Source organism: Azospirillum aestuarii (assembly GCF_016632405.1).
GTDB lineage: Bacteria > Pseudomonadota > Alphaproteobacteria > Azospirillales > Azospirillaceae > Azospirillum > Azospirillum aestuarii.
Genome location: NZ_JAEPIV010000019.1, coordinates 1 through 54,649 on the forward strand (window position 1 = coordinate 1; position 54,649 = coordinate 54,649).

General features: G+C 69.2%; 58 protein-coding genes (1 of these 58 cut by a window edge). 27 read left to right on the forward strand and 31 right to left on the reverse strand.

Translation table 11 applies throughout. The features are described from left to right. The 4 genes from tnpC to JJL56_RS34080 form a co-directional block, all read left to right on the forward strand. Window positions 1-716: IS66 family transposase (gene tnpC, locus JJL56_RS23955; RefSeq protein WP_425599143.1), on the forward strand; the 716-nt coding region annotated here is incomplete at its 5' end. A gap of 6 nt (window positions 717-722) precedes the next feature. Beyond that, the gene (locus JJL56_RS23960) at window positions 723-935 is read left to right on the forward strand and encodes a hypothetical protein (RefSeq protein WP_119510267.1); all 213 of its coding nucleotides are present in this window, start codon (window positions 723-725) and stop codon (window positions 933-935) included. A 32-nt stretch (window positions 936-967) separates the two neighbouring features. Beyond that, window positions 968-2,023 (forward strand): calcium-binding protein, encoded by a 1,056-nt coding sequence (locus JJL56_RS23965; RefSeq protein WP_200486558.1) that lies wholly within the window; start codon window positions 968-970, stop codon window positions 2,021-2,023. Between the two features lie 511 nt (window positions 2,024-2,534). Further along, window positions 2,535-2,681 (forward strand): helix-turn-helix domain-containing protein, encoded by a 147-nt coding sequence (locus tag JJL56_RS34080; protein ID WP_200486559.1) that lies wholly within the window; start codon window positions 2,535-2,537, stop codon window positions 2,679-2,681. 182 nt (window positions 2,682-2,863) lie between these two features. On the opposite strand, the gene infC is transcribed toward JJL56_RS34080, so the two are convergent. The 5 genes from infC to JJL56_RS23995 all read right to left on the reverse strand — a co-directional run bounded on the left by infC (window position 2,864) and on the right by JJL56_RS23995 (window position 6,175). Beyond that, window positions 2,864-3,397 carry a translation initiation factor IF-3 gene (gene infC / locus JJL56_RS23975; protein ID WP_035673684.1) on the reverse strand — a complete coding sequence of 178 codons (534 nt, stop codon included), beginning with the start codon at window positions 3,395-3,397 and terminating at the stop codon, window positions 2,864-2,866. 92 nt (window positions 3,398-3,489) lie between these two features. Next, window positions 3,490-3,693 (reverse strand): 30S ribosomal protein S21, encoded by a 204-nt coding sequence (gene rpsU / locus JJL56_RS23980; protein ID WP_035673681.1) that lies wholly within the window; start codon window positions 3,691-3,693, stop codon window positions 3,490-3,492. 60 nt (window positions 3,694-3,753) lie between these two features. Continuing rightward, complete coding sequence (locus JJL56_RS23985; RefSeq protein ID WP_200486560.1) at window positions 3,754-3,906, reverse strand: hypothetical protein; 153 nt, start codon at window positions 3,904-3,906, stop codon at window positions 3,754-3,756. Between the two features lie 74 nt (window positions 3,907-3,980). After that, entirely contained in the window at window positions 3,981-4,190 is a 210-nt protein-coding gene (locus tag JJL56_RS23990; protein WP_109067852.1) for a cold-shock protein, read from the reverse strand. Window positions 4,191-4,441: 251 nt separating this feature from the next. Next, complete coding sequence (locus JJL56_RS23995; protein WP_200486561.1) at window positions 4,442-6,175, reverse strand: sensor histidine kinase; 1,734 nt, start codon at window positions 6,173-6,175, stop codon at window positions 4,442-4,444. Between the two features lie 251 nt (window positions 6,176-6,426). On the opposite strand from JJL56_RS23995, the gene JJL56_RS24000 reads away from it, so the two are divergent. Continuing rightward, complete coding sequence (locus tag JJL56_RS24000) at window positions 6,427-6,813, forward strand: response regulator (protein WP_200486562.1); 387 nt, start codon at window positions 6,427-6,429, stop codon at window positions 6,811-6,813. A gap of 30 nt (window positions 6,814-6,843) precedes the next feature. Continuing rightward, window positions 6,844-7,923 (forward strand): metal-dependent hydrolase, encoded by a 1,080-nt coding sequence (locus tag JJL56_RS24005; protein WP_200486563.1) that lies wholly within the window; start codon window positions 6,844-6,846, stop codon window positions 7,921-7,923. A 28-nt stretch (window positions 7,924-7,951) separates the two neighbouring features. On the opposite strand, the gene JJL56_RS24010 is transcribed toward JJL56_RS24005, so the two are convergent. The 7 genes from JJL56_RS24010 to JJL56_RS24040 form a co-directional block, all read right to left on the reverse strand. Then, a complete protein-coding gene (locus tag JJL56_RS24010; RefSeq protein WP_200486564.1) occupies window positions 7,952-8,662 on the reverse strand; it encodes an ABC transporter ATP-binding protein in 711 nt (236 codons plus the stop codon). Continuing rightward, complete coding sequence (locus tag JJL56_RS24015) at window positions 8,649-9,407, reverse strand: ABC transporter ATP-binding protein (protein WP_200486565.1); 759 nt, start codon at window positions 9,405-9,407, stop codon at window positions 8,649-8,651. The genes JJL56_RS24010 and JJL56_RS24015 overlap by 14 nt, the downstream gene beginning before the upstream one ends. Then, entirely contained in the window at window positions 9,404-10,417 is a 1,014-nt protein-coding gene (locus JJL56_RS24020; protein WP_200486566.1) for a branched-chain amino acid ABC transporter permease, read from the reverse strand. Before JJL56_RS24020 ends, JJL56_RS24015 begins: the two co-directional genes overlap by 4 nt. Continuing rightward, on the reverse strand, window positions 10,417-11,286 hold the full coding sequence (locus JJL56_RS24025) for a branched-chain amino acid ABC transporter permease (protein WP_200486567.1): 870 nt from the start codon (window positions 11,284-11,286) through the stop codon (window positions 10,417-10,419). Before JJL56_RS24025 ends, JJL56_RS24020 begins: the two co-directional genes overlap by 1 nt. Window positions 11,287-11,344: 58 nt before the next feature. Beyond that, a complete protein-coding gene (locus JJL56_RS24030; RefSeq protein ID WP_200486568.1) occupies window positions 11,345-12,529 on the reverse strand; it encodes an ABC transporter substrate-binding protein in 1,185 nt (394 codons plus the stop codon). 265 nt (window positions 12,530-12,794) lie between these two features. After that, the gene (locus tag JJL56_RS24035; RefSeq protein WP_200486569.1) at window positions 12,795-14,159 is read right to left on the reverse strand and encodes an MFS transporter; all 1,365 of its coding nucleotides are present in this window, start codon (window positions 14,157-14,159) and stop codon (window positions 12,795-12,797) included. 100 nt (window positions 14,160-14,259) lie between these two features. Beyond that, complete coding sequence (locus JJL56_RS24040; RefSeq protein ID WP_211111961.1) at window positions 14,260-15,207, reverse strand: Gfo/Idh/MocA family oxidoreductase; 948 nt, start codon at window positions 15,205-15,207, stop codon at window positions 14,260-14,262. A gap of 503 nt (window positions 15,208-15,710) precedes the next feature. On the opposite strand from JJL56_RS24040, the gene JJL56_RS24045 reads away from it, so the two are divergent. The 6 genes from JJL56_RS24045 to JJL56_RS24070 are packed head-to-tail and all read left to right on the forward strand — an operon-like array spanning window position 15,711 to window position 20,298. Next, window positions 15,711-16,445: a PIG-L deacetylase family protein gene (locus JJL56_RS24045; RefSeq protein WP_200486571.1), complete on the forward strand. Its 735-nt coding sequence runs from the start codon at window positions 15,711-15,713 to the stop codon at window positions 16,443-16,445. After that, window positions 16,445-17,116, forward strand: coding sequence for a 4-carboxy-4-hydroxy-2-oxoadipate aldolase/oxaloacetate decarboxylase (locus JJL56_RS24050; RefSeq protein WP_200486572.1), 672 nt, complete (start codon window positions 16,445-16,447; stop codon window positions 17,114-17,116). Before JJL56_RS24045 ends, JJL56_RS24050 begins: the two co-directional genes overlap by 1 nt. Continuing rightward, window positions 17,109-18,167, forward strand: a complete 1,059-nt coding sequence (locus JJL56_RS24055; RefSeq protein ID WP_200486573.1) for a 4-oxalomesaconate tautomerase — start codon at window positions 17,109-17,111, stop codon at window positions 18,165-18,167. Before JJL56_RS24050 ends, JJL56_RS24055 begins: the two co-directional genes overlap by 8 nt. 26 nt (window positions 18,168-18,193) lie before the next feature. After that, on the forward strand, window positions 18,194-19,069 hold the full coding sequence (locus JJL56_RS24060) for an amidohydrolase family protein (protein WP_200486574.1): 876 nt from the start codon (window positions 18,194-18,196) through the stop codon (window positions 19,067-19,069). Between the two features lie 28 nt (window positions 19,070-19,097). After that, the gene (locus tag JJL56_RS24065) at window positions 19,098-19,451 is read left to right on the forward strand and encodes a protocatechuate 4,5-dioxygenase subunit alpha (protein WP_109067865.1); all 354 of its coding nucleotides are present in this window, start codon (window positions 19,098-19,100) and stop codon (window positions 19,449-19,451) included. A 4-nt stretch (window positions 19,452-19,455) separates the two neighbouring features. Beyond that, window positions 19,456-20,298, forward strand: a complete 843-nt coding sequence (locus JJL56_RS24070; protein WP_035681315.1) for a class III extradiol dioxygenase family protein — start codon at window positions 19,456-19,458, stop codon at window positions 20,296-20,298. Between the two features lie 121 nt (window positions 20,299-20,419). On the opposite strand, the gene JJL56_RS24075 is transcribed toward JJL56_RS24070, so the two are convergent. The 3 genes from JJL56_RS24075 to JJL56_RS24085 form a co-directional block, all read right to left on the reverse strand. Continuing rightward, window positions 20,420-21,625: an NAD(P)/FAD-dependent oxidoreductase gene (locus tag JJL56_RS24075; RefSeq protein WP_200486575.1), complete on the reverse strand. Its 1,206-nt coding sequence runs from the start codon at window positions 21,623-21,625 to the stop codon at window positions 20,420-20,422. A 38-nt stretch (window positions 21,626-21,663) separates the two neighbouring features. Beyond that, window positions 21,664-21,987, reverse strand: a complete 324-nt coding sequence (locus tag JJL56_RS24080; RefSeq protein WP_200486576.1) for a 2Fe-2S iron-sulfur cluster-binding protein — start codon at window positions 21,985-21,987, stop codon at window positions 21,664-21,666. Between the two features lie 84 nt (window positions 21,988-22,071). Continuing rightward, window positions 22,072-23,235, reverse strand: a complete 1,164-nt coding sequence (locus JJL56_RS24085; RefSeq protein WP_014199251.1) for a cytochrome P450 — start codon at window positions 23,233-23,235, stop codon at window positions 22,072-22,074. Between the two features lie 182 nt (window positions 23,236-23,417). Here JJL56_RS24085 and JJL56_RS24090 point away from each other — a divergent pair, with 182 nt between their 5' ends. Next, complete coding sequence (locus JJL56_RS24090; RefSeq protein ID WP_200486577.1) at window positions 23,418-24,335, forward strand: helix-turn-helix domain-containing protein; 918 nt, start codon at window positions 23,418-23,420, stop codon at window positions 24,333-24,335. Between the two features lie 13 nt (window positions 24,336-24,348). Here the strand turns inward: JJL56_RS24090 and JJL56_RS24095 are convergent, their stop codons facing one another. The 3 genes from JJL56_RS24095 to JJL56_RS24105 form a co-directional block, all read right to left on the reverse strand. Beyond that, on the reverse strand, window positions 24,349-25,269 hold the full coding sequence (locus JJL56_RS24095) for an NAD(P)-dependent oxidoreductase (protein ID WP_200486578.1): 921 nt from the start codon (window positions 25,267-25,269) through the stop codon (window positions 24,349-24,351). A gap of 146 nt (window positions 25,270-25,415) precedes the next feature. After that, a complete protein-coding gene (locus tag JJL56_RS24100; RefSeq protein ID WP_200486579.1) occupies window positions 25,416-26,642 on the reverse strand; it encodes a LysR family transcriptional regulator in 1,227 nt (408 codons plus the stop codon). Between the two features lie 110 nt (window positions 26,643-26,752). Continuing rightward, window positions 26,753-27,691, reverse strand: a complete 939-nt coding sequence (locus tag JJL56_RS24105) for a ubiquitin family protein (RefSeq protein ID WP_345772629.1) — start codon at window positions 27,689-27,691, stop codon at window positions 26,753-26,755. Between the two features lie 462 nt (window positions 27,692-28,153). On the opposite strand from JJL56_RS24105, the gene JJL56_RS24110 reads away from it, so the two are divergent. Then, window positions 28,154-29,278 (forward strand): siderophore-interacting protein, encoded by a 1,125-nt coding sequence (locus tag JJL56_RS24110; protein ID WP_200486581.1) that lies wholly within the window; start codon window positions 28,154-28,156, stop codon window positions 29,276-29,278. 175 nt (window positions 29,279-29,453) lie between these two features. On the opposite strand, the gene JJL56_RS24115 is transcribed toward JJL56_RS24110, so the two are convergent. Then, window positions 29,454-30,050: a TetR family transcriptional regulator gene (locus tag JJL56_RS24115; protein WP_200486582.1), complete on the reverse strand. Its 597-nt coding sequence runs from the start codon at window positions 30,048-30,050 to the stop codon at window positions 29,454-29,456. Window positions 30,051-30,176: 126 nt separating this feature from the next. Here JJL56_RS24115 and JJL56_RS24120 point away from each other — a divergent pair, with 126 nt between their 5' ends. The 8 genes from JJL56_RS24120 to JJL56_RS24155 all read left to right on the forward strand — a co-directional run bounded on the left by JJL56_RS24120 (window position 30,177) and on the right by JJL56_RS24155 (window position 40,650). Beyond that, window positions 30,177-30,932 carry an SDR family oxidoreductase gene (locus JJL56_RS24120; protein ID WP_200486583.1) on the forward strand — a complete coding sequence of 252 codons (756 nt, stop codon included), beginning with the start codon at window positions 30,177-30,179 and terminating at the stop codon, window positions 30,930-30,932. A gap of 28 nt (window positions 30,933-30,960) precedes the next feature. Further along, the gene (locus tag JJL56_RS24125; protein WP_200486584.1) at window positions 30,961-32,151 is read left to right on the forward strand and encodes an acetyl-CoA C-acyltransferase; all 1,191 of its coding nucleotides are present in this window, start codon (window positions 30,961-30,963) and stop codon (window positions 32,149-32,151) included. Between the two features lie 28 nt (window positions 32,152-32,179). Next, window positions 32,180-33,469, forward strand: a complete 1,290-nt coding sequence (locus tag JJL56_RS24130) for an MFS transporter (protein WP_200486585.1) — start codon at window positions 32,180-32,182, stop codon at window positions 33,467-33,469. Between the two features lie 126 nt (window positions 33,470-33,595). Then, on the forward strand, window positions 33,596-34,594 hold the full coding sequence (locus JJL56_RS24135) for a LysR family transcriptional regulator (RefSeq protein WP_200486586.1): 999 nt from the start codon (window positions 33,596-33,598) through the stop codon (window positions 34,592-34,594). Window positions 34,595-34,723: 129 nt separating this feature from the next. Beyond that, window positions 34,724-35,575: an alpha/beta hydrolase gene (locus JJL56_RS24140; protein ID WP_200486587.1), complete on the forward strand. Its 852-nt coding sequence runs from the start codon at window positions 34,724-34,726 to the stop codon at window positions 35,573-35,575. A 20-nt stretch (window positions 35,576-35,595) separates the two neighbouring features. Continuing rightward, a complete protein-coding gene (locus JJL56_RS24145; RefSeq protein WP_200486588.1) occupies window positions 35,596-36,780 on the forward strand; it encodes an efflux RND transporter periplasmic adaptor subunit in 1,185 nt (394 codons plus the stop codon). A gap of 39 nt (window positions 36,781-36,819) precedes the next feature. Further along, window positions 36,820-40,005: an efflux RND transporter permease subunit gene (locus tag JJL56_RS24150; RefSeq protein WP_200486589.1), complete on the forward strand. Its 3,186-nt coding sequence runs from the start codon at window positions 36,820-36,822 to the stop codon at window positions 40,003-40,005. Between the two features lie 189 nt (window positions 40,006-40,194). Further along, a complete protein-coding gene (locus JJL56_RS24155; protein ID WP_200486590.1) occupies window positions 40,195-40,650 on the forward strand; it encodes a hemerythrin domain-containing protein in 456 nt (151 codons plus the stop codon). A gap of 63 nt (window positions 40,651-40,713) precedes the next feature. Here JJL56_RS24155 and JJL56_RS24160 read toward each other — a convergent pair whose 3' ends face one another. After that, entirely contained in the window at window positions 40,714-40,998 is a 285-nt protein-coding gene (locus JJL56_RS24160; RefSeq protein ID WP_247891221.1) for a DUF1858 domain-containing protein, read from the reverse strand. A gap of 23 nt (window positions 40,999-41,021) precedes the next feature. Then, window positions 41,022-41,765: a Crp/Fnr family transcriptional regulator gene (locus tag JJL56_RS24165; protein ID WP_200486591.1), complete on the reverse strand. Its 744-nt coding sequence runs from the start codon at window positions 41,763-41,765 to the stop codon at window positions 41,022-41,024. A gap of 218 nt (window positions 41,766-41,983) precedes the next feature. Here JJL56_RS24165 and JJL56_RS24170 point away from each other — a divergent pair, with 218 nt between their 5' ends. The 5 genes from JJL56_RS24170 (at window position 41,984) to JJL56_RS24190 (ending at window position 45,657) form a co-directional block, all read left to right on the forward strand. Beyond that, on the forward strand, window positions 41,984-42,496 hold the full coding sequence (locus JJL56_RS24170; RefSeq protein WP_200486592.1) for a DUF2249 domain-containing protein: 513 nt from the start codon (window positions 41,984-41,986) through the stop codon (window positions 42,494-42,496). Window positions 42,497-42,645: 149 nt separating this feature from the next. Next, window positions 42,646-43,275 (forward strand): ubiquinone anaerobic biosynthesis accessory factor UbiT, encoded by a 630-nt coding sequence (gene ubiT, locus JJL56_RS24175; protein WP_247891222.1) that lies wholly within the window; start codon window positions 42,646-42,648, stop codon window positions 43,273-43,275. A 4-nt stretch (window positions 43,276-43,279) separates the two neighbouring features. Then, the gene (gene ubiU, locus JJL56_RS24180) at window positions 43,280-44,278 is read left to right on the forward strand and encodes a ubiquinone anaerobic biosynthesis protein UbiU (RefSeq protein WP_200486594.1); all 999 of its coding nucleotides are present in this window, start codon (window positions 43,280-43,282) and stop codon (window positions 44,276-44,278) included. A 12-nt stretch (window positions 44,279-44,290) separates the two neighbouring features. Next, a complete protein-coding gene (gene ubiV, locus JJL56_RS24185) occupies window positions 44,291-45,205 on the forward strand; it encodes a ubiquinone anaerobic biosynthesis protein UbiV (RefSeq protein WP_200486595.1) in 915 nt (304 codons plus the stop codon). 83 nt (window positions 45,206-45,288) lie between these two features. Then, window positions 45,289-45,657 (forward strand): c-type cytochrome, encoded by a 369-nt coding sequence (locus JJL56_RS24190; RefSeq protein WP_200486596.1) that lies wholly within the window; start codon window positions 45,289-45,291, stop codon window positions 45,655-45,657. Window positions 45,658-45,829: 172 nt separating this feature from the next. On the opposite strand, the gene JJL56_RS24195 is transcribed toward JJL56_RS24190, so the two are convergent. The 10 genes from JJL56_RS24195 to JJL56_RS24240 form a co-directional block, all read right to left on the reverse strand. Continuing rightward, the gene (locus JJL56_RS24195) at window positions 45,830-46,876 is read right to left on the reverse strand and encodes an NnrS family protein (protein ID WP_200486597.1); all 1,047 of its coding nucleotides are present in this window, start codon (window positions 46,874-46,876) and stop codon (window positions 45,830-45,832) included. Between the two features lie 28 nt (window positions 46,877-46,904). Next, window positions 46,905-47,621 carry a cyclic nucleotide-binding domain-containing protein gene (locus JJL56_RS24200; protein ID WP_200486598.1) on the reverse strand — a complete coding sequence of 239 codons (717 nt, stop codon included), beginning with the start codon at window positions 47,619-47,621 and terminating at the stop codon, window positions 46,905-46,907. A 22-nt stretch (window positions 47,622-47,643) separates the two neighbouring features. Further along, window positions 47,644-47,841 (reverse strand): twin-arginine translocase TatA/TatE family subunit, encoded by a 198-nt coding sequence (gene tatA, locus JJL56_RS24205; RefSeq protein WP_200486599.1) that lies wholly within the window; start codon window positions 47,839-47,841, stop codon window positions 47,644-47,646. Between the two features lie 27 nt (window positions 47,842-47,868). Beyond that, window positions 47,869-48,855 (reverse strand): FAD:protein FMN transferase, encoded by a 987-nt coding sequence (locus JJL56_RS24210; protein WP_200486600.1) that lies wholly within the window; start codon window positions 48,853-48,855, stop codon window positions 47,869-47,871. Continuing rightward, entirely contained in the window at window positions 48,852-49,442 is a 591-nt protein-coding gene (locus JJL56_RS24215; protein ID WP_200486601.1) for a nitrous oxide reductase accessory protein NosL, read from the reverse strand. Before JJL56_RS24215 ends, JJL56_RS24210 begins: the two co-directional genes overlap by 4 nt. Then, a complete protein-coding gene (locus JJL56_RS24220) occupies window positions 49,442-50,272 on the reverse strand; it encodes an ABC transporter permease (RefSeq protein ID WP_040137444.1) in 831 nt (276 codons plus the stop codon). Before JJL56_RS24220 ends, JJL56_RS24215 begins: the two co-directional genes overlap by 1 nt. Next, window positions 50,269-51,138, reverse strand: coding sequence for an ABC transporter ATP-binding protein (locus tag JJL56_RS24225; protein ID WP_200486602.1), 870 nt, complete (start codon window positions 51,136-51,138; stop codon window positions 50,269-50,271). The genes JJL56_RS24220 and JJL56_RS24225 overlap by 4 nt, the downstream gene beginning before the upstream one ends. Continuing rightward, a complete protein-coding gene (locus JJL56_RS24230) occupies window positions 51,135-52,502 on the reverse strand; it encodes a nitrous oxide reductase family maturation protein NosD (protein ID WP_200486603.1) in 1,368 nt (455 codons plus the stop codon). Before JJL56_RS24230 ends, JJL56_RS24225 begins: the two co-directional genes overlap by 4 nt. Before the next feature lie 93 nt (window positions 52,503-52,595). Then, window positions 52,596-54,539: a TAT-dependent nitrous-oxide reductase gene (gene nosZ, locus JJL56_RS24235; protein WP_200486604.1), complete on the reverse strand. Its 1,944-nt coding sequence runs from the start codon at window positions 54,537-54,539 to the stop codon at window positions 52,596-52,598. Between the two features lie 52 nt (window positions 54,540-54,591). Further along, on the reverse strand, window positions 54,592-54,649 hold the final stretch of the coding sequence (locus tag JJL56_RS24240) for a 4Fe-4S binding protein (RefSeq protein WP_345772630.1). Its footprint extends 2,177 nt past the window's final position; 58 of the gene's 2,235 nt are visible here — the last part of the coding sequence; its start codon lies beyond the right edge, outside the window; it ends in the stop codon at window positions 54,592-54,594.

The following is a 54,649-nucleotide window of genomic DNA, read 5'->3' on the forward strand; positions in this document are numbered from 1 at the left end:
TGGTCACCCACCTCGATACGCCGCCCTCCTCAGACCGTCATCACCCAGATTCCAGCATAGCTCGGGGTCGCCTCTACGATGCGAGCCGACGGCCGGAACCCGTGGCCGAGGCCCTGTGTTGGGCGCACGCGCGTCGGAAATTCTTCGAATTGGCCGACATCGCCGCCAACAAGCGGCGCGGCAAAGGAGCGCCCCCGATTTCCCCGCTGGCGCTGGAGGCTGTGCGGCGCATCGACCCGCTGTTCGACATCGAGCGCGAGGCCCTCGGGCGCTCGGCGGCCGACCGTCTGGCGGTGCGCACCGAGTTGTCCAAACCCTGGGTCGAGGAACTGGAGAGTTGGATGCGGACCGTACGGGCCGGGATGTCGAAGCACGCGCCGGTGGCCAAGGAGATGGACTACATGCTGACCCGTTGGGAAGGCTTCACCCGCTTCCTGCACGACGGACGGGTCTGCCTGACGAACAATGCCGCCGAACGAGCGTTGCGCGGCATCGCTCTGGGCAGACGGGCATGGCTGTTCTGCGGCTCGGATCGAGGCGGGCAGCGCGCTGCCGCCATGTACAGCTTGATCGTGAGCGCCAAGATGAACGACATCGATCCCCAGGCATGGCTGGCCGACGTCCTGGCCCGCATCAACGATCTGCCGCAGACCAAGCTGCACGAGTTGCTGCCCTGGGAATGGAAGCGGCTGCACGAGACGACCACGGCGACCTGAGGAACCATGGCCAGAACCCGCAACCTCGTGACCATGGAGCGCGTCGCCGAGATCCTCGGCGAGGACGTCGAATGGCTGATCGACATCGCCATCGAGTTGGAGCCAGAGGACGGTTGCCTGACCGTGTTCGGCCCAGGCGAGCAATGGTTCTATGCCCTGACCGAGGATGGCGTCGAGAACCTCAAGGAACTGATCCAAATTCACCGAACGGGACGCTGAACGCTTCGATCCGCACCCGCGTCACTCGCCGGATGCATACCAATGATACGCTGACCGGTGGCGATGGGGCTGACACGCTGATCGGAGGCGATGGCGACGACCGCTTCTACTTCGATGATGCCGACGCGCCATTGCAGGGTGGTGCCGGCTTCGATACCGCCGTCGTTCAAGGCAGCGCCGGCGCCAGTCTCGATCTGGCAGCGTGCAGCATTGAGCAAGCCTATGGCGGAGGCGGAAACGACAGCCTGATCGGCACCGGCGCCCTCCTCGGACTTGCGATCAACGGGCGTGACAGCGACGACCTCATCCTTGGCGGTGCCTTCAACGATACATTGACCGGCGGCAATGGCAGCGACACCCTGATCACCGGAGACGGCGACGATGTGCTGTACATCGACGCGGACGATGCTCTGGTGACTGGCGGGGCCGGGTTCGACACCGTCTATGTCCAGGGGGACGGAAACCTCACCCTCGACCTTACCGCCGACGGCATCGAGCGGGTGTTCAGCGGCGCCGGCGATGACCTCCTGGTTGACAGCGCGTTTGACGACACGCTGCGTGGTGACGCCGGCAACGACACGGTCTATGCCCGATATTCCGGCGGCGTGACGCTGGATCTGTCGGCCTTCATCGAGTTCTTCAACGGCAGCGACACCGTGACGGCGGTCAACACCTCCTCCGCGGTGGAACTGATCGGTGGGGATGGCGACGACTCGCTCACGGGTGGTGCCTACGCCGACAGCCTGCGTGGTGACAACGGCAACGACTGGCTTTGCGGGGGTGGGGGAAATGATACCCTGTCCGGCGGTAGCGGAAACGACACGTTGGTTGGTGGTTTCGGCGATGACTCATTGGTTGGCGGAAGCGGTGCCGACCTGTTCGTCTTCTCCAATGGCGGCGGCAACGACATCCTGCGGGATTTCAATGCCGGGCAGGGCGATCTCATCGGTTTGGCGGAAGGTCAAACCTACACTTTAGCCGCCGATGTGGGCGGCAACGCACGGATCGTTTTCGGCGCCTCGGATACGGTCACTTTGGTCGGCGTGCAGATCACCGCGGTTTCAAGCTCCTTGTTTGTGACCGTGTAATCTTGTAACGGGGAAGGTGACGCACCTTCTCCGCTCCACTACTGGGAAACAATTCAACACGGGCGCAGAACAGACTTGTCGCATGGAATGAAGGTTGTACGATTGGAGTCCGAAATGCGGGTTCCTGTCCATGACGAAGAGGAACGCACGTCAGCAGTGCCGCGCCCCCAATTCCCGTCGCCACGCGCAACGTCAGAACGTTGTTGGCGAGTAATACCAGCGGCTTTGAAGGGTGACCCGTAACAGATGGATTCCCTTTTGGTCCGCAACGTGAGTCGCTATCGGCTCTCGGAAGGAGGAGGCATGGCGGCGGTGGCAATCATGCGGTTGGAGCATATTAAAAAACTGTGAGCATTTTCTCGGAGCCTCTGAAATGAGATTCCGGATCATTGAAGATTGCCGCGACGAATACCCGGTCCGGGTGCTCTGCGATGCGCTCGGCGTGTCGCCGTCCGGCTACTATGCTTGGCGCACGCGACCGGAGAGCCCGCGCTAGGCGGCGAACCGTCAGTTGCTCGATGACATCCGGCGGCTTCACGCCGATCACCGCGAGCGCTATGGAGCCCCGCGCATTCATGCCGCCCTGAACGCACGAGACGGCGAGGCCGTGGCGAAGGCGCAGCATCGAGAGTGCTCCCGTTCAACCGCGCCCTTCTAAACAGGAACGGGTCGATTGGGTTCAGCGACGCCGCTGAAAGGCACGATTGTTAAAGTGGAAACAGCCTTGGGGCAACCACCCGCAGCCTAAAACATGTGGCCGAAAACGCAGAAAACGCATGGGGACCGCCCCACGAAGGGCGGCCCCCATGCCGTCAAACGCGTAGGCTGGTCAGCGACCGGTCAGCGCGGGGCGATGACCATGACCATCATGCGCCCTTCCATCCGAGGCATCTGCTCGACCTTGGCGATATCCTCGAACTGGTCGCGCACACGGATCAGCACGTTCATGCCCAAATCCTGGTGCGCCATCTCGCGGCCACGGAACCGCATGGTCATCTTGACCTTGTCGCCCTCTTCGAGGAAGCGCCGCGCAGCCCGCATCTTCACGTCGTAATCGTGGTCATCGATGTTCGGCCGGAGCTTAAGCTCCTTGATCTCGATGATCTTCTGCTTCTTGCGCGCCTCGTTGGCCTTCTTCTGCTCCTCGAACCGGAACCGGCCGTAGTCGAGGATCTTGCAGACAGGCGGCTCCGCCTGGGGAGCGACCTCGACGAGATCGAGTTCAGCCTCCACCGCAGCGTCGAAGGCGTCGCGCAGCGAGACCACGCCGATCATCTCACCGTTGGCCCCGACGAGGCGCACCGTGCGTGCCGTGATTTCCCGATTGATGCGCGGGCCTTCGCGGACCGGGTCCGCATCGTAGAGTTTAGCTATGTCCTGTCTCCAACGGTCTGTCCGGCGAGGAACCGGAATGGGTGCTGACGGCCCTGACGCCGTCCCTCAATTTAAAGCATCGGCGGCCACGGTCAATAGCCCTCGCGCAGTAGGCGCTTGCGCAGCAGCTTGCGCCGCCGCCGGACCGATTCCGCTGCCTGCCGTGCCCGGCGCTCCGAGGGCTTCTCGTAACGCCGATGCAACTTCATCTCACGAAAAAGCCCTTCGCGCTGCATTTTTCTTTTCAGGACGCGCAGGGCGCCCCCCACATCGTTGTCGCGGACTTGAACGAGCATAGGGCGGCTGTCCTCGCGGTGGTTCCTGTGGAAAGGCTTTTTTCGTTACGGATGAAGCGGTTAGCCCAAAGTGTCGAGAACGATCTGGCGAATCTCGCGCGGGGTGAGGCGGGGCCACCCCGGCGCCCACGCCGGCTCGATCGCGGGGACGGGCTGTTGATGCTGGGGCTGGGCGGCCTGTGCCGCCCCGGTCGAAGGAAGTTTGATGGTCATGCGAATCCTCTTGCCGGTACGGGCGGAGCCCGCCGGCCATGTTCTTCTGTGCTGGAATCGGGGGTCTGCGGCGCTCAGAGCGCGCGCAGGTCCTCGGCCGAGACCTTGCCCCGCTGCGGGTCGCGGACGGCCTCGAACGACAGCTTCTGCCCTTCGTTGAGTTGGCCGATGCCGGAGCGGTCGACGGCGGAAATATGGACGAAGACGTCCGCCGAACCGTCATCCGGCTGGATGAAGCCGTAGCCCTTGGTGGAGTTGAACCATTTCACGGTGCCGTTAGCCATGGGTCTGTTCCCTTGCTGGTGTTGCCCTACCCGACATCGGGAAGGGATCAAATTCACTTCGGGAAAAGAGACCCAAACCGGTTGGCCATGGCTGAGGACAGCAGGCCCCGAAACAATCTTGATCGACTTCAGGTGGGAAGACCCCTCGGCTTTTACAAGCGAGTACTGAGCGGTGTCGTCCCTTTTCCGGAAAAGAATGGGGATCATGCAGGACGCTGGCGGGCGTCTGCAGCGGCAAGGCCGTGATCACATCACGCGTGGACGGCGACGGGACGGTTCGCGTCTGCGTTGAACGGCACGCTGATCGTGGTGGCGCAGCCCTGCCGGCCATCGAACGATATGGTGCCGCCGACCTGCCGGACAAGCGCGTCGACCAGCGTCATGCCGGTCCCTCCCATGGGCGGCATGTCCGGGCAGCCGATGCCGTCGTCGGCCACGGTCATCGTCAGACGGTCGCCCATCTTCCGCAGCCGGACCGTGACCGTTCCGTTTCCCTCCTCGGGAAAGGCGTGCTTCAGCGCGTTGACGACGAGTTCGTTGGCGATCAGGCCGAGCGGCGTCGCGAGCTCGATGGAACAGGCGACGTCGTCCGTGTCGGCTTGGATGGCGATCGCCTCGTTCGGATGAAGCTCCTGAAGCGCGTCGCAGAGCTGGCGCAGGTGCGTTCCGAAATCGACGTTCGTCAGGTCCCCGGAGGTGTAGAGCTGCTCGTGCAGGCGCCCCATGGAGGTCACCCGCCCGGCCAGCGCCTCGATGCGGCCCCGCGACAGGTCCCCCTTGGGCAGACGGCGCATTTCCACCATCATCAACCCATAGATCACCTGCAGGTTGTTCTTCACGCGGTGGTGGACCTCGCGAAGCAGCACCGTCTTCTCGGCGACGGTGCCGCGGAGCCGCCGGTCCGCCTCCTGCAGGTCGCTCACGTAGGTGTGCAGCGCGCCGGACAGCGTGGCGGCTTCCGTGTAGCGGCCGGTCTGGGGCAGGTCGGGCATCGCGCCGTCCGCGCCCGCCGCCTCCACGGCCCTGGACATGGCGCGCAGGGGAGCCGACAGCCACGTCGCCAGAACATGGCCGACGAGGACCGCCAGCAGGCTGGCGCCGATTCCCCACGCGATCACCCGGTTCCGCAGTTCGGCGACCGGCGCCATCGCCTGATCGACCGGTTGGCGGAGCACGACGCTCCACCCCAGCCCGGGATAATCCCGGTAGCCCTTCGTCGGCACCACGCTCGTCAGGAAGCGGCGCCCGTCCGGCCAGGATTCGACTCCGGCGTTCCGGTCCCGCGCCGACGCAAAGGCCAGCGGCTTACCCACCAGGGGCTTGGGACCCAGAATCACCGTGCCGTCGGCGGAGAGGATCATCGCCTCGACCTCGGCATCCTGTGAAATCTGGCCGAGCACGGAGCGTTCGACCTCCGACGCCCAATCCCAGCTGAGATGGGCGGCGACGACGCCGGTCAGCGTCCCCCGTTCGTCGCGCACGGGTGCGGCAAGGTCGACGAAGCGCGGGATCTCCAGCCGGTTGGCGTACAGAATCTTGCCCAGAACCACCGCGTCGTGCACATCGCCGACATAGGGGCGGTCGAACCCCTGCTTCCACCAATCGCGCGCGCTGACATCCATGCCTTCATAGACACGGCCCGTCGCCGCTTCGAGGAGACCGGTCGGCTGGATGAAGCCGATCCAGGCATAGTCCGGGTAGCTGTCCTGAAGCTTCTGTAGGACGGCGCGCCGTGAATCGCGGGACGCGTCGGTCGCACGGATCGTCTCGAGGCTCGTCACGACGAGGAGGTCGCGGTAGCGCTCGAACATGCCGCGGTCGAGCTTGTCGGCGACCTGACCTGCATACAGGTGCAACTGCTCGCCGATCATGCGCTGAAGCCGGTTTCCGGCTTCCACCTGCAGAACCGCGGCGGTGCCGGCCGTGAATGCCAGCCCGACACCCCCCAGACACGCGATCAGCATCGCCCTCAGACCGATCTTCAAGGTCGCGGGTTTTCCTTTGGTGAAGGCTTCGCCCGGCGCCGCCGTGCCGGTTCACAGCAGTAAGAATGCGCACATCCCCGCGGAACGAACAAGGGTTGCCCGCTCCCCGAAAGAGCACCCGAAGGTGCCGCTGAAACAACCATAAAACGTTCGGCTTTGTTTTTGCGGGCGTCGCCCGCTACAATCATACCTGGAGCTGAAGCGTATCGCCCCGCCCCTCGGGAGTGTTTTTTTCTGTACGGTGAGCCGCCATGACCGAACCCCGCCACATCCTGCTGGTCGATGATGAAGCCATCGCGATCATGGCGCTGGAGCATGGCCTGATGGACGAGGGGTTCCGGGTCACGACGGCCTTCAACGGCCAGGAGGCCTTGAAGATCTGGCAGGATGCCTCCTTCGATGCCCTGGTCACCGACCTCAGGATGCCGGTGATGGCCGGCGACGAACTCATTCGCAACCTGCGGAGCGAGCAGCCCGGCTTGCCCGTGGTGGTCGTCAGCGGCTACGCCACCGGCGAGATTTCCGAAAAGCTGAAGGTGAGCTTTCCGGACCCGATCGCGATCATGCCCAAGCCGGTGCGCGTCGAGGAGATCTCGGACGCGCTGAAGCGGATGCTGGCGACCGCCCCCGGCGCCTGACCCCAGCGCATCACGGCACGACCGAGGACCATGGACACCGTCACCCAAATGCTACTCGGGGCTACGGTCGCGCAGGCCGGCTTCCGCCGCCGGCTGGGCCGCCGCGCCCTCGCCGTCGGCGCGGGCATCGCGCTGATCCCCGACCTCGACGTCGCCGCCGGCTGGATCGGCGGCCCCTTCGCCAACTGGGTCCATCACCGAGGCCTGACCCATTCGATCCTGTTCGGCCCGTTCGCCGGCCTGCTGCTCGGCTGGCTGGTCTGGCGCTGGCAGCGCCGACGCCATGGTCCGGACGGCCCATGGGGCGGCGGCGACGCGCTGCGCGCCTGGATCTGGCTGGCCATCCTGGCGCTGATGACCCACCCTGTGATCGACGTCTTCACGTCCTACGGCACGCAGTGGCTCTACCCGCTCACCGACACGCGCTTCGCGATCAACGCGATGCCGATCATCGACCCGATCTACAGCCTGATCCTGTTGCTCTCGTTGGCGGCCGGCGTCGCGCTCCGCAGGCGGGCGGCCCTGGCGCAGGACATCGCGGGCGCGGCGCTGATCCTCGTGTCGGCCTACACGCTCGGCGGCTGGGCCATCAACGACCGCGTCGAGGCGATCGCCAGGGCGCAGATCGGCGGCACGGCCCCGGCAGCCGCCGAGGTGACGGCCTACCCGACCCTGTTCCAGCCGCTGCTGCGCCGGGTCGTGGCGGAAACCCCGGACGCGGTGCTGGTCGGTTTCCACTCCGTGCTGAGCGACGGGAAGATCCAGTGGGAGCGGTTCGAACGGAACAGCTCCCCGGCCATCGAGGCGGTCGCGGCGACGCCGGAGGCCAAGGTCTTCCGGTGGTTCTCGATGGACAACCTCCACTGGCGCGAGCAGCCGCTGGAGTCCGGGAACAGGCTGGTCCAGGCGCTCGACCATCGCTACGGCATGCCGGGCGTCTCGTCGCTCGGCTTCTGGGGCATCCGGGCCGTCGTCGACCCGGCGGGGAGGCTGGCGGGGCCGGTGGAGACCTTCCAGACCCCCCGCGACGCCTCGCGGGCGGCGTGGCAGGACCTGTGGGTCCGCATCGTCGGCACGGGTCCGGCGGACCGGACGGTCCGCGCCGATTGAAGCCGCGCCGGCTGAGCCCGCGAGTCCGTTACGCCGCCAGCGCGACGCCGAGATGCCGCTCCATCAGGGCGTGGTCGTCCCGCAGATCGGCGGCGGCCCCCTCATGCACCACCTGCCCGCGTTCGAGGATCACCACCCCCTGCGCGAAGTCCAGGGCGCGGTCCACCTGCTGCTCCACCAGGATCAGCGTGACGGTCAGCTGCGCCAGCGCCTGCATCAGCTGGTCGCAGATCACCGGAGCCAAGCCCTCCAGCGGCTCGTCCAGCAGCAGCACCGTCGGCCGGCCGAGCAGCGCGCGGGCGACGGACAGCATCTGCTGCTCGCCGCCGGAGAGCGCGCCCCCGCCGTTGCCCCGCCGCTCCTTCAGACGGGGAAACAGCGCGTAGGCCTCCTCCAGGGCGGAGCGCGGCCGACCCTTCAGCCCGGTGACCAGATTCTCCTCCACCGTCAGCGAGCGGAAGATGTCGCGCGTCTGCGGCACATAGCCCAGCCCGGCCGCCGCCCTCGCGGAGGAGTTGAGGCCGCTCAGTTCGACGCCGTCCAGCCGGATGCTGCCGGCGTGCAGCGTCGTCTGCCCGACCAGGGTGGCCAGCGTCGTGGTCTTGCCCATGCCGTTGCGGCCCAGCAGGGCCAGCCGCCCGCCGGCCGGCACGGTGAAGGACAGGTCTTCGACGATGCGGGTCTCGCCATAGCCGGCGGTCAGGCCGGTGATCTCCAGCGTTCCTTCAGTGCGGCGCATTGGCCCGGCTCCCCAGATAGACCTCGCGGACGCGCGGATCGGTGGCGATCTCCTGTGCCGTGCCGCTGCACAGCAGGCGGCCCTGCGCCAGAACGACGATGCGCTTGGCGAAGCGGAACACCAGATCCATGTCGTGCTCGATCATCAGCACGGCCAGATCGGCCGGCAGGCGGTCCAGCGCGTCGAGGATGCGGTGGCTTTCCGAATGCGGCACGCCAGCCGCCGGCTCGTCGAGGATCAGGAGCTTGGGCTTCAGGGCGAGCGCCAGCGCGATCTCCAGAAGACGCTGCTGCCCGTAGGCCAGCGCCCCGACGGCGGTGTCCGCCACCGGGACCAGCCCCATGCCGTCGAGCAGGCCCGCCACCTCGTCGGCCAGCCCCGGCGTGCGCCGGACCGAGGCGAAGACGCGGAAGGTCTTCCGCTCGCGCTCCAGAACGGCCAGCTCCAGATGCTCGTGCACCGTCATCGAGCGGAACAGCCGCGCCACCTGGAAGGAGCGGATCAGGCCGAGGCGCACCCGCGCCTGGGCCGACAGGCGGGTGACGTCCTGCCCGGCCAGCCGGATGGTGCCGGAGCTGGGCGCCAGCACGCCGGTCACCAGATTGACGAAGGTCGTCTTGCCCGCCCCGTTCGGCCCGATCAGCGCGCAGCGCTCGCCGGGATGGAGCGCCAGGGTGATGTCGGCGGACACCTGAAGGCCGTCGAAGTTCTTGCTCAGCCCCTTGACGTCGAGAAGCGCGGTCATTCCCGGTTCCCCTTGATGAAGCGGTCGGCGAGCGAGGCGATCCCCCCCGGCAGGAACAGCACCGTGCCCATCAGGAACAGGCCGATGAACAGCATCCAGTGGAAGGGGTCGATCGCGGCCATGACGTGATGGATGGTCATGAAGGCCACCGTGCCGATGACCGCGCCGACGAGCCGCCCGGCGCCGCCGAGCACCAGCATGACCAGCGCCTCCGCCGACCAGGAGAAGCTGACGCTGTCCAGCCCGACGATGCCGCTGGTCACCGCGGTCAGCGCCCCGGCCACCCCGGCGAACACCCCGGCGATGGCGTAGAGCGTGACCAGATAGCGGCGCGGCGAACCGCCCAGGGCGGCGATGCGCAGCGGGTCCTCCTTCACCCCCCGGCAGGCCAGCCCGAAGGGCGAGCGGACGATGCGCCGCGCCACCAGGAAGCCGACCAGAAGCACCGCCAGCGCGAACAGGTAGGAGGTGCGCCCGAACATGTCGAAGCGGAACAGGCCGAACAGCGGGCTGGGCTCGATGCCCGACAGGCCGTCGCTGCCACCGGTGAGGTCGCGCGCCTTGTTGACCACCTCCTGGACGATCTGCACCACGGCGATGGTCAGCATCAACAGCGTCAGGCCGCGCGCGTGCAGGATCAGCGCGCCGGTGACCAGAGCGACCAGACCGCCAGCCAGAGCGCCGACGGCGAGCAGGACGAGCGGGTCGCTCACCAGATGCACCGCGGCGATGCCGGCGGCGTAGGCCCCGCTGCCGAACATCGCCGCCTGCCCCAGCGTGGCGATGCCGCCGAAGCCAAGCACGAGGTCGAGCGACAGGACGTAGAGCGCCGTCGCGGCGATCCGCGTCATCAGGCCGAGATCGTTGGGGAACAGCCAGAAGGCGGCCAGCCCGGCGGCGGCCAGCAGCGGAACCGCGGCACCGCCGAGCGCCCGGCGGAACCGCGGCTCGCGCGCGGAGGCCTGCGGGGTCTGCCCGGTGGCCACCGCGCCCGTGTGACTTCCGCCCATCAGGCCGCCCTCCCCTGGAAGAAGCCGTGGGGCCAGCGGAACAGGATCAGGATCAGCGCGGCGTAGAAGAAGAACTCGCCGAAGCTCGGGATCAGGTATTTGCCCGCGGTGTCCACGATGCCCAACGCCAGGGCGGCGGCGGCCGAGCCGAGGATGTTGCCCGCCCCGCCGACGGCGACCACCGCCAGGAACAGGACGATGTAGCGGATGGCGTAATAGGGCTCCAGCGGCAGCAGTTCCGCCCCCAGCACGCCGCCCAGCGCCGCCAGCCCGGTGCCCAGCGCGAAGGTCGCGGTGTAGAGGCGCTCCGTCCGGATGCCCAGCGCCGCGGCCATGTTCGGGTCGTCCACGGCGGCGCGCAGCTTGATGCCGAAATCGGTGCGCTCCAGCAGCCACCACAGGCCCAGCACGGTCGCCGCCCCCATGACGATGACGAAGGCGCGGTGCACCGGGATCGACTTCGGCCCGATCGCCACGGTGCCGAGCAGCGCGTCCGGCAGCGGGATGCGCTTCAGCGTCGGGCCGAACAGGTAGTTGATCCCGGCGACGATGACGAAGGTCAGGCCGATGGTCAGCAGCACCTGGGCCAGCTCGTTGGCGGAGCCGTAGATGCGCCGGTACAGCAGCTTCTCCAGCGGCAGCGTGGCGAGCACGGTGAACAGGATCGCCGCCACCAGACCCACGGCGTAGGGCAGGCCCAGCCCCTGCGCGGCGTAGGAGGCGACGTAGCCGGCGACCATCGCGAAGGCGCCGTGAGCGAGGTTGACCACGCGCATCAGGCCGAGCGTGACCGACAGGCCGACCGAGATGATGAACAGGATCATCCCGTAGGCGACCCCGTCCACCACGATGCCGAAAAGCGTTTCCATCAGGAACTCCAGCGCGGACAAGCCCCCCTCCCGTCGGGAAAGGGGGCCGTCGATGGTCCTACTTGCCGACCTTGAAGCCGTAATCGGGCTGTTCGGGGAACCCGGCGACCTCGGTGTTCTGCAGCCGGCCGTCCTTGCGCTCGGTCACGCGCAGATAGATGGTCTGGGTGACGTGGCGGGACTCGGGGTCGATCCGCACCGGCCCGCGCGGGCTTTCCCAGGCCATGCCCTTGACCGCCGCCACCGCCTTCGCTCCATCGCTCTTGCCGCCCGTCGCCTCGACCATGCGGTAGATGACGTGCGCGCCGTCATAGGCGCCGACCGAGGTGAAGGTGACGATGTCGGAGGAGCCGAACAGCTCCCTGTGCTTGGCGAGGAACCGGCGGTTCAGGTCGGAATCGTGGGCCTGGCTGTAGTTGAAGGTCGTGGTGATGCCGACCGCCGCGTCGCCGAGCACCGGCAGATCCGGCTCCTGCGTGATGTCGCCGGGACCGAAGAACCTGATCCCCGCGGCCTTCAGGCCGGTGTCGCTGAAGGCCCTGGCGAAGCCCAGCGTCGTCGGGCCGGCGGGCAGGAAGGCGTAGATGGCCTCCGCCCCGGAGTCCTTGATGCGCTGCATGAAGGGGGCGAAGTCGGTGGACTTCAGCGGCATGCGGATGCTGTCGACCACCTTGCCGCCGGACTTCTCGAAGGTCTGCTTGAAGGCGGTCTCGCCGTCGATGCCGGGGCCATAGTCGCTGACCGCGGTGGCCACCTTGCGGATGCCCTGCTTGGCGACATGCTCGGCCAGCGGCACGGTGTTCTGCCACAGGGTGAAGGAGGTGCGGACGTAGCGCGGCGACTTCTCGGTGATGGCCGAGGTCGCGGCGTTGAAGATCACGCAGGGGATGTTCGCCTCGTCGATCAGCGGGGCGACGGCCAGCGCGTCCGGCGTGAAGAAGAAGCCGGCGAGGTAGCCGACCTTCTCCTTGACCACCAGTTCCTGGGCCAGGGCCTTGCTCTGCGCCGGGTTGGCCTGGTCGAGGTCCTTGTAGACGAACTCCACCGTGTTGCCGGCGACCGTCTTGCCATGCTGGGCCTGATAGACCTCGATGGCCTGCTTGAAGGTCTGGCCGACCGTGGCGAAGGGGCCGGAGAACGGCGCGATCACCCCGACCTTGATCGTGTCGGCCCACACCGGGCCGGTGCCGAAGGCGCACAGGAAAGCGGTGCCCAGCAGGGCCTTGCGAAATGTTCCGGACATGTTTCCTCCTCGTTTTGAAAGCCCCCGTGTTTTTCGTCGTTGATTGGGGGGCGTCTTGGCGTTCGCCGGGGCCGGCCTTGCAGGCCGCCGATACCGTCACCACAGCATGATTATCAGTGATCGCAGCGCTGCGCTCATTCGTTGGGCGAAAGCCCCATTCGTTTTTTGAATAGCGTTCGGGGCGCCTTTGCAATGCGGCACGCACATACGAAACGGCGACCGCCGGTGCCAAGCCGCAAAGCCTATGGGCAGGCTATAGTAAAACTCAATGCCCCAGGGCTTCGACGGTCCGACCCGTGCCGCTCGACCGGTCCTCGGGATGGACGAACTGCTTGACCAGCAGGGCCAGGGCGGCGACCAGACCCGGAATGGCGACGATCGTGAAGATGCTGGTGAAGTCCAGTTGCCGGCGGGCCAGTTCGGCCACCAGGAACGAGCCGCCGATTCCGCCGAAGCGGCCCAGCCCCAGCATCCACGCCACGCCGGTGGCCCGCCCGTGGGTCGGATAGAAGCTGGCGGCCAGCGCCGGCAGCGAGGTCTGGGCGGTGTTCATGATGGTGCCCGCCGCGAAGACCGTGACCACCAGAAGCCCGACGTTCCCGGCCACCTGCCCGATGGCGTAGACGGCGCCGTAGGTCAGCACGAAGCCGAAGGCGATGATCCTGTTGGCGTTGAAGCGGTCCATCAGCCAGCCCGACAGAATGGCCCCGACGCCGCCCAGCGGGAACAGCGCGGCGATCAGCGCGGCGTCGCGCGGCGCCAGCCCGGCGTCCTTGAACAGGATCGGCATCCAGTTGATCAGCGCGTAGAAGATGACCAGCCCCATGAAGTAGGCGATCCACAGCATCACCGAGCCGACCAGATAGCCGCGCGACAGCACGACCGCGATGCCGTTCCGCGCCTTGGTGGCCGGGGCCTTCTCGGTCATCACGAAGCCGGCCGCCCCGGCCGCCGTCTCGGAAATGCGGCGCAGCACGGCGCGGATGCGCTCCACCGGGTGATTGTGGGCGACCATGTAGCGGACCGATTCCGGCAGCAGGACCAGCAGCACCGCCGCCAGGACCAGCGGCGCGATCCCGCCCAGCACCAGCACGCTGCGCCAGCCCCACAGCGGGATCATCCAGGCGGCGAGGAAGCCGCCGAAGGCCGCGCCGAGCGGGAAGCCGCAGAACATGGCGTTGGTGACCATGGCGCGCCGCCCTTCGGGGCAATATTCGCTCATCAGCGTGACGGCGTTGGGCATCGCCGCCCCCAGCCCGAGGCCGGTGACGAAGCGCAGCATGACGAGCTGGTCCAGGTTACCCGAGAAGGCGGAGGCCAGACAGGCGGTGCCGATGACCAGGACGGAGCCGATCAGGATCACCTTGCGGCCGAAGCGGTCGGCCAGCGGCCCGGCGGACAGGGCGCCGAAGGCCAGCCCGAACAGCGCCGCGCTCAGCACCGGCGCCAGGGCCGGCCGCGCGATTCCCCATTCCGTCGTCAGCGACGGGGCGATGTATCCGATGGCCGCCGTGTCGAAGCCGTCCAGAAGGACGATGAAGAAGCACAGCGCGAACACCAGCCATTGGTATCGCGAGAAGGGGTGCTCGTTGAGAAAGGCTTGAACGTCGACGCTGCGCGCGGTTGGCATGGGTTTCCTCCTCGGGGCGGGTCTTCGCGGGACGTTTTTCTTGGTCTTGCGTCCCGCGTCCTTGTTGTTTGGGCTGTGGGGCCGGCGACGCGTTCCCCGATCAGGCGTTCAGCGATTTTTCCAGACGGTCGAGCGTCCGCATGGCCGGCAGGCACTGCGCCACGCTGGCGTTGGGCTCGCGCTTGTCGCGGATGGCGGCGAAGAACTCGCGGTCGATCAGCTCGATGCCGTTGTTCGACACGGTGAGGCCGCTGAGGTCGATCTTGTTGTCCTTGCCGTCGTACAGATCGTCGTAGCGGGCGATGTATGTGCCGTTGTCGCAGATGTAGCGGAAGAAGGTGCCCAGCGGCCCGTCGTTGTTGAAGGACAGCGACAGGGTGCAGATCGCCCCGGACGGCACCTTCAGGCCGATGCTCATGTCCATGGCGATGCCGAGCTGCGGGTGGATCGGCCCCTGCAGGGCGTGCACCTGGCTGGCCACCTCGCCGGTCTGGTACTGGAACAGGTCCACGGTGTGGCAGGCGTGGTGCCACAGCAGATGGTCGGTCCAGGTGCGCGGCTTGCCCAGCGCGTTCATGTTGGAGCGGCGGAAGAAGTAGGTCTGCACGTCCATCTGCTGGATCGTCAGCTCCCCCGCCTGGACCCGGTTGCGGATCCACTGGTGGCTGGGGTTGAAGCGCCGCGTGTGCCCGGCCATGGCGACCAGACCGGTGGCCCGCTGCACCGCGACCAGCCGCTCCGCGTCGGCCAGACTGTCGGCCATGGGGATTTCCACCAGCACATGCTTGCCGGCCTCCAGGCACTGGATCGCCTGCGCGGCGTGCACCGGCGTCGGAGTGGCCAGGATGACCGCCTCCACGTCGGGCCGCTCCAGGCTCTCGGCCAGGTCCTTGGTCCAATGCGGAATGCCGCGCGCCTTGGCGAAGCCCTCGATGTCGTCCGGCTCGCCGCCGACCACCGACACCACCTCGATGCCGTCGATGGCGGCGACCGCCTCCAGATGCTTCACGCCGAAGGCGCCCGCGGCCCCCGCCACACAAATCCTCATCGCGTCCTCTCCCGAAGTCCCTTGCTCGGGCTGGCGAGCCCCCGCAGCGGCGGGTCCGGCCCCACGCCCTTAATCCCTCATGATCGAATGGGTATCATCCCAAACGCCGCTTAGGAAATTCGTTCATCGAAGAGCCCATTTGTTTTTTGAATAACGGCGGGGTGGTTGGGGGGAGGATATCCTGGTCGAGGCCGCCCCAAGCTGACCCCTTCCATTGCGCCACAGCGCCGATACAAGCACAGCCCCGTATGTCTTATACCCATGATTCGACATGAGATTACGCCTGACGCGACATCTTCGTACCGACCCTGGGGGCTTCCCCTCCCCCGGCATCCCATGGCAAGGCCCAACCGCAGAACGCACCTATAGCAAAACCAAATGGTAAGGACGGGAGTTCGAAATAGGATTTGCGCTCGCACCGTCGGATGATGGGCCATCGGAATCGGACTGCCCACAATCAGGCTGCCCACCACCAGACTGCCCATACCGGGGAGCGGACATTCATGGCACAGAACAAAAGAGCGCTGGTGCTCAGCGCCCACTCGGCGGATTTCGTGTGGCGCGCCGGCGGCGCTATCGCGCTGCATCAGAAGAAGGGGTACGAGGTCACCATCGTCTGCCTGTCCTACGGCGAACGCGGCGAATCCGCCAAGCTGTGGAAGCAGGAGGGCTGCACGCTGGAGCGTGTGAAGACGGAGCGCCGCAAGGAGGCCGAGGCCGCCGCCAAGGCGCTGAACGCCCACGATATCCAGTTCTTCGACCTCGGCGATTACCCGCTGGAGATCGACCGCGAGGCCAAGTTCCGTCTGGTCGACGCGATCCGCAAGGTGCAGCCCGCCTTCCTGATGAGCCACTCGCACTACGATCCCTACAACACCGACCATTCCTACGCGACCAAGGTCCTGATGGAATGCCGGATGATCGCCCAGGCCTGGGGGCACAATCCGGGGCAGAAGGTGCTCGGCGCCCCGCAGCTCTACCTGTTCGAGCCGCACCAGACCGAGCAAATGGGCTGGAAGCCGGACGTCTTCCTCGACATCACCGAGGTGTGGGACAACAAGCGCGCCGCCATCGAATGCATGGCCGGGCAGGAGCATCTCTGGGATTATTACACCAACCTGGCGCAGAACCGCGGCAACCACTTCCGCCGCAACTCCGGCGGGCAGGCCGGCGGGCGCAACGCCCGCTATGCCGAAGGCTTCCAGTCGGTCTATCCCCGCACCGTGGATGAGCTGTGATGAACGTCGTCGTCCAAACCATCGAGCGGGCCGACCCGGCGGTGATCGCCGGACTGGCCGAATGCGGCGTCGCCACCGTGCACGAGGCGCAGGGCCGCAAGGGCCTGCTGTCCTCCGCCCTGCGGCCGATCTATCCCGGCGCCCAGATCGCCGCCTCGGCGGTGACCGTCCTGGCCCCGCCGGCCGACAACTGGATGCTCCACGTCGCCATCGAGCAGGTGACGCCGGGTGATCTGCTGGTGCTCGCCACCACCTCGCCGTCGGACGCCGGCTATTTCGGCGACCTGCTGGCGACTTCGGCCAAGGCGCGCGGCTGCGCCGGTCTGGTCATCGACGCCGGGGTGCGCGACGTCCGGACGCTGACCGACATGGGCTTTCCGGTCTGGTCGCGGGCGGTCTGCGCGCAGGGCACGGTGAAGGAGACGCTGGGGTCGGTCAACGTGCCGGTGGTCTGCGCGGGCGCGCTGGTGAATCCCGGCGACGTGATCGTCGCGGACGACGACGGCGTCTGCGTGGTCCGCCGCGAGGAGGCCGCCGAGGTGCTGGCGAAGGCGCAGGACCGGCTGGCCAAGGAGGAGGAGAAGCGGGCGCGGCTGTCGGCAGGCGAACTCGGCCTCGACATCTACGGCATGCGCGGCCCGCTCGCCGCGAAGGGGCTGCGCTATGTCTGACGGCGTGCGCTGCCTGTGGATGCGCGGCGGGACCTCCAAGGGCGGGTATTTCCTGGCCGACGACCTGCCGCCCGGCACGGCGGCGCGCGACGCCTTCCTGCTGCGGGTGATGGGCTCGCCCGACCCGCGCCAGATCGACGGGATGGGCGGCGCCGACCCGCTGACCTCCAAGGTGGCGGTGGTGCGCCGGTCGGAGCGTCCGGGCGTGGACGTGGACTACCTGTTCCTTCAGGTGTTCGTGGACAAGGCCATCGTCACCGACGCCCAGAACTGCGGCAACATCCTGGCCGGCGTCGGCCCCTTCGCCATCGAGCGCGGCCTCGTTCCCGCCCGCGACGGCGTGACGCCGGTGACCATCCACATGGAGAACACCGGGCAGGTGGCGGTTGCCGCCGTGCCGACGCCGGGCGGGGCGGTCACCTACCGGGGCGACGCGCGCATCGACGGCGTGCCCGGCACGGCGGCGGCGATCCCCATTGAGTTCCGCGACACCGCCGGCTCCTCCTGCGGGGCGCTGCTGCCGACGGGGAACGCGGTGGACGTCATCGACGGGGTCCCGGTCACCTGCATCGACAACGGCATGCCGGTGGTGGTGGTGCGCGCCGCCGACCTCGGGGTGCGCGGCGACGAGACGCGGGAGGAACTGGACGCCGACGCGGCGCTGAAGGCGCGGCTGGAATCGATTCGGCTGAAGGCCGGGCCGCGGATGAATCTGGGCGACGTGACGGACAAGTCGGTGCCGAAAATGACGCTGGTCAGCGCGCCGGCCAACGGCGGGGCGATTTCCACCCGGACCTTCATCCCGCACCGCTGCCACGCCTCCATCGGCGTACTCGGCGCGGTCAGCGTCGCCACCGCCTGCGCGCTGGAGGGCTCGCCCGCCGCGTCGCTCGCCGTGGTTCCCGACGGCGCCACCCGGACGCTGAGCGTCGAGCACCCGACCGGCGAGATGACCGTGGTCCTCGACCTCGACGGCGCCGGAACGGTGACCCGCGCCGCCCTGCTGCGCACCGCCCGCAAGCTGTTCGACGGCACCGTCTACGCCGACTGATCTCTTTCCCCGAAGGGAGCCTTCCTATGGACGCCGACTACCGTCCCTTCCACCCCAACCCGAGCAAGCCGGCCTACACACCACCGCCCGGCGCGGTGGACGCCCACTGCCACGTCTTCGGTCCGGCCGACCGCTTCCCCTACGCGCCGGAGCGCAAATACACCCCCTGCGACGCGCCGAAGGAGCGGCTCTTCGCCCTGCGCGACGAGTTGGGCTTCGCGCGCAACGTCATCGTCCAGGCGACCTGCCACGGCAAGGACAACCGGGCGCTGGTCGACGCGCTGAGGGCCTCCAACGGGCTGGCGCGCGGCGTCGCCTCCGTCGGCCCGTCGATCACCGAGGGCGAGCTGGCCGAGCTGCACGAGGCCGGGGTGCGCGGCGTGCGCTTCAACTTCGTCAAGCGTCTGGTGGACGCCACGCCCAAGGAGGTCTTCCTCGGCATCGCCGACCGGATCGCGAAATTCGGCTGGCACATCGTGGTCTATTTCGAGGCGCCGGATCTCGACGACCTCACGCCCTTCCTGCGCGAGCTGCCCACCACCATCGTCGTGGACCATATGGGCCGCCCGGACATCGCCAAGGGCGTGGACCATCCCCAGTTCCAGAAATTCGTCGCCCTGATGGATGAGAACCCCAAGGTCTGGAGCAAGGTGAGCTGCCCCGAGCGGCTGAGCGTCCAGGGTCCGCCGGCCTACGACGACGTGGTGCCCCTCGCCCGCCTGCTGGTCGACCGCTTCACCGACCGCGTGCTGTGGGGCACCGACTGGCCGCACCCGAACATGACCTCGCACATGCCCGACGACGGGCATCTGGTCGACGTCATCCCTCGCATCGCCACCGACGAGGCCAAGCGGACGGCGCTTCTCGTCGACAACCCGATGCGGCTTTACTGGTCCGAATAAGTCAGAAACGATCCGGAGGAAACAAACCATGAGCGCGCCGACGCCACACGAGCCGATACCCGGCACCACCATCTTCGACGGCCGGATGGCCATGAAGGGCTACCCGCTGAACAAGATGTGCTACTCGTTCAACGAGGCGGCGGCCCGGCAGGAGTTCCTGGCCGACGAGGACGCCTACTGCGCCAAGTTCGGCCTCAACGACGAGCAGAAGAAGGCCGTCAAGGACCGCAACGCCCTGGCCCTGCTGGCGGCGGGCGGCAACATCTACTACCTCGCCAAGTTCATCGGCATGCTCGGCCTGAACGTCCAGGACATCGGCGCGCAGCAGACCGGCATGACGGTCGAGGAATTCAAGGCGAAGCTCAAGGCGGCGGGGAACTGAGACCATGGCCAAGATCGTCGGTGGCGTCACCACCTCCCACATTCCCGCGATCGGCAACGCCATCGCCAACGAACTGTTCGAGGACCCCTATTGGAAGCCGTTCTTCGACGGCTATCCCAAGGCCCGCGACTGGCTGGCCGAGGTCAAGCCGGACGTGGCCATCGTGGTCTACAACGACCACGGGCTGAACTTCTTCCTGGACAAGATGCCGACCTTCTCCATCGGCGCGGCCCCGGAGTACCAGAACAAGGACGAGGGCTGGGGCCTGAAGCCGCTGCCGCCCTACCCCGGCGATCCGGAGCTGTCCTGGCACATCATCGAATCGCTGGTGAACGACGAGTTCGACATCTGCTCCTGCCAGGAGATGGCGGTGGACCACGGCTTCACCGTGCCGATGGCCCTGCTGTGGCCCGACCAGACCCAGCGGCCCGTCCGGACCATCCCGGTGGCGGTCAACACGGTGCAGCACCCGCTGCCGACCCCGGCGCGCTGCCTGAAGCTGGGCGAGGCCATCGGCCGCGCGGTGGCGTCCTACCCCAAGGACCTGAAGGTGGTCGTGCTGGGCACCGGCGGCCTGTCGCACCAACTCGACGGCGAACGGGCGGGCTTCATCAACAAGGACTTCGACCTGATGTGCCTTGAGAAGATCGTCGACGAGCCGGAGGCGCTGGCGAAATACTCCATCCACGATCTGGTCCGTCTGGCCGGCGCCCAGGGGGCGGAGCTGATCCTCTGGCTGATCATGCGCGGCGCGCTGGGCAGGAAGGTCTCGAAGGTCCACAGCAACTACCACATCCCGATCTCCAACACCGGGGCCGGCCTGCTGGTCCTGGAAAGCGCGGCCTGATCGGGAAACCGCCGCCGTTGGCCCCCATCCGCCGCCGCGTTCCCCGGCGGACGGGGACCATAAGCGCAAGGCCGGTGCAGCGCGCGCTGCACCGGCCTGTTTTTGCTTGCCGTCTGGTCGATCACCGGGTCAGGGACGCCAGCGGAAAGCTCTCGTCGGCGGCCTGGTCCGGCGTCAGGGCGGCCTTGCGGTCCAGCAGCTTGCGGCCGACCATGTGGTCCGCCGGGCGGTTGACGGAGTCGATGGCGATCAGGGCGCCCTCGCGGAAATAGAAGGCCGAGAAGCGGCGGTCCTCCGGCGCGCCGCGCAGCACCATCCGGTCGTGAGCGGCGGATAGGCCGACGATTTGAAGCTTCGCGTCATACTGATCGGACCAGAACCAGGGCGCCGCGGTGAAGGGACGCTCCCGCCCCAGCAGCGCGGCGGCGGCCGCCTTGCCCTGCTCGACGGCGTTCTGAACGGACTCCAGCCGCAGCAGCGTCCCCGTGCTGGTGCGCCGGGCCGTGCAGTCGCCGACCGCGACGATGGCCGGATCGTCGGTGCGGGCACAGTCGTCCACCAGGACACCGCCGTCGCAGGCCAACCCGCAGCCTTCGGCCAGCGCCGTGTCGGGGACGATTCCGACGCCGACCACCACCAGATCCGCCGGGTGCGACCGCCCGTCGGCGGTGCGCACGGCGACGACGCGGCCCCCCTGCCCGTCCAGCCCGACCACCTTGGCCCCCAATTCGACCATCACACCCTGCCCGCGGTGCAGGTCGGCGTAGAAGGCCGCCAGGAACGGCGTCGCCGAGCGGGCGAGCAGCCGGTCGGCCGCCTCCAGAATGGTCACCTCCAGGCCGCGCTTGCGCGCCGCCGCCGCGACCTCCAGCCCGATGTAGCCGCCGCCGATCACCACCACCCGCGCCGCGCGGTCGAGCGCCGCGCGAATCCGCCGGGCGTCGTCCAGCGACCGCAGCCCGAGCACGCCGTCCAACCCGTCACCAAGGATCGGCAGACGGCGCACCCGCGCGCCGGTGGCCAGCGCCAGCCCGCGATAGCCCAGGCGGCGCCCGTCCTCCAGGCGCACCTGGCGGGCCGGGCGGTCGATGGCGACGACGCGCGTGCCGGTGAGCAGGGCGATGCGCTGCCGTTCGAAGACCTCGGCGCCGCGGATGGCGAGCTGCGCCTCATCCATCGTGCCGGCGAGAATCGCCTTGGACAGCGGCGGTCGGTGATAGGGGGCCGACGCCTCCTCGCCGATCAGCGTGATGGGACCGTCATAGCCCTCGGCGCGCAGGGATTCGGCGACCTGCAGCCCGCCCTGCCCTGCCCCGACGATGACCATTCCCGCGTCCGCGGGCCCCGACTGCGCCGCGCCGCCCATCAGCTCTGGGCCTCGGGCAGGCGGATCACGATGCCGTCCAGCGCGTCGCTCACCCGGATCTGGCAGGACAGGCGGCTGTTGCCGCGGCGCTCCGACGCCGTGCAATCGAGCATCTCCTGCTCCGTCTCGCTGGGCGGCGAAAGGGAGTCGACGAGCGCCTCGTCCACATAACAGTGGCAGGTCGCGCAGGCGCAGGAGCCGCCGCACTCGCCCTCGATGCCGGCGACGCCGCTTTGCACCGCGCCCTGCATCAGGGTCCAGCCCGTCGGGATGTCCACGACCTGCTCCAGGCCGTCGTGCTCGATGAAGGTGACCTTCGCCATGGCCGAAACTTCCTTTGAAAAACCGTGTTGCGCGTCGGGGCGCGGCCGGGGCCCGTCCCCCGGCCGCGCCGTCGTCCCTGGTGGTCAGCCCACCGCCAGTTCCAGGCGGGTCGGACTGCGGAAGGTGGTGGAGGGCATCCAGGGCAGCTGGTCCTGCACCCGGACGAACTCCGGCACGCGCTTCAGGAACTCCTCGCAGGCGACGCGGGCAGCCAGACGGGCAAAGGCCGTGCCGAGGCAGGCGTGGACGCCGCCGCCGAATCCCAGATGCCCCTTCGGCTTGCGGTCGATGTCGTAGAGGTGGGCGTTGGCGAAGCGCCGCTCGTCGCGGTTCCCCGACCCGTAGGCGAGGCAGACGAAATCACCGGCGCGCATCGTCTGGCCGTGCAGCTCGACGTCCTTCTGAAGGCAGCGGCGGAAGCGCTGGGCCGAGGTGTTGAAGCGCAACGATTCCTCGATGGCATCGGGGATCAGCGCCGGGTTGGCGGCGAGCCGGCGGCGCGCGTCGGCGTGGTCGGCGAGGTTCAGGGCGAACATCGCGAGGAAGCCCGACAGGGATTCGATGCCGGCCATGATCAGCGTGGTGATGGTCATCTGCACCTCGCGGTCGGCCAGCTTCTCGCCGGCGACCTCGGCCTGGATCAGAGCGGTGATCAGGTCGTCGCCGGGCTCACGCTTGCGCAGCTCCACCAGCTCCTTGGCGTACTCGCTCATCCACTGGAAGGCGGCGAGATGCTCCGGCCCCTTCTGCCGGGTGCGGGGATCGGACTGCACCATCAGCACGGCCTTGTCGCGCACCATCCGCTCGTTCTCGCGAGGCAGGTTGAACAGGCCGAACAGCACGTCCACCGTGACCTTGCTGGAGACGTCGCTGACGAAGTCGAAGGTCCTCTCCCCCTGCACGGCGTCCAGCGCCCGGTTGGCCGAGGCGCGCACCGGCTCGGTCAATCCCTCCACCGCCTTCTTGGTGAAGGCGAACTGGACGATGCTGCGCAGGCGGTCGTGGCGGGGCGGATCGGTGGTGCCCAGCGTGTTGCCGGCGCGGTTGGGCATCTCGTCCATCAGGTTGCCCTTGGCCGAAGAATAGGTTTCCCAATCGTTCAGCGCGGTGACGATGTCGTCATAGCGCGACAGCACCCACATGTTGGCTTCCTCGCTCCAGAAGCAGGGATGCTCGTCGCGCAAGGTCTTGTAGAAAGGAAACGGGTCGGCATCGACGGCCGGGGAGTAGGGATCGAAACGAAACATCGGGCGCAGTCCTCCGACACCCGCGGCGGCGGGCGGCCAATTGGCGGTTTTTGGTTTGGATCGACGCGAACCGTTCAGGTCGCGAACAATTGCATCCTAGACGGGTTCGCCTTTGCGGCGGAATGGACGAAGTGGAAGGAAAATTGTACTTTTCCGACAAACGAAGGCGCGGGGAGGACGGCATGGAGCAGGATGCGGACGAGCCGGCGCAGACGCCTTCCGGGATGGTCCCGCTGTTCGCCCTCTACGGCGAGGAGGCCCGGCTCACCGACGCCGAATTCATACACATCGAGGACATCGAAAGCCGCAGCCGCCTCTATGACTGGGGCATCGGCTCCCACACCCACCGCGGGCTGTTCCAGCTGGTGGCGGTGCTCGACGGCGGGGCGCGCGTGCAGATCGACGACCGGGTGGCGGAGGTGGCGGCGCCCTGCGTGATCGTAGTTCCCCCGGCGGTGGTGCATTCCTTCCAGTTCCGGCCGGGCAGCCACGGCTATGTGCTGACGGTGGCCGAAGTGATGCTGTTCGACGGGGCGAGCGCGCAGAGCCGGCCGCTGTTCGAGGCGCTGTTCCTGCGCCCCTGCCTGATCGATTTCACCGACGCCCCGGCGGCGGCGGAGCGCGTCGCCACCCTGCTCGATCAATTGATGACGGAGTTCCGCTGGCCGCAGCTCGGCCGGTCGGCGATGTGCGAGTGGCTGCTGCGCGGCGTCCTGCTGCTGCTGGAGCGCCAGCGCGCGGCGGCGGCCGGGGCCGACCCGGCGGAGCGCGTGCGCACCGAGCTGTTCGCCCGCTTCCGCGCGCTGGTCGAGGAACGCTTCACCGAGCATTGGGCGATCCCGCGCTACGCGGACGCGCTGGGGATCACCGAATCGCGGCTGAACCGCCTGTGCCGGCATCTCGCCGGCCGCTCCGCCTTCGAGGTGGTGCAGGACCGCCTGCTGCTCGAAGCGAAGCGCCGTCTGGTCTACATCGCCGCACCGGTGTCGATGATCGCCTATGAGTTGGGCTTCCAGGACCCCGGCTATTTCAACCGCGTCTTCAAGAGGCTGACCGGGAAGACGCCGGCCGCCTTCCGGCGCGAGGCGCGCTCCGAATAGCGCGGACTGTTTCTCACCGCTCGACCGTGTCGAGCCGCGCCAGAATGGCGTCGGCGAGCGCCCGGTAATCGCCCTCCCCGATGGCGCGGGCGTCGAGCTTCAGGTCGCCGACGCGCTGCTGCCAGTCGACGGCGGCGCGGGCCATGCCGCCGGCCAGCCCCAGCTCGTCGACGGTGCGCGCGACCTCGCGCATCTCGGCGGCGCGGCGGACGCCGTGGGTCATGACGCGCTCCTGCATGTAGGCGGCGCGCTCCTTGAAGCCGAAACCGGGATAGGTGACGTCCAGGGAGTCCAACACCACCTCGTCCACCCCGGCCTTGCGCCCGGCCAGCACGCATTCGAGGAACAGCGCCTCCAGACCCTTCATCATCACGCTGCGGATCATCTTGATCGAGGAGGCGGTGCCGACCGGTCCCGGCGCCTCCCTGGCGCTCATCTTCAGGGCCGACAGGGCGGCCAGGGCCTCGGCGGCGTGCGGACCGGCGACCAGCAGCGGCGTCTTGTGGAGCTTCGGATGGACCGGCGCCATCACCGCCAGATCGACGTAGCGCCCGCCGGCCGCCTCGACCGCCTGCGCCGACTCCCGCTTGGTGCCGGGCGCGCAGGAGTTGCCGTCGAAGAACAGGGCGCCGGGTGCGAGATGGGCGGCGGCGTCGCGGGCGGCGGCCTGCGCCTGATCGGCGGTGACCAGCGAGAAGACCAGCGCGGCCCCGGCCAGGGCGTCCTCCACCCGCTCGGCGCCGGTCACCCCCGCCGTCGCGTAGTCGGTCCACTTGCGGGCGCGCACCGCCGCGTCGGCGGACCCGGTCTTGACGTCGAAGGCGGCGACCGTGTCCGCCAGCCCGGCGCCCCGCCAGCCGGACCGGAAGGCCGACGCCGCCTCCCCGAATCCGATGAAGGCCACCTTGGCCGTCCGCTGGTCCCGCACCGTCATCGTTGCCTCCGTCCGTCCGTGCGCTGGGAGTCCATCTCCCCTCCAATAGGCATGGCTAGCACGCCGGCACGCTGGCGGCGTCATTCAATGACGGATCACCCTATCCAATTTTTGAATAGCGCTCCGTCGGTGTTTTGAATGGCCGCTCACGGGCGGGGGACCGGCGAGACGGCCTGCTTCCCGGCCTCGCGCAGCAGGTCGAGGAAATGCGCCTGCGTCGCGGTCGGGCGCCACCCCCGGCGCACGGTGAGGCCGATGGTGCGCTCGGTGTTGGCCAGTTCCACGGGCAGGATGACCAGCAGGCCCAGCTCATGCTCATGCCGGATCTGGTGCGCCGAGATCAGCGTCAAACGGTCGCTGCCCAGCAGCAGGCCGCGCACCAGGATCTGGGAGCCGGTTTCGACCAGCCCACGCGGCGGCCCGTCGGCGAACAGCGCCTCGAACCGGTCGCGCGTCGGCGTGCCGCGGCGCGGGACCACCCATTGGCACCCCGCCAGCTCCTCCAGCGTCAGCGTCGGCCGGCGGGACAAGGGATGGAAGGCGCGCGCGACCACGACCAGCGGGTCCTCGAACAAGGGTTCCTGCACGACGTCGTCGATGGGCAGCGGGTCGCGCAGCGCGCCGATCAACACGTCGATCTCGCCATGGCGCAGCCCGTGCAGCAGATCGTCGTAGGGGCCGTCGAGAACGTCGAACTGGACGTCCGGACGCTCGCGCACCAGAGCGTTGACGGCGGTCGGCAGGATGAAGGGGCGCGACAGCGGCATGCTGCCGACGACGATGCGGGCGGTGTCGCCGCCCAGCCCCTCGCCGACCTCCGCGAATCCCTGCTCCAGCTCCGTGATCGCCAGCTTGACATGCTGGACCAGCGCCTTGGCGGCGGGGGTCAGCGCGATGCCGGCGGCGGTCCGCGCGAACAGCGCCATGCCCGCCAGCCGCTCCAGGTCGCGGGCGGCGCGGTGCAGGGTGGGTTGCGAAATGCCGACGGTGCGCGCCGCGAGGCTGAAATTGCCGGCGTCGGCGACCGCGGCCAGCGCCCGGATCTGCGCGGCCGTCAGCAGCTGGTCGAAATCCGCCACACCGCGCAGGCCGCCCTTGCGCCCGCCGATGCGGACCGCCTCGCGCGTGCCGGTGCGCAGGCGGTCCAGCGCGCGCTCCACGCGGTCGAGGAACAGCACGCCCATGGCGGACACCGCCATGCCGTCCGGCCGCCGCTCGAACAGGGGGGTGCCGACCTCCTCCTCCAGCTTGGCAATGGCCTGGGTGATGGCGGGCTGGGACAGATGCACATGCTCCGCCGCCTGACTGATGCTGCCGCGCCGCGCCACCTCGCGGAAGGCCCGCAAATGCCGGATGTTGGGAATGCCGTTCATCGGACCTTCCTGCTCCACAGCGTTGCTGCCGGAGCAGCCATAGCAAAACTCAATGGCTCCAGCTTATCGTCGGGGCACCAGTCCGTAAAGAGGCCGGGCCGTGCGAAGCGTTACGCCCCCGCCACCCGCTTGACCGCCTCCATCATGCCGACAAAGCCCTGGGCCGAGCGGTACGGCCCCCGCGGATCGGCCGCTTGGGCGAAGCAGGCGCGAAGCCGGTCCCAGTCCGGTGTCGGGCACTGCTCCTCGAACCAGGGGCCATGCTTGTGCCACGGGGCGAGCGCCGCCGCGACGTCGGCCGGCAGAACGCGTCCGTCGTCCTGTTCCCGCTCCATGAAGGCCAGGGCCGACCGGCAGCCGCCGGCCATGTTCTCGGCGAAGACCCCGAGGCTGTCCGGGTGCAGGTGGGGACGTCCGTCCGGGTCGATGTAGAGGATGGGAAATGCCGGAGCCAGCCGCGGGAACAGGGTGTTGGACCAGACGGTCCCGCCCCAGTAGATCTGGGCGATCCGGGCGAAGTGGGCCACCTCGACGACCGGTTCGAGCCCGCTCGCCTCCAGGGGCAGGATCTCGACCTTGGGCTTGGTGACGGTCACGGTGTCGTTGGCCGCGTCGACGTACAGGGCGCCGACCTGCATGGCGTTCTGGAAATAGCTGCCGCGCAACGCCCCCCAGATCGGGGACAGGGTGCCGCCCTCCTGGACGAAGGCCGCCAGAGCGTGGGTGACGGGCGTGTCCGGCGCGGCGATCCGCCGGCCCAGCCGCTCGAAGACGGCGTCGCTGATCTCGCGGCAGAAACCCTTCGGGTAAGGGTTGCGGCGCTTCGGGAAGGTCAGCCGGCCCTCCTCCCGATCCCGGTCGACGCCGTGGCGCAGCTCCAGCATCAGCGCTTCCAAAGCGGCGAGGTGGGGGCCAATCCACCGCTCCGTCAGGACGCGCATCCGCTCGTCGGGCGGCACCGGGCGACGATGCCCCCGCCAGACACGCAGCTGACGGTCCAACGGGGTTTCGGCGCCCATCGGCGGGCGGGCGGAGGCGGCGTGAGTCACGGGCGGGCGGTCTCCGGCAAAGCGGCAACCGTCCATCCGGTCCGCAAGGCCAGTCCGGGCGGACCAGAGCGCGGCAACCCCGATCTGGTCCTCACCCAGGCTGATTCCGGACAGGGAACGCCATCGCCGGGCCGCAGGTCAAGCGACCATCATGATCGGGTGCCGCCCTGTCCTTCAAGACGGCGGCTCGATCCGCTTCATCGCCTTGCGGCAGTGAGCCAGCGCGTCACGGATCATGACGTTGACCAGCGTCGGCGACACGCCAAGGGTCTCCGCAATGTCCTTCTATCCGCGATGTCCTTCTGGCTGTGGCCGTGGATTCGGTGCATTTCGAAGGCGGCGGCGGACTGGCTTGGACGCGGGGTGATCTTCCCTTATCAAGTGCCGGCCGGGCTGCTCGTCTCCGTAGTCGCCTACAATTGTCGACGGCCCTTTCCTCCTCTGGCTTCCGGGACGGCGCTGATGCCCCGCTTCTTCTGCGACACCGCGATTCCCCAGGACCTCCTCCCCGGCACCCCCGCCGCCGCCGCGGACTGGCTGGTCGCCGCCTCCGAGCCCTATGGCCTCACCTTCACCCGCGATGGCGACCGCCTGACGACAGACGGGCCGTTCGGCCGCCTGACGCTGACCGTGGGCACCGACGCCCTGCGTCTTCGGGCGGAGTCGGGCGACCGCGGCCTCCTGGAGCGGCTGCGCGGCTCGGTCACCGAACAGCTGATCGCCCTGCTGGGGGAGGACGCGACGATCGTCTGGACCGGCGACGTCGAGACCGGAGCGCTGTTCGCCGATTTCCGCGAGATCCGCGTCGCCGCGGTCCGCGACCTGACCCCGCGCCTGCGCCGCATCACCTTCCGCGGCCGGGATCTTGGCCGCTTTGCCACCTCGGACAACCTGCATGTCCGCCTCTATCTGCCGCCGCCGGGGCTGGAGGCGCCATCCTGGCCGCGCCCCGGCCCCGACGGGCGGCCGGTCCTGCCGGAGCCCGAGCGCCGGCCGGCGGTCCGCTACTACACCCTGCGGCGCGTCGATGCCGATGCCGGTGAGTTGGACATCGATGTCGTCCTTCACGACGATGACGGCCATTCCGGTGACGCCCCCGGCGCCGACTTCGCCCGGCGGGCGCGGCCCGGCGACCTCTGCGGCATGTCCGGTCCCTACGGGCTCGGCATCCGGTCGGCCTCCTGGTATCTGCTGGCCGGCGACGAAACGGCCCTTCCCGCCATCGCCCGCATCCTGGAGGAGCTGCCGGACGACGCCCGCGGCACCGCCCTGATCGAGGTGGAGGACACGGCGGACGAACTGCCGCTCCAGGCCCCCGCGGGGGTCGCCGTCCGCTGGCTGCACCGCCAGAGCGCCGAAGGGACGGGGCCGCTGGTGGAGGCGGTGCGGTCGCTGACGCTCCCAACGGACACCGCCAGCCTGTTCGCCTGGGTCGCCTGCGAGCTCGACGACCTTGCCCGGCTGCGCGAGCATCTGCGCGGATGCGGCATCGACCGCGACCGCATGCTGGCCGTCGCCTACTGGCGACGTGCTGCGCCGGTCACTCCGTCAAAGGCGGCCTCGCCAGACCGCGGAACCTCCGGATGACATCACCGATCAAGCCGATGTTCCACCTCGACAGGGTGAGCTTCGCCTTGCCGGGGCGCCTCCTGCTCGACCAGACGTCCTGCGATCTCCTTCCGCGCCGGGTGACCGCGTTGATTCCCCCACCCGGACAGCGGAGAGCCGGTCGCGCTGGCGCGCTGAGCGTCGGCAGGACCGCTCAATTCCCGCCGCCTCCCACGATCCCGAGCTGACCGCGCAACGCCGCCAGGATCTCCACCGACAAGTCCGGATCGGCCTGCGCGGTGGCGCGGGCCAGCGCCATGCCGCCGATCAGGGCCGACACGATGGCGATGGCGCGGGCGCGGCGACCGGCATCGCCCTCCCCGTCCCGCTCCGGCAGGCGCTCTTCCACCACCGCGAAGAAGCGCTCGACGCCGGCGCCGAAGCGTTCCTGCAACGCGGGGTCCTGCCGCGCCACCTCCCCGGCGAAGGCGGCCATCGGACAGCCGGCGTCCGGCCGGTCGCGGTGCCGTTCGCTCAGATAGCGCGTCAGGAAGGCGTCGAGCGCCCCCTCCGGTGACGCCTCGTCGGCGGGCAACCGGTCGAGGCTCTCGGCGAAGGCGGCCTCGCACGCCTCGGCGGCCAGCGCGTCCTTCGAGGCGAAATGGCCGTAGAAGCCGCCGTGGGTCAGACCGGCGGCCTTGGTGATCTCCGCCACCCCGACCTTGTCGAACCCGCGTTCGCGGAACAAACGTCCCGCCGCCTTGACGATGGCGGCGCGGTTCTCCGCCGCCTTTTCCTTGGAAACCTTCACGTCGTCACCTTGCGCATGGCTGCCACGCCTCCATCGCGGGGGCACGTGGCGATATTCATGATGGACGTCATGAATAAGTCCATTCATGATGATCATCATCATAACCCAGCGGGCATGGAGAGGACAATGACGGATATGAGCGGCGGCGTGGCCCTGGTCACCGGCGGCACCTCGGGCATCGGGCGGGCGACCGCGCTGGCTTTCGCCAAGGCGGGCGCCACGGCGATCGTCACCGGGCGGCGCGAGGCGGAGGGGCTGGAGACGGTGGACCTCGTTCGGCAGGCCGGCGGGCGCGCCGTCTTCGTCCAGGCCGACGTCGCCGACGCCGAGGAGGTCGCCGCCCTGTTCGCCCGGATCGAGCGGGACCATGGCCGGCTCGACTACGCCTTCAACAACGCCGGCATTCATTTCGGCCGGACGGTGGCCGACACGACGGAGGCCGATTTCGACCGCATGGTCGCCGTCAACATCAAGGGCGTCTGGCTGTGCCTGAAGCACGAGCTGCCGATCATGCTGCGGCAGGGCAAGGGCGCCATCGTGTCCACCGGCTCCGTGCTGGGCCAGATCGGGCTGGCCGGCAACAGTGTCTATTCCGCCAGCAAGGCGGCGGTCGAGGGCATGACCCGCAGCGTCGCCATCGAGGTCGCCAAGTCCGGCGTGCGCGTCAACGCCGTCTGCCCGGCGATCATCCAGACGCCGATGAGCGCCGGGTCCTTCGGCGGGGAGGAGGCGGTCAACGCGGCGCTCGGCCCGCTGCACCCGGTGGGTCGCGTCGGCCAGCCGCGCGAGGTCGCCGACACCGTGGTCTGGCTGTGCTCCGACGCCGCGTCCTTCATCACCGGCCAGTCGATCAACGTCGATGGCGGGCTGACGGTGCAGTGATCCCTAACTTAGAAAGGAACGCGCGACCATGGATGCCATCGATCCCGTCGTCATCGTCTCCGCTGCGCGCACGCCGCTCGGCCGTTTCCAGGGGGAGTTGTCGGCCCTGCCCGCCCACGCGCTGGGCGCCCACGCGGTCCGCGCCGCCCTGAGCCGCGCCGGACTGGCGCCGGAGCGGGTGGACGAGGTCCTGCTCGGCTGCGTGCTGCCCGCCGGCCAGGGGCAGGCGCCGGCCCGGCAGGCGGCGCGCGGCGCCGGTCTGCCCGACGCCACCGGCGCCACCACCGTCAACAAGGTCTGCGGCTCCGGCATGAAGGCGACGATGCTCGCCCACGACCTGATCCGCGCCGGCTCGTCCGACATCGTGTTGGCCGGCGGCATGGAGTCGATGTCCAACGCGCCTTATCTGCTGGCCAAGGCGCGCGGCGGCTACCGCATCGGGCACGACCGCATCCTCGACCACCTGATGCTCGACGGGCTGGAGGACGCCTATGAGGGCGGGCGCCCGATGGGCGATTTCGGCGAGGCGACCGCCGAACTCTACGGCTTCACCCGCGCCGATCAGGACGCCTACGCCGTCGAGACGCTGACCCGCGCCCGCGCCGCCATCGAAAACGGCGCCTTCGCCGCGGAGATCGCCCCCGTGACCCTCGCCGCCAAAGCTGGGGAGCGCCTTGTCACCGACGACGAGAATCCGCTGAAGGTCTCGCCGGAGAAGATTCCCGCCCTGAAGCCGGCCTTCCGCCGCGACGGCACGATCACCGCGGCCAGTTCGTCGGCCAACGCCGACGGGGCGGCGGCGCTGCTCCTCACCCGCCGCTCGCTGGCCGAGCGCGAGGGGCTGCCCGTGCTGGCGACCATCCTCGGCCACGCCACCCACAGCCAGGACCCGGCCTGGTTTACCACGGCGCCGATTCCGGCGATCCGCAAACTGCTCGACCGCGTCGGCTGGGGTGTCGGCGACGTCGATCTGTTCGAGATCAACGAAGCCTTCGCGGTCGTCGCCATGGCGGCGCAGCGGGACCTCGGCATTCCCCGCGACGCGCTGAACGTCAACGGCGGGGCCTGCGCGCTCGGCCACCCCATCGGCGCCACCGGCGCGCGGCTGATCGTGACGCTGCTGCACGCGCTGGCCGCGCGGGGGCTGCGCCGCGGCGTCGCGTCCCTGTGCATCGGCGGCGGCGAGGCCACCGCCATCGCGGTCGAACGGCCCGCCTGACCCTTTCCGCCAGACCGGAAGCGCATCCATGCTGTCCTCCCCCGTCGCCGCCGCGCTGGCGCGGCGCAACGTCCATTATGGCTGGGCCGTCGTCGGCGTCACCTTCCTGACCATGCTGGTGTCAGCGGGTGCTGTCGGCGCCCCCGGCGTCCTCCTGCTGCCCCTGCAGCGCGAGTTCGGCTGGTCCACCGCTGACATCTCCATCGCCCTGGCCATCCGCCTGCTGCTGTTCGGCCTGATGGGACCGTTCGCCGCCGCGCTCATCAACCGCTACGGCGTCAAGCGGATGGTGCTGTCCTCGCTGACGCTGGTCAGCGGCGGGCTGCTGTTGTCGCTCGCCATGCGCGAGGTCTGGCAGCTGATCCTGCTGTGGGGCTTCGTCGTCGGCTTCGGCACCGGCCTGACCGCGATGGTGCTGGGCGCCACCGTGGCGACGCGCTGGTTCAGCCGGCGGCGCGGGCTGGTCGTCGGCCTGCTGACCGCCAGTTCGGCCACCGGGCAGCTCGTCTTCATGCCGCTGCTGTCGATGCTGACCGAGCAGATGGGCTGGCGCGTCGCGCTCGCTCTGCTGTGCGGGCTGCTGTGGGTGGCGGCGCTGGCCGTGCTCGCCCTGATGCGCGACCGTCCGTCCGACCTCGGGCTGGCCGCCTATGGCGAGGAGGGCGCCGCGACCGCCCCGCCGCCGCCCGCCGGATCGGTGGTGGCCGCAGCATTGGGCGCCCTGCGCGATGCGTCGAGGACGCGGGTCTTCTGGGTGTTGTTCGCCACCTTCTTCATCTGCGGGGCGAGCACCAACGGGCTGATCCAGACCCACCTGATCCCGCTCTGCGTCGATTTCGGCGTGCCGGAGGTGCGGGCCGCCAGCCTGCTGGCGCTGATGGGAATCTTCGACTTCGTCGGCACGGTCGCCTCGGGCTGGCTGTCCGACCGCTACGACAACCGCTGGCTCCTGTTCTGGTATTACGGCCTGCGCGGCCTGTCGCTGCTGTTCCTGCCCTATTCCGACTTCACGCTCTACGGCCTGTCGCTGTTCGCGGTGTTCTACGGGCTGGACTGGATCGCCACCGTGCCGCCGACCGTCCGGCTGACGGCGGAACGGTTCGGACGGGAGCGCGCCAACCTCGTCTTCGGCTGGGTCTTCGCCGGGCACCAGATCGGTGCCGCCTGCGCCGCCTTCGGGGCCGGCTACGCCCGTAGCACGCTGGACAGCTACCTGCCGGCCTTCTTCATCGCCGGGCTGCTCTGCCTGGGGGCCGCCCTGCTGGTCCCGACGCTGGGCCGCGCCCCGGCCGCGACCAAGCCGGCGCCGGCCACCTGAGGGCGCCCCACCAAAGCCCCATCGACTTCGGGCCGGGCTGTGCTTAGATAGGCGCAGCCCGGCCCGCTCCGTTTGGGTCTATCCAAACACGGGCCGGGCCATCCCCACTGCGTCGATGGACCGACCATGGACAAACTGCACGCGATGCGCGTCTTCGTCCGCGTCGTCGAGGTCAACAGCTTCACCAAGGCCGCCGACACGCTGGGCCTGCCGCGCGCCTCGGTGACGACGACCATCCAGAATCTGGAGGCGGCGCTCGGCGTGCGCCTGCTCCAGCGGACGACCCGCAAGCTGAGCCTGACGCTCGACGGCGCCGCCTATCTGGAGGGCGCCACCCGCATCCTGTCCGACCTGGAGGAGATCGAGACCTCCTTCACCAGCGCCCGCAAGACGCCGCGCGGGCGCCTGCGGGTGGACATGCCGGGCTCGGTCGGGCGGCTCATCATCATCCCGACCATTCACGAGTTCCACGCCCGCTACCCCGACATCGAGATCATGATCGGGATGAGCGACCGCCCCATCGACCTGATCCAGGAGGGGGTGGATTGCGTGCTGCGCGTCGGCGATCTGGTGGATTCCAGCCTGATCGCCCGCCGGGTCGGCGCCTTCCGCCCGGTGACCGTCGCCAGCCCGGCCTATCTCGCCCGCCACGGCACGCCCCGGACCATCGAGGAGCTGGAGGGCCACACCGCCGTCAACTACTTCACCCGCACCGGCAAGATGCACGAGATGAGCTTCGAGCGCGACGGCGTCACCCGCGAGGTGAAGCTGAACGGCCCGGTCTCGGTCAACGACGCCGACGCCTACGTCACCTGCGCGCTGGAGGGGCTGGGCATCGGGCAGATCGCCCGCTTCATGGCGCTGCCCCACCTGCGCAGCGGCGCCCTGGTGGAGATCCTCAAGGACTGGCGCCCGGCCCTGATGCCGATCTCCGCGCTCTATCCGCACAACCGCCACCTGTCGCCCAAGGTCCGCGCCTTCGTCGACTGGGTTGCCGAACTGTTCGAGGGCTGCCCGCTGATGCAGGGCGAGGAGATCGACGGCTACGAGTGCCCGGAGCGGGAGAAGCCCGCGCCGGCCCCCGCCGCCGCGGAGCCGGAGGACGCCTGCCTCTGCGTGATGTGAGTTATGCGGGCCGGATTGTTCATGCGATCCGAATTGTGTTGCCGTTGACCGCGTATTTATTCCGATCCGCCTGACGTCCACACTCCCTCCTGTTGCAATGCGGGAGGGGTGCTGGGGCACCGTAGGATCATGGGCCGGTCATCGGAACCGTCGAAAACACGCAAAGCCAGGGCGGCACCCTGCCCGCTCTCGGTCGATGACCGGACCATCGCCGGCCACGCCCAGGACATCCGGCTGCGGCTCTACCGGCCGCTGATCGGGCTGACCGTTCCGGCCCTGCTGTACCTGCACGGCGGCGGCTTCACCTCCGGTTCGCTGGAGGAGGCGGAGACCGCCGCCGCCGCCATCGCCGAGAGCGTGCCCGCGCTGGTCGTCTCGGTCGGCTATTCGCTGGCCCCGGCCTACTGCTTCCCCACCGCCGCCCACGACGCCCATCAGGCGGCGCTGTGGACGCTGGCCGAAGCCCGCGACCTGAACATCGCCAAGGGTGGGCTGGGCGTCGCCGGACACGACGCCGGCGGCCATGTCGCCGCCTCGCTGACCTTCCTCGCCCGCGACCAGGGCGAGGTGGACATCCGCGCGCAGGCCCTGCTCGGCCCCATGCTGGACCCCAGCCTGACCCGCGCCGGCGACGCCCAGGCGATGCAGTGCGACGTTCCGGCGACCGCCTACGCCCGCTGCTACCGCGCCTATCTGCCCGACGCGGCGCAGCGCCTGCACCCCTACGCCGCCCCACTGGATTCCCGCCGGCTGGCCGGGCTGCCGCCGACGCTGATCGTCACCGCGCAGAAGGACGTCCTGCGCATCGAGGCGGAGCAGTACGCCGCCAACCTGATCGGTGCCGGCGTGCCCACCGAGGTCACCCGCTTCCCCGCCATTTCTCACGCCGCGCTGCCGGGCCACCGCCCGGCGCTGCTGGCCGTCGCCGACTTTTTCCGCCGCCGCCTGTCCCCCGCGGACGGCCGCGGCGCCTTCGTTTGACTCCCCAGGAGAGTGGTCCCATGTCGTTGTCTCCTTCGAAGCTTGCCCTCCTTCTCGCCGTCGGCGCCGCGACCGCCGGTGTCGCCGGTATCGTCGCCACCCAGGGCCACGCCGACGCCCCCGCCGCGGCGACCGCCGCCCCGCCGCCGCCCGAGGTGGACGTGGCACCGGTCGTCGCCCGCAAGATCACCGACTGGCAGTCTTACTCAGGCCGCTTGGAGGCGGTGGACCGGGTGGAGGTGCGCCCGCAGGTGTCCGGCGCCATCACCGCCGTGCATTTCCGCAACGGCGCCCTGGTGAAGAAGGGCGATCCCCTCTTCACCATCGACCCGCGCCCCCACGTCGCCGAGGTGGCAAGGGCCGAGGCCCAGGTCGCCGCCGCGCAGGCCGCGGTGCGCTTCACCGCCGCCGACCTCGACCGCGCCCAGCGGCTGGTGCAGAACAACACCGTCTCGCGCCAGACGCTCGACGAGAAGGAGAACGCCGCCCGCGAGGCCGGCGCCAACCTGAAGGCGGCGCAGGCGGCGCTCGACCTCGCCCGCATCGACCTGGAGCACACCCAGGTCACCGCACCCATCTCCGGCCGCGTCTCGCGCGCCGAGGTGACGGTGGGCAACGTCGTGGCGTCCGGCGCCTCCGCGGCACCGCTCACGACGCTGGTCTCGGTCTCGCCGATCTACGCCTCCTTCGACGTCGACGAGCAGACCTACCTGCGCCACATCGCCAGCGTGAAGGACGCCGCCGACGTTCCGGTCCAGCTCGGCCTCGCCAACGAGAGCGGCTATTCGCGCGGCGGCACGGTGGAGCATGTGGACAATCAACTCGACTCCGTGTCCGGCACCATCCGCGTGCGCGCCAAGTTCGACAACCCCGACGGCATGCTGGTCCCCGGCCTCTACGCCCGCGTCAAGGTCGGCGGCAGCACCCCGCACGACGCGCTGATGGTCGAGGATCGCGCCATCAACACCGACCAGGACAAGAAGTTCGTCCTGGTGGTCGGCGGCGACGACACCGTGCAGTACCGCGAGATCGTCCCGGGTGCTGCGCAGAACGGCTTGCGGGTGGTCAAGAGCGGCCTCGCCGCTGGGGAGCGCATCGTCGTCAACGGCGTCCAGCACGCCCGCCCCGGCGCCCGCATCAGCCCGAAGACCGTGGCGATGGGCAAGCCGGCCGACGCCATCGAAACCGCGTCCAACAACCCGTGATCCCGCCCTCATGAGTGGGACCTCGCTGGGAAAGCCATCATGAACATCTCGAAATTCTTCATCGACCGCCCGATCTTCGCGGGCGTGCTGTCGGTGGCGCTGTTCCTGGCGGGAGCGATCTCGCTGTTCCAGTTGCCCATCTCCGAATACCCGGAGGTCGTCCCGCCGTCGGTCGTCGTGCGCGCCCAGTTCCCGGGCGCCAACCCCAAGGTCATCGCCGAAACGGTCGCCTCCCCGTTGGAGGAGCAGATCAACGGCGTCGAGAACATGCTGTACATGCAGTCGCAGGCCAACAGCGACGGCAACATGGCGCTGACCGTGACCTTCCGGCTGGGCACCGACCCGGACAAGGCGCAGCAGCTCGTGCAGAACCGGGTGGCGCAGGCGTTGCCGCGCCTGCCGTCGGACGTGCAGCGGCTGGGCGTGACGACGGTCAAAAGCTCGCCCACCCTGACCATGGTCGTGCATCTGCTGTCGCCCAACGACCGCTATGACATGACCTACCTGCGCAACTACGCCATCCTGAACGTCAAGGACCGGCTGAGCCGGATCGCCGGCGTCGGCGAGGTGCAGGTGTGGGGCGCCGGCGACTATTCCATGCGCGTCTGGCTCGACCCCAACAAGGTCGCGCAGCGCGGCCTGACCGCGTCCGACGTGGTGGCGGCGATCCGCGAGCAGAACGTCCAGGTCGCGGCGGGCGTCATCGGCGCCTCCCCCTCCCTGCCCGACACGCCCCTGCAGCTCTCGATCAACGCGCAAGGGCGCCTGACGACGCCGGAGGAGTTCGGCGCGATCATCCTGAAGACCGGCGAGCAGGGCGGCGTCACCCTGCTGCGCGATGTCGCCCGCGTCGAGATGGCGGCGGCGCAGTACGGCCTGCGCTCTCTGCTCGACAACAAGCCGGCGGTGGCGCTGGGCATCAACCAGTCACCGGGCGCCAACGCGCTGGCCATCTCCGACGCCATCCGGGCGACCATGGCCGATCTCAAGGCCGACATGCCGGACGGCGTGGACTACAGCATCGTCTACGACCCGACGCAGTTCGTGCGCTCCAGCATCGACGCGGTGATCCACACGCTGCTGGAGGCGGTCGCCCTGGTCGTGCTGGTGGTCATCGTCTTCCTCCAGACCTGGCGCGCCTCGATCATCCCGCTGCTGGCGGTCCCGGTGTCCATCGTCGGCACCTTCTCGCTGATGCTGGGGCTGGGCTATTCGATCAACGCGCTGTCGCTGTTCGGCATGGTGCTGGCCATCGGCATCGTCGTGGACGACGCCATCGTCGTCGTGGAGAACGTCGAGCGCAACATCGAGAACGGCCTGTCGGCCAAGGAAGCGACCTACCGCGCCATGCAGGAGGTCAGCGGCCCGATCATCGCCATCGCGCTGACGCTGGTCGCCGTCTTCGTCCCGCTGGCGGCCATGAGCGGCCTGACCGGCGAGTTCTACAAGCAGTTCGCGATGACCATCGCGATCTCCACCGTCATCTCCGCCTTCAACTCGCTGACCCTGTCGCCGGCCCTGGCGGCGGTCCTGCTGCGCGGCCACGACCAGCCCCAGGATTGGCTGACCCGCGCGATGAACAAAGTGTTCGGCGGCTTCTTCCGGCTGTTCAACCGGGTCTTCAACCGCGCCTCGACCGGCTACGGCCGCGGCGTCGGCGGGGTGGTGCGGCACAAGGGGCTGATGATGCTGGTCTATGTCGGGCTGCTCGGAGTCACCGTGCTGCTCGGCCGCACCGTGCCGATGGGCTTCGTCCCGGCGCAGGACAAGGAATACCTCATCAGCTTCGCCCAGCTTCCCAACGGCGCCTCGCTCGACCGGACGGAGGCGGTGATCCGCGAGATGACCGACATCGCGCTCGCCCGCCCCGGCGTGCAGAGCGCCGTCGCCTTCCCCGGCCTGTCGGTCAACGGCTTCACCAACAGCTCCAGCGCCGGCATCGTCTTCGTCACGCTGAAGCCCTTCGCCGAGCGCAAGGACCCGTCGCTCTCCGCCGCCGCCATCGCCGGTGATCTGCAGAAGCGCTACGCCGGCCTGAAGGAGGCCTTCGTCGCCATCTTCCCGCCGCCCCCGGTGATGGGCCTCGGCACGCTGGGCGGTTTCAAGATGCAGATCGAGGACCGCGGCGCGCTGGGCTACGAGGCGCTGAACGCGGCGGTCGGCTCCTTCCTGAAGAAGGCCATGGAAACGCCGGAACTGGGGCCGAGCTTCTCCAGCTACCAGATCAACGTGCCGCAGCTCGACGTCGATCTCGACCGCGTGAAGGCCAAGCAGCAGGGCGTGCCCATCGGCGAGGTGTTCGACACCATGCAGATCTATCTGGGCTCGCTCTACGTGAACGACTTCAACAGCTTCGGCCGGGTCTATCAGGTCCGCGTCCAGGCCGACGCGCCCTTCCGCGCCGAATCCGCCGACATCGGCCTGCTGAAGACGCGCAACGCCCAGGGTGACATGGTGCCGCTCTCCTCGCTGGTCACCGTCAAGCAGAGCTACGGGCCGGAGATGGTCGTGCGCTACAACGGCTACACCGCCGCGGACATCAACGGCGGCCCGGCCCCCGGCTACTCCTCCGGTCAGGCGCAGGCGGCGGCGGAGCGCATCGCCCAGGAGACCCTGCCACGCGGCGTGCGGTTCGAATGGACCGACCTGACCTATCAGGAGATCCTGGCCGGCAACGCGGCGCTGTGGATCTTCCCCATCAGCATCCTGCTCGTCTTCCTGGTGCTGGCCGCCCAGTACGAGAGCCTGACCCTGCCGCTGGCCATCCTGCTGATCGTGCCGATGAGCCTGATGTCGGCGCTGGCCGGGGTGTGGCTGACGGGGGGCGACAACAACGTCTTCACCCAGATCGGCTTCATGGTGCTGGTCGGCCTGTCGGCGAAGAACGCCATCCTGATCGTCGAGTTCGCCCGCGAGCTGGAGCACCAGGGGCGCAGCGTGGTGCAGGCCGCCATCGAGGCCAGCCGGCTGCGGCTGCGGCCCATCCTGATGACCTCCATCGCCTTCATCATGGGCGTGGTGCCGCTGGTCACCTCCACCGGCGCCGGCGCCGAGATGCGCCACGCGATGGGTGTCGCGGTGTTCGCCGGGATGATCGGCGTCACCCTGTTCGGCCTGATGCTGACGCCGGTCTTCTACGTCCTGCTGCGCACGCTGGTCGGGGCTGGGAAGCCGGCGGCGGCGCCGACCGGCCCGGCGCTCGCCCACGGGCATGGGGACGACTGAGCGCTTCTGAAAGCACCATCGCCTCCAGCGTGGCGGGGAGCCGGGGCCGAACGCCCCGCTCCCCGCCACGTCGTTTCTTCGCCGACCCACCCCCTGCTTGCTCTGGCACAACGATCGGCGACGCTCCAGCCGGCACTCTCACCGTCACGCACCGCCCATTCGCTGGCGGCCCCGGTTGGAGACCTCGTCATGTCCAGTGCAGCCATCAGCACCACCCTTTACCGCCATCACCACGCCACCGTCGGGCAGCTCGTCGACCGGATCGACTCCCTGTTGGCGGCGCCATCCCCGGTGGCGAACGCCGCCGCTCTCGCCACGGCGGTCCGCGATCTGTTCGGCGTGTTCACCGTCCACCTGTCGCTGGAGGACAGCGCGCTCTACCCGCGCCTGCTGGCCCACCCGACCCCGGCGCTGCGGGCCACGGCGGCGCGCTTCCAGGCCGAAATGGGCAGCCTGCGGGCGCGCTTCGACCGCTATCGGGCGAGCTGGCCCGGCCCGCTGGCGGTGTCCAAGGACCCGGAAACCTTTGTCCGCGAAACGCGGGAGGTGGTGACCGCGCTCAAGCACCGCATCGCCCGCGAGGACTTGGAGCTGTACGACGTGATCGACCGCGCCGCCCTCGCCGACAGGACGGCAAACCGCTGAGGGCGTCTCCCAAAAACCACCCTCGCCGCCACCCCGGCCATGGGGTGCCGGCGGCGAGGGGAATCAGCCTTCCGCCGCGATGGCCTGGGCGAACTCGTCGAGCAGAGCGTCAGTGTCCAGGCCGTAGTCGTCCGCCACCTCGGCGATGGTCTGGAAACGCGCCATGGGACAACCGGGACAGGCCATCCGGTGCTTGAGGAACACGGGGATGGTCGACGGCCAGCGCTCCAGCACATCCTCGACAAGGTCGGAGGACGAGGGCAAGGCCGCGGTGGCGCAGTGTGATGGCGGGGCGATCATCCCGGCACCGTAGCACACCGGCCCGCGCGCCTCTTTGCGCCGGCGCAAACGGAACGAAGGGTCCGACCCGTCTATTTCCCGTCCGGCTTCGCCGGAGTGGCGGTCTTCTCCGGCTTGGGCAAATCCTCGGCGATGGCGACCAGGGCGTGCGGCTGGCGGATCGTCACCTGCTGGCGCCCGCCCTCGACGATCCCCTGCCCTTCCCAGCCGCTGAGGATGCGGCTCACCGTGTGCAGCGTGGTCCCGGTCATCTCCGCGATGTCCTGGCGGGACAGCGGAAAGTCAATCTCGACGCCGTTCCCGACCCGGCGGCCAGCCTGACGCACCAGCCGAAGCAGAGCGTGGGCGACGCGCCGCTCCACCCGCTCGGTGGACAGCTCGCGCAGGCGGGTCTGCACCTCCTGCAGGCGGCGACCGACGATGTCCAGGGCGTTCAGCGCGATGCGCGGGTAGCGCTCCATCAGCTCGCCCATCGTGGCGGCGCTCCAGTGAACGCCGACGCAATCGACCATGGCGAGCGCGTCGGCGGGGTAGATGCCGCCCGAGAACACCGCCGCCGTGCCGAACATCTCCCCGGCGCCGATGTAGCGGACCACCAATTGCTGCCCGTCGGCCCCGGTCTGGACGATCTTGACCCGCCCGTCGATCAGCGCGTGGCAGAGGGCCGCCCGGTCGCCCTGGGAGAAGATGGTGGTTCCCTTCTCGATCCGCCGGGTGTGGGCGGACCGGACGATCTCGGCCAGGGCCGCCGCGTCCAGACCGGAAAACAGCCGCAGGCCACGCAGACTGGCGGGATCGGGGGCAAGCGGCGTCATCGGACCATCCTCAAGGCAAGGCCGCACCCGACCACCCCTGCGGGAAGCCGTCACGGAAAAGTTGCCTTCCAAGATGACCGCCCGCGCGCCGCGCCGCAACCCGCCTGCGCTCCGACAGGGACCAAGGTCTCAGTTTGTCCTGTTTGTGCTGGAGCAAAGAGCCGCCTTGCCAGGTACTTTAGGCTTGTCCGCACATCGCAACCCTTCGGACTTCCCCCATGCAGATCGCCGAACAGTCCACCGCGGCCGAGCCGGTCATCGACGTCCAGTCGATTCCGCCCCACCAGCGCCACCCGCTGATCCTCCAGGCCACGCAGGAACTGGCGCCGGGCCGCGGCTTCGTGCTGGTCAACGACCATGATCCGCGCCCGCTCTACCTGCAGATCCAGGCGCTGTTCGGTGACGCGGTGAGCTGGACCTATCTCGAACGCGGGCCGGAACGCTGGCGGGTCCGCATCGGACGCCCCGAGTCCGGCACCGCGCCGGCCACCTCCCTGCGGGTCCGCATCGGGCGCGGCGGGCAGGCCACCGCGGTGGCCGCGGAAACGCCGCTCGGCGTGGCGGACGGCGGGCTGGTCTGCGAGATCACCGACTGCCCGCCGGGCACCAGCGCGGAGCAGGTGCTCGACCTGATGCAGGGGGTTATCCCGCCCGCTGGGCAGCTGCACCTGTCCTACGAGCGTCTGGTCGCCCGGCGCTCCGGCTCCTGCTGCGGCGGCATGTGCGGCTGATCGCCCCAGGCGGCCGTTCGGGAGCTTGGGCTTGACCGTCATCAAGGATGGTATGACCACCGGGCTGTATTGCCGAAGCCCGGCGGGCTCCGCCCGCCACACGACCATTCCGAAGGGAAGGAGACAGGCGTATGCGCGATCCCGGCTTTATGGCTCAGGATAAGGCCCAGGAGATGGCCCCGGACACCCGTGCCCGCGACGTCGAAGTCCAACTGACGCGGGCCGGGCTGGGGCTCGCGCGGCGCCTCGGCGACCGGGCCGGCGGCCTGCTGTTCGACCGGCTCCTGCGGATTCTGAAGGCGCGCCACCCGCGCGCCTTCACCGCCCTCGGCGAATTGCCCGACACCCGCCTGCTCATCGACCCGGTGGACGCGCCCGCCGCTTTGATGCTCCGCGTCGGCCCCACCCTTGCCCTGCGGGTCTGCGACCGAACCGCCGAAGCGGAGGCCACGGTGCGCGGCCCCTGCGCGCGGCTTCTCGACCTGCTGGAAGGGCGCATCGACGGTGACGCGCTGTTCTTCCGCCGCGAATTGTCGATCGAGGGCGACACCGCCCTGATCCTGGCGCTCCGCAACACGCTGGACGGCGAGGAGATGGACCTGTTCGGCGACGTCGCCGCCGCCGCCGGTCCGCTGCGGCACGCCCTGCCCGTGGCGCGGCGCAACGCCGGGCGGGCGCTCGACCTGCTCGCCACGGCCCGCCGTTTCGCCCCGCCGCCGGTGCGCTGGGGCATGACCATGCTGGAGCGGCGGCTCACCGGTCCGCGGCAGGGAGCGTGACGGCATGGGTTCCTTCGAACTGATCTGCCCGGCGGGCAACCCCGCCGCGCTGCGCGCCGCCGTGGACGCGGGCGCCGACGCCGTCTATCTGGGCTTCCGCGACGAGACCAACGCGCGCAACTTCCCCGGTCTGAACTTCTCGCGACCGGAACTGGCCGAGGCCATCGCCTACGCCCACGCGCGGAAGGTCCAGGTCTTCGTCGCCATCAACACCTATCCCCAGGCCGGCAACCTCGCCCCCTGGCAGCGCGCGGTGGACGACGCCGCGCGGCTGAAGGCGGACGCGGTGATCCTCGCCGACCTCGGCCTGCTCGACTACGCGGCGAAGCATCACCCCGACCTGCGGCTTCACCTGTCCGTTCAGGCGTCCGCCGCCAACGCCGAGGCGATCCGGCTCTACCGCGACGCCTTCGGCGTGCGGCGGGTCGTGCTGCCCCGCGTGCTGACCGTGCCGGAAATCGCCCGGCTGAACGCCGAGGTCGATGTGGAGACGGAGGTCTTCGTCTTCGGCGGCCTCTGCCCGATGGCGGAGGGGCGCTGCTCGCTGTCCTCCTACGCGACCGGGCTGTCGCCCAACAAGCAGGGCGTCTGCTCCCCGGCCAGCCATGTGCGCTACGAGCCGCGCGGCGACGCGCTGGCCTCCCGCCTCGGCGGCTTCACCATCAACGTCTTCGGCGCCGGGGAGCCGGCGGGCTACCCGACGCTGTGCAAAGGCCGCTTCGTGCCCGGCGGCGGCACCTCCCGCGACCCGGCCTACCTGTTCGAGGAGCCGACCAGCCTCAACGCGCTGGCCCTGCTGCCGGAGCTGAAGGTCGCCAAGGTCTGCGCCCTGAAGATCGAAGGCCGCCAGCGCGGCAAGGCCTACATCGCCGCCGTGGTCGGCGCCTACCGCCGTGCGCTGGACGCGTTCGAACGCGGGCTGCCAGTGCCGGCGCTCGACCTGGAGGCCATGGTCGAGGGCGGTGCCCAGACCACCGGCGCCTACACCCGCGCGTGGCGCTGAGGAGTTGCGTTCATGAAACCCACCCTGACCCTTGGCCCCGTCCTGTTCAACTGGCCGGCGGAGCGCTGGCGCGATTTCTACGCCCGCATCGCCGACGAGGCGCCGGTCGATGCCGTCGTCGTCGGCGAGATCGTCTGCTCCAAGCGCGCGCCCTTCCTCGCCCCGGTCATGGACGAGGTGATCGCCCGTCTGGCCGCCGCCGGCAAGGAGGTCTGGCTCGCCAGCCCGATCCTGGTGGGCAGCGACCGGGAGCGCACCGCGATGCGCGACCTGCTGGATTGCGACCTCCTGCCGGTGGAGGCCAACGACATGGGGGCGCTGGCCCTGCTGGAGGGACGGCGCCACGCCGTCGGCCCCTTCATCAACAGTTACAACGAGGCGACCCTGGCCTGGCTGGCCGGGCGCGGGGCCGTCGTGGTGTCGCTGCCGGCGGAGCTTCCCGCCGCCTCCGTCGCCATGATGGCGAAAACGGGGGCGGCGCTCGGCCTGTCCATGGAGGTGCAGGTGTTCGGGCGGGCGCCGCTCGCCATCTCCGCCCGTTGCTACCACGCGCGGGCGCACGCGCTGCACAAGGACGGCTGCCAATTCGTCTGCGCCAACGACCCGGACGGCATGCCGGTCAGCACCGTGGACGGCCAGCCGTTCCTGTCGGTCAACGGCACGCAGACGCTGTCGCACGGCTATCTGGCGCTGGCGGCGGAGATCGACCGGCTGCGGGCGATGGGCATCCAGCGCTTCCGCCTGTCGCCGCAGGACCTCGACATGGTTGCCGTCGCCAAGGCCTTCCGCGCCGTCCTGGATGGCGAGCGCAGCGGACAGGACGTGATGGCGGAGCTGCGCGGCATGACCGCCGTCCCGCTGGAAAACGGCTTCTTCCACAACATGGCGGGTGCGGCCTACGCCGACGCTGCGGCGCCGGCCGCCTGACGCATCCGCCATCCGATGTCCGTCGGACCGCCGCCCCCGCGCGGCCCGGCTGACTTTTGAGTCCGTTGAACGAGGAAACCCCTATGAAGCGCATGTTTGCCCTGCTCGCCTTCGGGCTGGTCGCGTCGTCCCCCGGCATCGCCGCCGCGCAGGACGCCGCCGCCGGCGAGAAGGTGTTCAACCAGTGCAAGGCCTGCCACACCATTGATGCCGGCGGCCCGAACCGCGTCGGCCCCAACCTGCACGGCGTCGTCGGCCGCAAGGCCGGTGCCGTCGAAGCCTACAAGTATTCCGATGCCATGAAGAACGCCGGGGCCTGGGACGAGGCGACGCTCGACGCCTATTTGGCGGACCCGAAGGGCGCCGTCCCCGGCAACAAGATGGCCTTCGCCGGCGTGAAGAACGAGCAGGCCCGCAAGGACTTGATCGCCTTCCTGAAAAAGAACAGCTGACGAAATCGTCCATTTTTCTTGGCGTCTTGACCGCCGTCAAGGATGGGAGGGCAACCAGCCGCTAGGGTAACCTCACAATCGTTCACCGATTGCGTCCCCGCTGGACGTTGTAAACTCCCGTTTTTCTGCCCCTTTAAGCCCATCGGCTCTCCGCCGGTGGGCTTTTTTCTACTCAACGGAGGCCGTGGACGAGGAAGCGGCCGAAGGCGGCCAGGAACAGGATCGCCGCCGCGCTCCAGGCGCCGGCCGCGGCCAGCAACCACAGGGAGCGCTCCTCTCCCGCCGACGCGGCAACCGCCCGCGAGGCAACGGCGAGCGCGGTCAGCGCGTAGCAGCCCGTCACCACCGCCGACCGCGCGAAGGCGTTCCCGGCGTGCTTGCGGATCATGCTCGACATCACCGCGAATCCCATCAGCCCGAGCGCCCCGACCGTCCAGAGATGGACCGCCATGCCGGACGATGCCGCCATGGCGGCGAAACCCAGCGGGATGCAGGCGTAGGCGGCGTGCACGGCGAGGACGGATGGCCGGTCGAGCGTCCGCCAGCCGCGCCATTGCAGCAAACGCGCCGTCTGCATCAGCGTGGCAAGAAGGCTTGCTGCGGCGGTCGCTCCAGAATCCGGCTCGGCCAGCCAGCCGACCAGCGCGCAGGCCGCGATCAATGCGGCGGCGCGTTCGAACCAAGGGCGCTCGGTGAACAACTCCGACTTGGCGGACAGACCGAGATGGGTGGCGGTCAGGCTTGGCGCGATGCGCCCGCCCAGCACCATGACCAGCCCGAGCGACAGCGCCAAGGCGGAGGGGACGTCATTGCACAGCGCCGCCCCGGCCAACGCGCCGACCAGGGCCGCGACGATGGCGTTGCGCCGGTCCCGCGCGGCGGCGACCTGCACGGTCACGAGAAAGGCCAGCGCGGCGAGGAACGGCGCGTGCGCGGTGGTCACCCAGGGCGACAGCGCCCGTCCCGCCAGCCAGAGCGGCACGAGGTGCGGCCAGAGGCGCGCGCCGACCAGGGGCCGCCCGGTCCAGCGCGGCAGGGCGGTGCGCAGGAATCCCGCCATCATCGCCGGCAGCGTGCCGAACAGCAGCGCCCTCCCGTGCCACCCCGCCGGGTCGGCGATCACGCCGGACACGTCCCAGCCCAGCAACACCGGCACCCACAGCCCCACCGCCAGCAGCGCGTCGAACGCCGTCAGCAGGAAGAAGGGACGGAACGGCACCGTCAGGCCCCGCTCCGCCTGGGCTGAATCATGAGGTGTGATGACCGTTGGGATGGCCGACGTTGCAATGCCGTCGCAGTTGCTCGACCGAGCGGACCCGGACAGTGTTGCCGGTGACGTGGAGCTGGTGGGGGGACAGCTTGGTGAAGGTGCGCGACAGCTGTTCCGGCGTCATGCCGAGGCGGCTGGCCAGCACGCGCTTGCTGACCGGCAATTCGAACGTCGCGCCATCCTCCGCCTCGTCCTGAGGAGACGGATCGACCTGCGACAGGATGAAGGCGGCGAGCCGCTGGGTCGTCGTGCGCAGCTTCAGGTTCTTGACCTCGCGCACCAGCCCGCGGCACTGCCCGACCAGCGTGCTCATCACCCGCAGCGCCAGCGCGTGGTCGCGGGCGACCTGCGCGCGCAGGACGGGAGCGGCCAGCATGAGAATCCGCGACGATTCCAGCGTTCGCGCCGACATCAGGTACGGCGCGTCGGCCAGGACCGCCGCCGGCACGAAGCAATCGCCGGGGCGCACGATGTCGATCACCGTCTCCTGCCCCACCTCGTCGCAGCCGGCCAGCATCGCCGTGCCCTCAACGAGGATGTGCAGGAAGTCGGGGATCTCGCCTTCCGCGAACAGCCGTGTCTCGCGCGGAAACCACTGGAGCAGCGCCCCGTAGGTCAGCGCCTCCAAAGTCTCGTCGGCGACCCCCTCGAACAGCGGGAGGCCGCGCATCAGCGTCAGGGCGCCCTGTCTCATCGTCCCGGCTCTGGTGTCGCGGTCAAGCTTCGGAGGCGGGCTTGCGCGACGCCTCAACCAGAACCGGGGCGGCATCGGACTCATCGTCCTTCAGGCCGGCCTTGAAGGACTTCACGCCCTTGGCGAGGTCGCCCATGACCTTGGGCAGCTTGCCCGCTCCGAACAGCAGCAGGACGAGCAGCAGGACGATGGCCCAATGCATCAGGCTGGAACTTCCCATGACGATGGTCTCCTGGGTGAAGGACGGTCAGGCGCGCAGCGCGAGGACGCTGCCGTCGCGGCGGGTGAGGCGGGCGGCGGTGCCCGGAAAGCGGTCGAGGAGGACGGCGGCCCGCGCTTCCGGCGCGACCGACAGGGCGGTGGACAGGGCATCGGCGGTGGTGGCGTCGGGGGCGAGCACCGTGACCGCCAGCCACTCCCGCGCACAGCCGCCCGTCGCCGGGTCGAACAGGTGGGTGAAGCGCCCGGCGGGATCGAAGGGCGTGCCGTAGCCGCCCGACGTCGCCACCGCCCGGTCCTCGATCTCCAGCGTGCCGGCGTTGCGTCCGTCCATAAGCGGATCGGCGAGGCCGACCGACCAGGGACGGCCCGAGGGGTGATGACCAAGCGCGCGGATCTCCCCCAGATCGACCAGCACGTCGGTCATGCCCTCCGCCCGCAGGCGCTCGGACACGCGGTCGGTGACGTAGCCCTGGGCGATGCCGTTCAGCGTCACCGCCATGCCGCGCGCGGCGAAGGCGACGCGGCCCGGTTCGACGCGAAGCTTGCGGTGATCGACCAAGTTCCTGGCCGCGCGAAGGACGGCCTCCGGCGGGCCGGCGGGATCGGCGCCGGGGCGGGCGAAATGGCCGGCGTAGAGCTGCCACAGCGGCTGCACGGTCGGGTCGAAGGCGCCATCGGTGCGGCGGCTGAAGGCGACCGCTTCGGACAGCAGCCGTACGAGGTCGGCCGGCGGCGCGTCGAGAACGCCGTCGCGGTTCAGGCGGACCAGCGCCGAATCCGTCCGGTAGAGGCTGAAGACCCGCTCCAGCCGCGCGACCTCCTCCAGGCACAGGGCGATCAGACGGTCGGCCTCGGCGGGGTCCGGGTGCGCCAGTTGGAGGACGGAATCCGCCCCCAGCGCGACGCCGCGCCACGTCCGCACCGGCACGCCCGCCGCCCGGAGTCCGCCCGGCAGCAAAGCCAGCCCGGCGGCCGCCGCGGCGATGCCGAGAAAGCGGCGGCGGGTGGTCATGGCGTGCCTCCGTGGCCACCACCATGATTGCCGCCACCATGCTCCATCCCTTCATCCGACGCGGTCTGTTCCGAGGGAAGCGTGGGATGGAGGATCTCGTCCTCGGTCACCTCGGCGAAGCGCTTGATCGCGCCGCCGTTGTCGGCGGCGAAGCGGCGGGCGGCGGCCTCGTCGCCGAAGGGGAAGGGCTCGGCCTCGCCCATGCCGCCGCGCTGGCGGCTGCCCACCACGTACCAAGCCTTGCGCGCCTCAATCCAGACGGTCAGGTCGGGCTTGCGCGGGTCGGCCGCCTGGGCGACGTCGGTGACGTAGATGGCGCGGACGTCCTTCGCCTCCTCCGGCAGCATGGTGAAGGCGAAGGTGTCGCGGACGGAGGACAGCCAGACCGGGCGATCCCGCCCACCGACCAGGATCTGCCCCTTCGGGCCGGGATGGTCGGCGAGGTTCATGCCGCAGTAATGGCCGATCGCGTCGGCGGTGATGGCGACGGGGGGCGGCGGAGCGGTCTCCGCCTTCTGCTGCTGGCAGGCCGACAGCGGCAGCAGCAGGCAGGCGGCCAGCAGCGTGGCTCTCAGGGAGGTGTTCATCAGATCTGCCTTCTGGAAAAGAGAACAGCGGCCAGCGCCAGCGGTGCGGCGACCCAGCCGGCCAGCACGGCCAGCAGGACGGAGGCCGACACCTGCACCTGCGCGGCCAGCCCGGCGGTGCCGGCGAACTGGCTGACGCTCTTGAAGCCGGTCAGGTTGAAGAGGCGGAAGGCGTCCGCCGGGTTGGCGAGCAGCAGCCCGTTCAGCAGGCCGGCGTTCACCGTCTTGCCGCCGTCGGCCACCAGCAGCCCCAGCAGCGCCATGTCGTAGAGCAGGACCAGCACCAGCCAGATCGCCACGGCGATGCCCGCCGCGGTGCCGCGGTCGCGGACCAGCGTGGAGGCGAGATAGCCCATGGCCGTGAAGGCGGCGCCCAGCAGGACGCTCGACCCGATCATCGCGGCGAAGGCGCGCCAGCTCTCCGGCCCGATCTCGGTCCCGCTCATCGCCAGCGCCACCCCGGCAGCGCCGTAGCCCAGCACGGTGGCGAAGGCGATGATCGCGGCGTGGCCCAGGAATTTGCCGATCAGCACCTGCCAGCGCGCCACCGGGTAGGACAGCAGCAGCGTCATGGTGCCGCGGTCGATTTCGCCCACCACCGCGTCGAAGGACAGCAGCAGCGCGATCAGCGGCAGCAGGAAGATGGTCAGGCTGGACAGGCTGACGATGGTCACCTCCACCCGGCCGACGCCGACCGTGCCGGTCGGGGCGGCCCCCAGGAAGCTCAGCGTCAGCGCCAGCGCCGCCATCAGCAGCGTGGTGGCGACGACCCAGCGGTTGCGCAGGCCGTCGCGCACCTCCTTGGCGGCGATCGTCAGAAGCGTGTTCATTCCGCAGCCTCCCGGCGCAGGAAGTGGGCGTACATCTCGTCCAGGCTCGGCTGGAGGACCTCGATGTCGGCGATCTCCGGGCCTTCGCAGGCGATCTGGCGGAGCGTCGCCACCTTGTCGTCGTTGGCGCAGGCGGTCTCCACGACCTCGCCGGACGGCAGGGTCAGGCGGATGCGCACCGGCAGCTGGGCCAGTCCGCGCAGAGTGGCGAGCGAGCCGTCGGCGACCTTGCGCCCGCGGTTCATCACCACGACGCGGTCGGCCTGCCCCTCCAGCTCGGTCAGGGCGTGGCTGCACAGCAGGACGGTGGTGCCGGCGTCGCGCAGGTCCCGCACGATCTCGTAGAAGCTCTGGCGCAGCGCCGGGTCGAGGCCGGTCGTCGGTTCGTCGAGGAACAGCACCTTCGGCCCGCCGAGCAGCGCCTGGGCCAGCGCCAACCGCTGCCGCATGCCCTTCGAATAGGTGCCGACGCGGCGCTTCACCGCGGCGGGCTCCAGCCCCACCCGCTCGAACAGGGCGTCGTTTCCGTCGCGCGGCACGCGCTTCAGCCGGGCGTAGAAGTCCAGCGTCTCGCGCCCGGTCATGCTGGGGTGGAAGGCGACGCTTTCCGGCAGGAATCCGACCTGCCGGCGGATGTGGGAAGCGGAGGCGCTCGCCGGGTCGCCGCCCAGCACGCGGACGCTGCCGGCGGTCGGCGTGGTCAGCCCGAGCATCAGCTTGATCAGCGAGCTCTTGCCGGCGCCGTTGTGGCCGACCATGGCCACGCATTCGCCTGGAGCAAGGTCCAGATCCACCTCGCGCACGGCGAAGGCGTCGCCGTAGCGCTTGGAGACTCCCTCCACACGGATGGTCGGTGTGTCGGTCATTGGGCGTTCCTTTCCGCCGTTTGGCGCAACGCCGGAGACGGCGGCGGGCTCATCAGAGGGGCGCTGTCGATCACGCCGCCGGGGTGCAGCGCCGGAAACTGCTTTTGCGCCCAGCGGATCACCTGCACGCCGGGGCTGTTCATCAGCAGCTTCGCCGCCGGATAGGCCCACATCACGCGGTCGACGACGTCGTTGGGGCGGTAGGCCTCGTCGGCGACGCCGTCACCGTTCAGGTCGAAGGCCGCGTTGTCGGACCAGTAGTTGCCGCGCCCCTTCTCCGACCAGTCGAGGTGACGGGTGCCGACATACTTGACCTGGGTGCGGTTGCCGATGAAAGCGTTGCCGGTCAGCGTGTTGCGCTCCGACCCGGCGGTGAAGTGCACACCGATCTCGCAGCCCTCGAACCGGTTGCCGGTGAAGCGGTTCTTGTTGGCGTTGTAGATGAAGACGCATTTCCAGGTGCCGGTGCGCTGGCCCTCCACCGGGCCATCGGTCGCCACCGGCATGTCCTTGTCGGCCACCACCTCCACCGGCGCCGCCTGCTCGGCCGACAGGTGGCCATCGATCACGTTGCCCTCGATGAGCGCGCTGTTGGCGTAGTTCAGCAGCAGCCCATGCTCCCGGTCGCCCTGCGAGCGGTTGTTCCGGATCACTAGGTTGTTGGAATACATGATCGCGTAGCCGACATGGTTGCCGACCGAGACATTGTCCGACACCTCGGACTCGTTCGTGTACATGTAATGGACGGCGAAGCGCACCCGCTCGAACCGGTTGCGGGCGAACAGGTTCTTCTTCGACGTCGTGGTGAAGATGCCGTCGCGCCCGTCCTGGACATTGTTGTCCACCACCTGCGTGCCCGGCGCGTTCCACAGCTGGATGCCGTTGCCGCGTTCGGACAGTCGCAGGTCCGTGCGCCCGATGACATCGTTGCGCCGGACCATCACATCGTGGGCGCCCCAGACATAGATGCCGATCAGGTTGTCGCGCAGCCGGTTGCCCTCGATCACGCCGCGGTGCGCCTCCTTGCCCAGGAAGATTCCGGTGTTCTGCTCGGACAGGCTGATGCCGGAATTGCGGACCTCGACGTTCCGCACGGTCACGTCGGGGGCGAAGACCGTCACGGCGTTCCCCTCCCCTCCCCCGTCGATGACGGCCCCCGGCTCGCCGATCAGCGTGACCGGCTTGCGGACCACGACGGGGCCGGGGTGCGTGCCGGGGGCAAGGACGAGCATGTCGCCGGGCGCCGCCGCGGCGAGCGCGCCGTCCAGCCCGCCCGGCGCCACCGTCACCGTGGCGGCGCCGGCCGTCCCGGCGGCGAAGGCGAGCGCCGCGGCGAGGAGGGGGAGTGGGGAGTGGTGGGGCATTGGCTTGCCTTGATTGTGTGCAGCGTGTTGCCCCCACCCCGGCCCTCCCCCGCTGAGCGGGGGAGGGTTAGGGTGGGGGCAGGCAGTGGCGCCTTAGGTCGCGCGCGGCTCGACGATCATGCGGCCGCCCATCTCCATGTGCAGGGCGTGGCAGAACCACTGGCAATAGTACCAGTGCACGCCCGGACGCTCGGCGATGAAGGTGACCGAGCTGGTCTGCTGCGGCCCGATCTCCATGGCGATGCCGTGGTTCGACAGGGTGAAGCCGTGGGCCAGATCGTCCACATCGTCCATGTTGGTGAGGTAGATCGTCACCTCGTCGCCTTGGCGGACCGTGAACTCCTCAAGCCCGTAGGCCGGAGCGCGCTGCCACATGTAGACGCGGACCTTGTTGCCCTCGCGGATGACCTTGGCGTCGTCCTCCAGAACCACGCCGTCCTTCTTGGCCTGCTGCCGGGCCTCCTCCCACATCGGGTCGTCGCGGGTGAAGACGCTCTTCGGGTTCAGCTTGGAGCGGTGGACGATCAGCGTGTCGTGCGGCTCGGCGTAGGTCGGGCCGTCGTGCACCAGCTTCATCTCGTCGCCCGAGATGTCGATGAGCTGGTCGTTCTCCGGCTTGGACGGGCCGACGTTGAGGAAGCGGTCCTTGGAGAACTTGTTCAGCACGACCAGCCACTTGCCGTCGGCCTCCTTGGTCTGGCCCATCGAGGAGTGGGTATGACCCGGCTGGTAGTGCACGTCCAGCTTCTGGACGATCGGATCGACCTTCTCGCCCTTGTAGGCGCGCTTGGCCTTGTCGATGTTCCACTTCACGATCTGGCTGTCGAGGAACAGCGTGGTGTAGCCGTTGCCGCGCCCGTCATAGGCGGTGTGCAGAGGCCCGAGGCCCAGCTGCGGCTCTGCCACGATGACGTCCCGCGGCTTGATCTTGTCGTCGAACAGGTCGTCGAGCAGGCGGACGTCCATCACCGACACCGTCGGCGACAGCTTGCCGTTGATGGTGACGTGGATGCCGTCCGGCGCCGCGTTGATGCCGTGCGGGCTGTTGGGGATCGGCACATAGCGGGTGAAGGGCGAACCGTGGCGGCCGTCCACGACCGGGACGCCGTGCATCACCTCGACCTTGCCGGCCTTCACCGCCTCTTCGATGCGCTTGATGTTGAAGATGACGATCCAGTCCTGCTCGTTCGCCGTCATCTCCGCGGTGGTCACGCCGCTTTCGGAGTTGTAGCAGGTCGAGAAGGCGTATTTGCCCTGGTAGTCCGCCTCGGTGTTGTCGAGGTTGCCGTCCACCCGGACCTGCCACGACACCTTCATGCTGTCGCCGTCGATGGCGGAGAAGTGCGTCCGGTAGTTCTTCGGATCGACGTTCTTGCCGTCGTTCGGCATCGGCACGAGCTGCTCGGCGTTCGCGAAGACGTAGCCGGTGCGCGGGTACTTCTGCAGGCGCAGGCCGTGGATCGCCGAGACGTTCGGAATGTCGATGATCTTATCGACCTTCATGATGTCGCAGCGGATGCGGGCGACGCGGGTGTTCGCCTTGTCGTTCACGAAGATGTAGCGCCCGTCGTAGGTGCCATCGGTGAAGGACATGTGCGGGTGGTGCAGGTCGCCGTTCAGCCAGGTGCCGCCGTGGTTGGCCAGATACTTCCGGTTCTCCTCGGTCAGACCCTCGGTCAGGATCTTCCGGCTCTCGTTGGTCTGGCCCCAGCCCGAGGCGCTGCAACGGTTGAAGACCGGGATGCGGTGCAGTTCGCGCATGCTGGGCAGGCCGAGGATTCGCAGCTCGCCCGACTGGCCGCCGGAATGGAAGACGTAGTATTCGTCGAGATCGCCCGGCTTGACCTCGTACTTCTGGTTGCTCGCACCCGCGGCCGCGGCCGGGCCGGCGCCGAACAGCGCGCCGCCCGCCGTGCCGCCGGCCACCGCGCCGGCGATTCCGGCCAGCGCCGCCGCCTTGGCGGTGCCCCCGAGAAGATCGCGGCGGTTCACGCCCGTCCGCTCAACCTTGATGTTCGACGCTTTTGTGTCCGACATGGGTGAACTCCTTCGATGTCCCCTTGCGGGGCTCTTGTTTCGACCTGGTGGGTCAAAGTCCTTCCGGCCGGGCGGACAGGTGCCCGGTGGCGGGATCGGTGGTCAGCACG

Excerpts from the sequence above, each read along its gene's own strand:
- ubiV (WP_200486595.1), top strand. The coding sequence starts at position 44,291 with ATGAAACCCACCCTGACCCTTGGCCCCGTCCTGTTCAACTGGCCGGCG.
- ubiT (WP_247891222.1), top strand. The coding sequence starts at position 42,646 with ATGGCTCAGGATAAGGCCCAGGAGATGGCCCCGGACACCCGTGCCCGC.
- JJL56_RS24095 (WP_200486578.1), bottom strand. The coding sequence starts at position 25,269 with ATGACGGTGCGGGACCAGCGGACGGCCAAGGTGGCCTTCATCGGATTC.
- JJL56_RS24100 (WP_200486579.1), bottom strand. The coding sequence starts at position 26,642 with ATGAACGGCATTCCCAACATCCGGCATTTGCGGGCCTTCCGCGAGGTG.
- JJL56_RS24010 (WP_200486564.1), bottom strand. The coding sequence starts at position 8,662 with ATGCGCCGCACTGAAGGAACGCTGGAGATCACCGGCCTGACCGCCGGC.
- JJL56_RS24015 (WP_200486565.1), bottom strand. The coding sequence starts at position 9,407 with ATGACCGCGCTTCTCGACGTCAAGGGGCTGAGCAAGAACTTCGACGGC.
- JJL56_RS24150 (WP_200486589.1), top strand. The coding sequence starts at position 36,820 with ATGAACATCTCGAAATTCTTCATCGACCGCCCGATCTTCGCGGGCGTG.
- JJL56_RS24055 (WP_200486573.1), top strand. The coding sequence starts at position 17,109 with ATGTCTGACGGCGTGCGCTGCCTGTGGATGCGCGGCGGGACCTCCAAG.
- nosZ (WP_200486604.1), bottom strand. The coding sequence starts at position 54,539 with ATGTCGGACACAAAAGCGTCGAACATCAAGGTTGAGCGGACGGGCGTG.
- JJL56_RS24130 (WP_200486585.1), top strand. The coding sequence starts at position 32,180 with ATGCTGTCCTCCCCCGTCGCCGCCGCGCTGGCGCGGCGCAACGTCCAT.
- JJL56_RS24005 (WP_200486563.1), top strand. The coding sequence starts at position 6,844 with ATGGACACCGTCACCCAAATGCTACTCGGGGCTACGGTCGCGCAGGCC.
- JJL56_RS24045 (WP_200486571.1), top strand. The coding sequence starts at position 15,711 with ATGGCACAGAACAAAAGAGCGCTGGTGCTCAGCGCCCACTCGGCGGAT.
- JJL56_RS24020 (WP_200486566.1), bottom strand. The coding sequence starts at position 10,417 with ATGGGCGGAAGTCACACGGGCGCGGTGGCCACCGGGCAGACCCCGCAG.
- JJL56_RS24155 (WP_200486590.1), top strand. The coding sequence starts at position 40,195 with ATGTCCAGTGCAGCCATCAGCACCACCCTTTACCGCCATCACCACGCC.
- JJL56_RS24145 (WP_200486588.1), top strand. The coding sequence starts at position 35,596 with ATGTCGTTGTCTCCTTCGAAGCTTGCCCTCCTTCTCGCCGTCGGCGCC.
- JJL56_RS24200 (WP_200486598.1), bottom strand. The coding sequence starts at position 47,621 with ATGAGACAGGGCGCCCTGACGCTGATGCGCGGCCTCCCGCTGTTCGAG.
- JJL56_RS24060 (WP_200486574.1), top strand. The coding sequence starts at position 18,194 with ATGGACGCCGACTACCGTCCCTTCCACCCCAACCCGAGCAAGCCGGCC.
- JJL56_RS23985 (WP_200486560.1), bottom strand. The coding sequence starts at position 3,906 with ATGACCATCAAACTTCCTTCGACCGGGGCGGCACAGGCCGCCCAGCCC.
- JJL56_RS24035 (WP_200486569.1), bottom strand. The coding sequence starts at position 14,159 with ATGCCAACCGCGCGCAGCGTCGACGTTCAAGCCTTTCTCAACGAGCAC.
- JJL56_RS24070 (WP_035681315.1), top strand. The coding sequence starts at position 19,456 with ATGGCCAAGATCGTCGGTGGCGTCACCACCTCCCACATTCCCGCGATC.
- JJL56_RS24125 (WP_200486584.1), top strand. The coding sequence starts at position 30,961 with ATGGATGCCATCGATCCCGTCGTCATCGTCTCCGCTGCGCGCACGCCG.
- JJL56_RS24110 (WP_200486581.1), top strand. The coding sequence starts at position 28,154 with ATGCCCCGCTTCTTCTGCGACACCGCGATTCCCCAGGACCTCCTCCCC.
- JJL56_RS23990 (WP_109067852.1), bottom strand. The coding sequence starts at position 4,190 with ATGGCTAACGGCACCGTGAAATGGTTCAACTCCACCAAGGGCTACGGC.
- JJL56_RS24120 (WP_200486583.1), top strand. The coding sequence starts at position 30,177 with ATGACGGATATGAGCGGCGGCGTGGCCCTGGTCACCGGCGGCACCTCG.
- JJL56_RS24025 (WP_200486567.1), bottom strand. The coding sequence starts at position 11,286 with ATGGAAACGCTTTTCGGCATCGTGGTGGACGGGGTCGCCTACGGGATG.
- JJL56_RS24135 (WP_200486586.1), top strand. The coding sequence starts at position 33,596 with ATGGACAAACTGCACGCGATGCGCGTCTTCGTCCGCGTCGTCGAGGTC.
- ubiU (WP_200486594.1), top strand. The coding sequence starts at position 43,280 with ATGGGTTCCTTCGAACTGATCTGCCCGGCGGGCAACCCCGCCGCGCTG.
- JJL56_RS24085 (WP_014199251.1), bottom strand. The coding sequence starts at position 23,235 with ATGTTTCGTTTCGATCCCTACTCCCCGGCCGTCGATGCCGACCCGTTT.
- JJL56_RS24075 (WP_200486575.1), bottom strand. The coding sequence starts at position 21,625 with ATGGTCATCGTCGGGGCAGGGCAGGGCGGGCTGCAGGTCGCCGAATCC.
- JJL56_RS24190 (WP_200486596.1), top strand. The coding sequence starts at position 45,289 with ATGAAGCGCATGTTTGCCCTGCTCGCCTTCGGGCTGGTCGCGTCGTCC.
- tatA (WP_200486599.1), bottom strand. The coding sequence starts at position 47,841 with ATGGGAAGTTCCAGCCTGATGCATTGGGCCATCGTCCTGCTGCTCGTC.
- JJL56_RS24030 (WP_200486568.1), bottom strand. The coding sequence starts at position 12,529 with ATGTCCGGAACATTTCGCAAGGCCCTGCTGGGCACCGCTTTCCTGTGC.
- rpsU (WP_035673681.1), bottom strand. The coding sequence starts at position 3,693 with ATGCTCGTTCAAGTCCGCGACAACGATGTGGGGGGCGCCCTGCGCGTC.
- JJL56_RS24230 (WP_200486603.1), bottom strand. The coding sequence starts at position 52,502 with ATGCCCCACCACTCCCCACTCCCCCTCCTCGCCGCGGCGCTCGCCTTC.
- JJL56_RS24065 (WP_109067865.1), top strand. The coding sequence starts at position 19,098 with ATGAGCGCGCCGACGCCACACGAGCCGATACCCGGCACCACCATCTTC.
- JJL56_RS24140 (WP_200486587.1), top strand. The coding sequence starts at position 34,724 with ATGGGCCGGTCATCGGAACCGTCGAAAACACGCAAAGCCAGGGCGGCA.
- JJL56_RS24050 (WP_200486572.1), top strand. The coding sequence starts at position 16,445 with ATGAACGTCGTCGTCCAAACCATCGAGCGGGCCGACCCGGCGGTGATC.
- JJL56_RS24215 (WP_200486601.1), bottom strand. The coding sequence starts at position 49,442 with ATGAACACCTCCCTGAGAGCCACGCTGCTGGCCGCCTGCCTGCTGCTG.
- JJL56_RS24090 (WP_200486577.1), top strand. The coding sequence starts at position 23,418 with ATGGAGCAGGATGCGGACGAGCCGGCGCAGACGCCTTCCGGGATGGTC.
- JJL56_RS23960 (WP_119510267.1), top strand. The coding sequence starts at position 723 with ATGGCCAGAACCCGCAACCTCGTGACCATGGAGCGCGTCGCCGAGATC.
- JJL56_RS24210 (WP_200486600.1), bottom strand. The coding sequence starts at position 48,855 with ATGACCACCCGCCGCCGCTTTCTCGGCATCGCCGCGGCGGCCGCCGGG.
- JJL56_RS24040 (WP_211111961.1), bottom strand. The coding sequence starts at position 15,207 with ATGAGGATTTGTGTGGCGGGGGCCGCGGGCGCCTTCGGCGTGAAGCAT.
- JJL56_RS24170 (WP_200486592.1), top strand. The coding sequence starts at position 41,984 with ATGCAGATCGCCGAACAGTCCACCGCGGCCGAGCCGGTCATCGACGTC.
- JJL56_RS24225 (WP_200486602.1), bottom strand. The coding sequence starts at position 51,138 with ATGACCGACACACCGACCATCCGTGTGGAGGGAGTCTCCAAGCGCTAC.
- JJL56_RS24165 (WP_200486591.1), bottom strand. The coding sequence starts at position 41,765 with ATGACGCCGCTTGCCCCCGATCCCGCCAGTCTGCGTGGCCTGCGGCTG.
- JJL56_RS23965 (WP_200486558.1), top strand. The coding sequence starts at position 968 with ATGCATACCAATGATACGCTGACCGGTGGCGATGGGGCTGACACGCTG.
- JJL56_RS24000 (WP_200486562.1), top strand. The coding sequence starts at position 6,427 with ATGACCGAACCCCGCCACATCCTGCTGGTCGATGATGAAGCCATCGCG.
- JJL56_RS24220 (WP_040137444.1), bottom strand. The coding sequence starts at position 50,272 with ATGAACACGCTTCTGACGATCGCCGCCAAGGAGGTGCGCGACGGCCTG.
- JJL56_RS24080 (WP_200486576.1), bottom strand. The coding sequence starts at position 21,987 with ATGGCGAAGGTCACCTTCATCGAGCACGACGGCCTGGAGCAGGTCGTG.